This is a genomic window from Streptomyces sp. NPDC048584 (genome assembly GCF_043199595.1).
GTDB lineage: Bacteria > Actinomycetota > Actinomycetes > Streptomycetales > Streptomycetaceae > Streptomyces > Streptomyces edwardsiae.
Window position 1 is genome coordinate 1 of record NZ_JBICWF010000003.1, and the last position, 56,166, is coordinate 56,166.

General features: G+C 73.2%; 50 protein-coding genes and 1 pseudogene (1 of these 51 only partly in view). 30 read left to right on the top strand and 21 right to left on the bottom strand.

The features are described from left to right. Together ACGFR9_RS07935 and ACGFR9_RS07940 are read right to left on the bottom strand one after the other, a co-directional pair. Positions 1–1,215: maltotransferase domain-containing protein (locus ACGFR9_RS07935; protein WP_393204032.1), on the bottom strand; the 1,215-nt coding region annotated here is incomplete at its 3' end. A 73-nt stretch (positions 1,216–1,288) separates the two neighbouring features. Next, positions 1,289–1,591 (bottom strand): DUF5133 domain-containing protein, encoded by a 303-nt coding sequence (locus ACGFR9_RS07940; protein WP_393204034.1) that lies wholly within the window; start codon positions 1,589–1,591, stop codon positions 1,289–1,291. 352 nt (positions 1,592–1,943) lie between these two features. On the opposite strand from ACGFR9_RS07940, the gene ACGFR9_RS07945 reads away from it, so the two are divergent. Both ACGFR9_RS07945 and glgX read left to right on the top strand, forming a co-directional pair. After that, positions 1,944–2,456 carry a hypothetical protein gene (locus tag ACGFR9_RS07945; protein WP_030229083.1) on the top strand — a complete coding sequence of 171 codons (513 nt, stop codon included), beginning with the start codon at positions 1,944–1,946 and terminating at the stop codon, positions 2,454–2,456. Next, a complete protein-coding gene (gene glgX, locus ACGFR9_RS07950; RefSeq protein ID WP_393204036.1) occupies positions 2,453–4,594 on the top strand; it encodes a glycogen debranching protein GlgX in 2,142 nt (713 codons plus the stop codon). The genes ACGFR9_RS07945 and glgX overlap by 4 nt, the downstream gene beginning before the upstream one ends. A gap of 6 nt (positions 4,595–4,600) precedes the next feature. Here the strand turns inward: glgX and ACGFR9_RS07955 are convergent, their stop codons facing one another. Further along, on the bottom strand, positions 4,601–5,404 hold the full coding sequence (locus ACGFR9_RS07955; protein WP_393204038.1) for a VOC family protein: 804 nt from the start codon (positions 5,402–5,404) through the stop codon (positions 4,601–4,603). A 244-nt stretch (positions 5,405–5,648) separates the two neighbouring features. Here ACGFR9_RS07955 and ACGFR9_RS07960 point away from each other — a divergent pair, with 244 nt between their 5' ends. Beyond that, on the top strand, positions 5,649–5,975 hold the full coding sequence (locus ACGFR9_RS07960) for an ANTAR domain-containing protein (RefSeq protein WP_030229092.1): 327 nt from the start codon (positions 5,649–5,651) through the stop codon (positions 5,973–5,975). Here the strand turns inward: ACGFR9_RS07960 and ACGFR9_RS07965 are convergent. After that, entirely contained in the window at positions 5,972–6,763 is a 792-nt protein-coding gene (locus ACGFR9_RS07965; RefSeq protein ID WP_393204040.1) for an RNA polymerase sigma factor SigF, read from the bottom strand. The two genes, ACGFR9_RS07960 and ACGFR9_RS07965, sit on opposite strands and share 4 nt — an antisense overlap. A 499-nt stretch (positions 6,764–7,262) precedes the next feature. Here ACGFR9_RS07965 and ACGFR9_RS07970 point away from each other — a divergent pair, with 499 nt between their 5' ends. Then, on the top strand, positions 7,263–7,784 hold the full coding sequence (locus tag ACGFR9_RS07970; RefSeq protein ID WP_393204042.1) for a hypothetical protein: 522 nt from the start codon (positions 7,263–7,265) through the stop codon (positions 7,782–7,784). Positions 7,785–7,797: 13 nt separating this feature from the next. Here ACGFR9_RS07970 and hemC read toward each other — a convergent pair whose 3' ends face one another. From hemC to ligD, 3 genes are all read right to left on the bottom strand, one after another. After that, positions 7,798–8,733 carry a hydroxymethylbilane synthase gene (gene hemC, locus ACGFR9_RS07975; RefSeq protein WP_393204044.1) on the bottom strand — a complete coding sequence of 312 codons (936 nt, stop codon included), beginning with the start codon at positions 8,731–8,733 and terminating at the stop codon, positions 7,798–7,800. Positions 8,734–8,813: 80 nt separating this feature from the next. After that, a complete protein-coding gene (locus ACGFR9_RS07980; RefSeq protein WP_393204046.1) occupies positions 8,814–9,590 on the bottom strand; it encodes an NPP1 family protein in 777 nt (258 codons plus the stop codon). 146 nt (positions 9,591–9,736) lie between these two features. Continuing rightward, entirely contained in the window at positions 9,737–10,717 is a 981-nt protein-coding gene (ligD, locus tag ACGFR9_RS07985; RefSeq protein WP_393204048.1) for a non-homologous end-joining DNA ligase, read from the bottom strand. Positions 10,718–10,838: 121 nt separating this feature from the next. Here ligD and ACGFR9_RS07990 point away from each other — a divergent pair, with 121 nt between their 5' ends. The 4 genes from ACGFR9_RS07990 (at position 10,839) to ACGFR9_RS08005 (ending at position 14,808) form a co-directional block, all read left to right on the top strand. Then, positions 10,839–11,345, top strand: a complete 507-nt coding sequence (locus ACGFR9_RS07990; RefSeq protein WP_393204050.1) for a MarR family winged helix-turn-helix transcriptional regulator — start codon at positions 10,839–10,841, stop codon at positions 11,343–11,345. A 277-nt stretch (positions 11,346–11,622) separates the two neighbouring features. After that, positions 11,623–12,003, top strand: coding sequence for a DoxX family protein (locus ACGFR9_RS07995; RefSeq protein WP_393204052.1), 381 nt, complete (start codon positions 11,623–11,625; stop codon positions 12,001–12,003). Beyond that, positions 12,000–12,458 (top strand): peroxiredoxin, encoded by a 459-nt coding sequence (locus ACGFR9_RS08000; protein ID WP_393204054.1) that lies wholly within the window; start codon positions 12,000–12,002, stop codon positions 12,456–12,458. Before ACGFR9_RS07995 ends, ACGFR9_RS08000 begins: the two co-directional genes overlap by 4 nt. Positions 12,459–12,489: 31 nt before the next feature. Further along, on the top strand, positions 12,490–14,808 hold the full coding sequence (locus ACGFR9_RS08005; protein WP_393204056.1) for a SpoIIE family protein phosphatase: 2,319 nt from the start codon (positions 12,490–12,492) through the stop codon (positions 14,806–14,808). 107 nt (positions 14,809–14,915) lie between these two features. Here ACGFR9_RS08005 and ACGFR9_RS08010 read toward each other — a convergent pair. Both ACGFR9_RS08010 and ACGFR9_RS08015 read right to left on the bottom strand, forming a co-directional pair. Continuing rightward, positions 14,916–15,113: pseudogene (locus ACGFR9_RS08010) on the bottom strand (DNA polymerase ligase N-terminal domain-containing protein); the annotation flags it as partial. 31 nt (positions 15,114–15,144) lie between these two features. Beyond that, positions 15,145–15,975, bottom strand: a complete 831-nt coding sequence (locus tag ACGFR9_RS08015; RefSeq protein WP_393204058.1) for an aldo/keto reductase — start codon at positions 15,973–15,975, stop codon at positions 15,145–15,147. Between the two features lie 113 nt (positions 15,976–16,088). Between ACGFR9_RS08015 and ACGFR9_RS08020 the strand changes: the two genes are divergently transcribed. After that, positions 16,089–17,042 (top strand): TauD/TfdA dioxygenase family protein, encoded by a 954-nt coding sequence (locus ACGFR9_RS08020; protein WP_393204060.1) that lies wholly within the window; start codon positions 16,089–16,091, stop codon positions 17,040–17,042. A 1-nt stretch (position 17,043) separates the two neighbouring features. Here ACGFR9_RS08020 and ACGFR9_RS08025 read toward each other — a convergent pair whose 3' ends face one another. The 3 genes from ACGFR9_RS08025 to ACGFR9_RS08035 all read right to left on the bottom strand — a co-directional run bounded on the left by ACGFR9_RS08025 (position 17,044) and on the right by ACGFR9_RS08035 (position 20,075). Then, positions 17,044–18,549, bottom strand: a complete 1,506-nt coding sequence (locus tag ACGFR9_RS08025) for a metallophosphoesterase family protein (protein WP_393204062.1) — start codon at positions 18,547–18,549, stop codon at positions 17,044–17,046. Positions 18,550–18,637: 88 nt separating this feature from the next. Beyond that, the gene (locus ACGFR9_RS08030; protein WP_393204064.1) at positions 18,638–19,393 is read right to left on the bottom strand and encodes a dienelactone hydrolase family protein; all 756 of its coding nucleotides are present in this window, start codon (positions 19,391–19,393) and stop codon (positions 18,638–18,640) included. 61 nt (positions 19,394–19,454) lie between these two features. After that, positions 19,455–20,075: an L-threonylcarbamoyladenylate synthase gene (locus ACGFR9_RS08035; RefSeq protein ID WP_393204066.1), complete on the bottom strand. Its 621-nt coding sequence runs from the start codon at positions 20,073–20,075 to the stop codon at positions 19,455–19,457. 181 nt (positions 20,076–20,256) lie between these two features. Between ACGFR9_RS08035 and ACGFR9_RS08040 the strand changes: the two genes are divergently transcribed. Both ACGFR9_RS08040 and ACGFR9_RS08045 read left to right on the top strand, forming a co-directional pair. Then, the gene (locus ACGFR9_RS08040) at positions 20,257–21,747 is read left to right on the top strand and encodes a helix-turn-helix domain-containing protein (RefSeq protein ID WP_393204068.1); all 1,491 of its coding nucleotides are present in this window, start codon (positions 20,257–20,259) and stop codon (positions 21,745–21,747) included. Between the two features lie 283 nt (positions 21,748–22,030). Then, positions 22,031–23,689: a catalase gene (locus ACGFR9_RS08045; RefSeq protein WP_393204070.1), complete on the top strand. Its 1,659-nt coding sequence runs from the start codon at positions 22,031–22,033 to the stop codon at positions 23,687–23,689. Here the strand turns inward: ACGFR9_RS08045 and ACGFR9_RS08050 are convergent. Further along, on the bottom strand, positions 23,686–24,561 hold the full coding sequence (locus tag ACGFR9_RS08050; RefSeq protein WP_393204072.1) for a fructosamine kinase family protein: 876 nt from the start codon (positions 24,559–24,561) through the stop codon (positions 23,686–23,688). The two genes, ACGFR9_RS08045 and ACGFR9_RS08050, sit on opposite strands and share 4 nt — an antisense overlap. Positions 24,562–24,663: 102 nt before the next feature. Between ACGFR9_RS08050 and ACGFR9_RS08055 the strand changes: the two genes are divergently transcribed. Together ACGFR9_RS08055 and ACGFR9_RS08060 are read left to right on the top strand one after the other, a co-directional pair. Then, positions 24,664–24,987, top strand: coding sequence for a hypothetical protein (locus ACGFR9_RS08055; protein WP_030229127.1), 324 nt, complete (start codon positions 24,664–24,666; stop codon positions 24,985–24,987). A 73-nt stretch (positions 24,988–25,060) separates the two neighbouring features. Then, complete coding sequence (locus ACGFR9_RS08060) at positions 25,061–25,594, top strand: DoxX family protein (protein WP_311644505.1); 534 nt, start codon at positions 25,061–25,063, stop codon at positions 25,592–25,594. A 127-nt stretch (positions 25,595–25,721) separates the two neighbouring features. Here the strand turns inward: ACGFR9_RS08060 and ACGFR9_RS08065 are convergent, their stop codons facing one another. Further along, on the bottom strand, positions 25,722–26,678 hold the full coding sequence (locus tag ACGFR9_RS08065; RefSeq protein WP_393204074.1) for an NAD-dependent epimerase/dehydratase family protein: 957 nt from the start codon (positions 26,676–26,678) through the stop codon (positions 25,722–25,724). 201 nt (positions 26,679–26,879) lie between these two features. On the opposite strand from ACGFR9_RS08065, the gene ACGFR9_RS08070 reads away from it, so the two are divergent. From ACGFR9_RS08070 to ACGFR9_RS08090, 5 genes are read left to right on the top strand one after another with little or no spacing between them, the layout of a single operon-like run. Then, positions 26,880–27,068 (top strand): hypothetical protein, encoded by a 189-nt coding sequence (locus ACGFR9_RS08070; RefSeq protein WP_393204075.1) that lies wholly within the window; start codon positions 26,880–26,882, stop codon positions 27,066–27,068. A gap of 24 nt (positions 27,069–27,092) precedes the next feature. Next, positions 27,093–27,782: a hypothetical protein gene (locus ACGFR9_RS08075; protein ID WP_393204077.1), complete on the top strand. Its 690-nt coding sequence runs from the start codon at positions 27,093–27,095 to the stop codon at positions 27,780–27,782. Beyond that, the gene (locus ACGFR9_RS08080) at positions 27,779–28,753 is read left to right on the top strand and encodes a DUF6895 family protein (RefSeq protein ID WP_393204079.1); all 975 of its coding nucleotides are present in this window, start codon (positions 27,779–27,781) and stop codon (positions 28,751–28,753) included. The genes ACGFR9_RS08075 and ACGFR9_RS08080 overlap by 4 nt, the downstream gene beginning before the upstream one ends. Beyond that, positions 28,750–29,667 (top strand): DUF6895 family protein, encoded by a 918-nt coding sequence (locus ACGFR9_RS08085; RefSeq protein ID WP_393204081.1) that lies wholly within the window; start codon positions 28,750–28,752, stop codon positions 29,665–29,667. Before ACGFR9_RS08080 ends, ACGFR9_RS08085 begins: the two co-directional genes overlap by 4 nt. Further along, positions 29,664–30,743 carry a serine hydrolase domain-containing protein gene (locus ACGFR9_RS08090; protein WP_393204083.1) on the top strand — a complete coding sequence of 360 codons (1,080 nt, stop codon included), beginning with the start codon at positions 29,664–29,666 and terminating at the stop codon, positions 30,741–30,743. Before ACGFR9_RS08085 ends, ACGFR9_RS08090 begins: the two co-directional genes overlap by 4 nt. Positions 30,744–30,805: 62 nt before the next feature. Here ACGFR9_RS08090 and ACGFR9_RS08095 read toward each other — a convergent pair whose 3' ends face one another. Further along, positions 30,806–32,182, bottom strand: a complete 1,377-nt coding sequence (locus tag ACGFR9_RS08095; RefSeq protein ID WP_393204085.1) for a trypsin-like serine protease — start codon at positions 32,180–32,182, stop codon at positions 30,806–30,808. A gap of 159 nt (positions 32,183–32,341) precedes the next feature. Beyond that, a complete protein-coding gene (locus ACGFR9_RS08100; protein WP_393204087.1) occupies positions 32,342–34,006 on the bottom strand; it encodes an alkaline phosphatase D family protein in 1,665 nt (554 codons plus the stop codon). A 394-nt stretch (positions 34,007–34,400) separates the two neighbouring features. Here ACGFR9_RS08100 and ACGFR9_RS08105 point away from each other — a divergent pair, with 394 nt between their 5' ends. The 4 genes from ACGFR9_RS08105 to ACGFR9_RS08120 all read left to right on the top strand — a co-directional run bounded on the left by ACGFR9_RS08105 (position 34,401) and on the right by ACGFR9_RS08120 (position 41,356). After that, a complete protein-coding gene (locus ACGFR9_RS08105; RefSeq protein WP_393204089.1) occupies positions 34,401–34,955 on the top strand; it encodes a hypothetical protein in 555 nt (184 codons plus the stop codon). A gap of 24 nt (positions 34,956–34,979) precedes the next feature. Then, on the top strand, positions 34,980–39,305 hold the full coding sequence (locus ACGFR9_RS08110; RefSeq protein WP_393204090.1) for a cation-translocating P-type ATPase: 4,326 nt from the start codon (positions 34,980–34,982) through the stop codon (positions 39,303–39,305). Between the two features lie 274 nt (positions 39,306–39,579). Beyond that, positions 39,580–40,653 carry a zinc-dependent alcohol dehydrogenase family protein gene (locus ACGFR9_RS08115; RefSeq protein WP_393204092.1) on the top strand — a complete coding sequence of 358 codons (1,074 nt, stop codon included), beginning with the start codon at positions 39,580–39,582 and terminating at the stop codon, positions 40,651–40,653. Positions 40,654–40,759: 106 nt separating this feature from the next. Beyond that, complete coding sequence (locus ACGFR9_RS08120) at positions 40,760–41,356, top strand: hypothetical protein (protein WP_393204094.1); 597 nt, start codon at positions 40,760–40,762, stop codon at positions 41,354–41,356. Between the two features lie 12 nt (positions 41,357–41,368). Here the strand turns inward: ACGFR9_RS08120 and ACGFR9_RS08125 are convergent, their stop codons facing one another. Beyond that, the gene (locus ACGFR9_RS08125) at positions 41,369–42,055 is read right to left on the bottom strand and encodes a class I SAM-dependent methyltransferase (protein WP_393204096.1); all 687 of its coding nucleotides are present in this window, start codon (positions 42,053–42,055) and stop codon (positions 41,369–41,371) included. Between the two features lie 90 nt (positions 42,056–42,145). Between ACGFR9_RS08125 and ACGFR9_RS08130 the strand changes: the two genes are divergently transcribed. Next, on the top strand, positions 42,146–42,598 hold the full coding sequence (locus tag ACGFR9_RS08130; RefSeq protein WP_393204098.1) for a flavodoxin family protein: 453 nt from the start codon (positions 42,146–42,148) through the stop codon (positions 42,596–42,598). Between the two features lie 18 nt (positions 42,599–42,616). Here ACGFR9_RS08130 and ACGFR9_RS08135 read toward each other — a convergent pair whose 3' ends face one another. Next, positions 42,617–43,720 (bottom strand): YihY/virulence factor BrkB family protein, encoded by a 1,104-nt coding sequence (locus ACGFR9_RS08135; protein ID WP_393204100.1) that lies wholly within the window; start codon positions 43,718–43,720, stop codon positions 42,617–42,619. A gap of 102 nt (positions 43,721–43,822) precedes the next feature. On the opposite strand from ACGFR9_RS08135, the gene ACGFR9_RS08140 reads away from it, so the two are divergent. The 3 genes from ACGFR9_RS08140 (at position 43,823) to ACGFR9_RS08150 (ending at position 47,592) form a co-directional block, all read left to right on the top strand. Then, positions 43,823–44,455 (top strand): GNAT family N-acetyltransferase, encoded by a 633-nt coding sequence (locus ACGFR9_RS08140; protein ID WP_393204102.1) that lies wholly within the window; start codon positions 43,823–43,825, stop codon positions 44,453–44,455. 181 nt (positions 44,456–44,636) lie between these two features. Further along, positions 44,637–45,311 (top strand): lytic polysaccharide monooxygenase, encoded by a 675-nt coding sequence (locus ACGFR9_RS08145; RefSeq protein WP_393204104.1) that lies wholly within the window; start codon positions 44,637–44,639, stop codon positions 45,309–45,311. Positions 45,312–45,588: 277 nt separating this feature from the next. Continuing rightward, positions 45,589–47,592: a DUF1996 domain-containing protein gene (locus ACGFR9_RS08150; RefSeq protein WP_393205176.1), complete on the top strand. Its 2,004-nt coding sequence runs from the start codon at positions 45,589–45,591 to the stop codon at positions 47,590–47,592. 54 nt (positions 47,593–47,646) lie between these two features. Here the strand turns inward: ACGFR9_RS08150 and ACGFR9_RS08155 are convergent, their stop codons facing one another. Next, positions 47,647–49,854: an MMPL family transporter gene (locus ACGFR9_RS08155; protein WP_393204106.1), complete on the bottom strand. Its 2,208-nt coding sequence runs from the start codon at positions 49,852–49,854 to the stop codon at positions 47,647–47,649. A 187-nt stretch (positions 49,855–50,041) separates the two neighbouring features. Beyond that, on the bottom strand, positions 50,042–52,609 hold the full coding sequence (locus tag ACGFR9_RS08160) for a SpoIIE family protein phosphatase (RefSeq protein WP_393204108.1): 2,568 nt from the start codon (positions 52,607–52,609) through the stop codon (positions 50,042–50,044). Positions 52,610–52,762: 153 nt separating this feature from the next. On the opposite strand from ACGFR9_RS08160, the gene ACGFR9_RS08165 reads away from it, so the two are divergent. Continuing rightward, the gene (locus ACGFR9_RS08165) at positions 52,763–53,344 is read left to right on the top strand and encodes a hypothetical protein (RefSeq protein ID WP_393204110.1); all 582 of its coding nucleotides are present in this window, start codon (positions 52,763–52,765) and stop codon (positions 53,342–53,344) included. 18 nt (positions 53,345–53,362) lie between these two features. Here ACGFR9_RS08165 and ACGFR9_RS08170 read toward each other — a convergent pair whose 3' ends face one another. After that, on the bottom strand, positions 53,363–54,055 hold the full coding sequence (locus ACGFR9_RS08170) for a GAF and ANTAR domain-containing protein (protein WP_393204112.1): 693 nt from the start codon (positions 54,053–54,055) through the stop codon (positions 53,363–53,365). 110 nt (positions 54,056–54,165) lie between these two features. Between ACGFR9_RS08170 and ACGFR9_RS08175 the strand changes: the two genes are divergently transcribed. The 3 genes from ACGFR9_RS08175 to ACGFR9_RS08185 form a co-directional block, all read left to right on the top strand. After that, complete coding sequence (locus ACGFR9_RS08175; RefSeq protein ID WP_393204114.1) at positions 54,166–54,432, top strand: hypothetical protein; 267 nt, start codon at positions 54,166–54,168, stop codon at positions 54,430–54,432. Between the two features lie 354 nt (positions 54,433–54,786). Further along, the gene (locus tag ACGFR9_RS08180; RefSeq protein WP_393204116.1) at positions 54,787–55,299 is read left to right on the top strand and encodes an SRPBCC family protein; all 513 of its coding nucleotides are present in this window, start codon (positions 54,787–54,789) and stop codon (positions 55,297–55,299) included. Further along, positions 55,292–56,166, top strand: partial view of a phytoene desaturase family protein gene (locus ACGFR9_RS08185; protein WP_393204118.1) — the 5' portion only. Its footprint extends 772 nt past the window's final position; only the first 875 of its 1,647 coding nucleotides appear in the window; its start codon is at positions 55,292–55,294; its stop codon lies beyond the right edge, outside the window. The genes ACGFR9_RS08180 and ACGFR9_RS08185 overlap by 8 nt, the downstream gene beginning before the upstream one ends.

Sequence of the window (56,166 nt, forward strand, 5' to 3'; positions counted from 1 at the left end):
GGGGTCGGCGCGGTTGATCTCGCCGATGACGCGTTCCCAGAAGACGACGGGTTTGGTGTGGGGGTTGTCGACGCGGAAGATCCGTACCCCGAGTTGCATCCAGTGGCGCAGGACGCGGACGGTTTCGGCGACGAGGCCGTCGAGGTCGGCGTCGAAGGCGATGGGGTAGATGTCCTGGTATTTCTTCGGTGGGTTCTCCGCGTGGGCGATGGAGCCGTCGGGGCGGTGGTGGAACCATTCGGGGTGTTTGTGGACCCAGGGGTGGTCGGGTGAGCACTGCAGGGCGAAGTCCAGGGCGACCTCGAGGCCGAGCCGGGCGGCCCGGGTGACGAAGCGGGCGAAGTCCTCCAGGGTGCCCAGGCGGGGGTGGACGGCGTCGTGGCCGCCTTCGGGGGAGCCGATGGCCCAGGGGACGCCGACGTCGTCGGGGCCGGCGTCCAGGGTGTTGTTGGGGCCCTTGCGGAACGTGGTCCCGATCGGGTGGATGGGCGGGAGGTAGACGACGTCGAAGCCCATCGCGGCGATCGCGGGCAGGCGGCGGGCGGCGGTGTCGAAGGTGCCGTGCGGCTGTTGCGGTGTGCCTTCGGAGCGGGGGAAGAACTCGTACCAGGCGCCGTACAGGGCACGCTCGCGTTCCACCAGCAGGGGCAGCGGGTCGCTGCTGGTGACCAGTTCCCGCAGCGGATGCCGGGCCAGCACCGCGTCCACCTCCGGCGTCAACGCCGCCGCCAGACGGGTGGCACAGGGCAGGGAGTCGTCGCGCAGCGTCGCGGCCGCGGTGAGGACCACGGCCTGTCCGTCGTCGCGGGGAACGCCGGCGGCCGCGCGCCGGTACAGATCGGCGCCCTCCTCCAGCACCAGCCCCGTGTCGATGCCCGCCGGCACCTTGATCCGGGCGGTCCTGCGCCAGGTCGCCACCGGATCGCCCCACGCCTCGACGCGATACGTCCACGGGCCCGGGCCGTCCGCGACGACCTCCGCGCCCCACCGGTCACTGCCCGGCGCCAGCTCCCGCATCGGCGTGAACGGCCCCGGACGCCCCTCCGGATCCTTCAGCACCACATTGGCGGCCACCGCGTCGTGCCCCTCACGGAACAGTGTGGCCGTCACCTCGAACGTCTCGCCCACCACGGCCTTGGCCGGCCGCCTGCCGCAGTCGACGGACGGCCGGACGTCCCGTACCGGGATACGACCGATGGTCCGGGTCGTCTTCATGGGTCTGTGCACCTCCGCCGTGCTCGAAGCCCGGGCGGTCGCCCGGGCGTGGTACCGAAGAGCGGCGGGAAGGTCATTGCCTTCCCGCCGGGGAGCGCCGCTCGACGGCCGGCGGACCACGTCGCACCGCGGCCGTCGTACGCGGCGTGTCGTTCTGTTCCTGCAGATAGGTGACGGGGGTGGTGCGCAGATACCGTTCGGCGGCGTCCGCCGCCTCCCGCGCGCAGCGCTTGCCCATCAGCACACAGAGGGTGTAGCCGGCGTCCTCGAACGTGGCCCGCACCGTGTGATCGGTCGGAGCCGCCAGCATCACGCGTTCCCAGGCCCGGTAGCGACGCAACTGCCGGGCGACTTCGGCTTTGGCGGGTAGCAGCATGGCGCCGTGCACCTTTCCGGGGCTCGATTCGAGGCGCGTTGTCCCGGCGGTCGGGCGGCGGCCGTGCGCACAGCTGCACGGACCCGTAACGGCGATCGAGGTCTTCACACATGGTGCATGGACGGTGACGCAACGTCTTGTTGGATTTTCAACCGATGTGGTCGGCCTCCGCCGGCCCCCGAATGCCGGGATGCCGCCTCCTGTGCCACGGGAGTGCGCTCGTGTTGCACGAACGGACCAACCCCCTCACGCTGAGGGTGACTCAGAAGCGATACCCGCTCACGTTCCGTGTTCGGGGCTCGCCCCGAGGGGGCGAGGAGGGACGAGAGCTTCGCGTGAGGAGCCAACGACCATGAAGACCGCAGTGCCCTGCTACTACCACCTCGACGTGGAAGTCAGCCCCGAGCGGGTGGGACAGGTCGGCCGCATACTGGCCGCTCACCTCCGGTTCTGGGATCTGGAGAATCTGGTCGAGCCCGTCTGCGGCGGCGCCGAGATGCTGCTGCGCGCCATCGACGAGCACGCCACCGACAAGAACGCGTCGATCGAGATGTGGTGGAACGGCCAGCACCTCATCACCGCCATCGGGGAGAACGACCGCGCCCTGCGCCCCGACCGGCAGATGCGCGGCTGTCTCGAACACCTCGCGGCGAGCAGCGACGGCTGGGGCTGCTGCGCCACCGAGAACGGCAGCAAGGTCATCTGGTTCTCGCAGCGCGCCCGCGCCGGCGAACGCGTCCCGCTGGTGCCGGCCGCCCCCGACCCGCGCGAGAGCGAGGGCCTGGACCTTCCCCGCGAGCTGAGCGTCGCCACGCTCACCGGCCGGGTCCGAACACCGGGCGGCCTCCTGGAGGAGGCCCGGTGACCCGGCGCCAGAACCGGAAAGGGGCGCCCGCCTGGAGCGGGCGCCCCTACCCGCTGGGGGCGACCTACGACGGCGAGGGCACCAACTTCGCCCTGTTCAGCGAGGTCGCCGAACGCGTCGACCTGGTCCTGGCCGACGACGACGGACGGCACACCACCGTACGGCTCACCGAGGTCGACGGCTTCGTCTGGCACGGCTACCTCCCCGGCGTCCGCCCCGGACAGCGCTACGGCTACCGGGTGCACGGCCCCTGGGCCCCCACGGCCGGCGATCGCTGCAACCCGGCGAAACTGCTCCTCGACCCCTACGCCACCGCGGTCGACGGCCAGATCGACAACCACCCCTCGCTGTACGAGCGCAGCCCGCACGGCCCCGACCCCGCCGACAGCGCCGGACACACCATGCTCGGCGTGGTCACCGACCCGGCCTTCGACTGGGGCGACGACACCCCGCCCTGCCGCCCCTACTCCGACACCGTGATCTACGAGGCCCATGTCAAGGGCCTCACCCGCACCCACCCCGACGTCCCCGAGGAACTGAGGGGCACCTACGCCGGGCTGGCCCATCCCTCGGTGGTCGGGCACCTGACCTCGCTGGGCGTCACCGCCGTGGAACTGATGCCGGTCCACCAGTTCGTCCAGGACGGCGTGCTGCAGAGCCGCGGCCTCGCCAACTACTGGGGCTACAACACCATCGGCTTCTTCGCCCCGCACAACGCCTACGCCGCCCACGGCAGCCGCGGCCGGCAGGTCACCGAGTTCAAGGAGATGGTGAAGACCCTCCACGCGGCCGGGCTCGAGGTGATCCTCGACGTCGTCTACAACCACACCGCCGAGGGCAACGAGAAGGGCCCCACCCTCTCCTTCCGGGGCATCGACAACGCCTCGTACTACCGCCTGGTGGACGGCGACTGGTCGCATTACTACGACACCACCGGCACCGGCAACAGCCTGCTGATGCGCCACCCCTACGTACTCCAGCTGATCATGGACTCGCTGCGGTACTGGGTCACCGAGATGCATGTCGACGGCTTCCGCTTCGACCTGGCGGCCACCCTGGCCCGGCAGTTCCACGAGGTCGACCGGCTGTCGGCGTTCTTCGACCTCATCCAGCAGGACCCGGTGATCAGCAGGGTCAAACTGATCGCGGAACCCTGGGACGTGGGCGAGGGCGGCTACCAGGTGGGCAACTTCCCCCCGCTGTGGTCGGAGTGGAACGGCCTCTACCGGGACGCCGTAAGGGACTTCTGGCGCGGCGAGGAGCACACCCTCGGCGAGTTCGCCTCCCGTCTCACCGGCTCCTCCGACCTGTACGCGCACAGCAGGCGCCGCCCCCGCGCCAGCGTCAACTTCGTCACCGCGCACGACGGTTTCACCCTGCGTGACCTCGTCTCCTACAACGACAAGCGCAACGAGGCCAACGGCGAGGGCAACCGGGACGGCGAGAGCACCAACCGGTCCTGGAACTGCGGCGCGGAGGGCACCACCCGCGACCCCGCCGTACTGGAACTGCGCGCCCGCCAGCAGCGCAACTTCCTCGCCACGCTGCTGCTGTCCCAGGGCATCCCGATGCTCTCCCACGGCGACGAACTGGGCCGCACCCAGCGCGGCAACAACAACGCCTACTGCCAGGACAACGAGACCGGCTGGGTCGACTGGCGCCTCACCGCCGAACAGCGCGACCTGCTCGACTTCACCCGTCGGCTCATCTCGCTGCGCCTCGACCACCCCGTGCTGCGCCGCCGCCGCTTCTTCCACGGCGAGACCGTGCGCCGCGCCGGCCAGCCGCTGCCCGACCTGGTGTGGCTGCTGCCCGACGCCCGGGAGATGACCGACGACGACTGGCGGCGGTCCGACGCCCACGCGGTCGGCGTGTTCCTCAACGGCGACGCCATCGCCGAACCCGGCCCGCGCGGCCGGCGCCTGGTCGACGAGTCCTTCCTGCTGCTGTTCAACAGCCACTGGGAGCCCACCGCGTTCCGTCTGCCGCCCGTCTCCTACGGCGAGCGCTGGACCGCCCTGATCGACACCGCCGACCCCGAGGGCACCCCCGACGAGGCCGAGCACAAGGCCGGCACCACCCTCACCGTGGGCCCCCGGAGCCTGGTCCTGCTCTCCCGCCCGTCCCGCACGGAGTGACCGGCGTCAGCGTTCCCGGCGTGACGTCACGGTGAACTGGGCGCCCTCGTTGTCGCGGAGCACGGCCTCTTCGGCGCCCAGGGACAGCACACTGCCGCCGTGCCGCTCGGCCGCCCGGGCGCAGGCGGCGACGTCCGTCACCGCGAAGTGCACCTGCCAGTGCGGCCGTACGGTCGGGTCGGGAGCCGACTCCGCCGCCCCCGACTCGATCCGCGCCACCACCTCCCCGCCGCTGCGCAGCACCACTTCCTCGCCCTCGTAGTGCACCTCCACACAGCCCGGTTTGTCGGACGCCCAGTCGAAGACCCCGCCGTAGAAGATCGCGGCGTCGAAGGCGTCCCGGGTGTGCAGCCGGATGAACGCCAGCTGTGCGCGGCGCCAGGTGGGCCAGTCGGAGAACAGCTCGCCCTCCCAGACCCCGAACGTCGCCCCGTCCCGGTCGGCCAGCAGCGCGCCCCGCCCGGGAGGCAGCGAGATCGGGCCGACCGCCGAGGTGCCGCCGCGCTCCTGCACCCGCGCCGCCGCCTCGTCCGCGCTGCGTACCGCGAAGTACGGCGTCCACGCCACCGAGGTCTGCCACATGCCGGCGACCGCGGCGATCCCGGCCACCGGCCGGCCCTCCGCGAGGGCGACCCGGAACCGGTCGCCCAGGCGCACCGGACGCCACTCCCAGCCCAGCACCGCTCCGTAGAACTCCTCGGTCGTCTCCACATCGCGGCTCGTCAGGCTCACCCAGCAGGGCGCACCGAACACGGAGTGCGTCGAGAAGACCTCCGTCGCACCGGCGGGGGAGGGCATGTCGTGGTTCATGGCAGTCGCGTCCTGAATCTCGTCGGCGTGGCAGCCTCCCGGCTGACCCCAGTGTCCGCCGGGTACCCCTCCGGGCGCCTGCCGAGTACCCCGGTGGCGGTACCGGAACGGTCACCCGTCGGGGGCCGGGCCACCCCGGTGGCGCACAGGGGTCGCAGTGGCGACGATGGAGGGGTCGGACACTGGCTGAAGGCACTCAAGCACTGTGCGAAGGCACCGTGAGAGCGGCACACCGGACCCGGAGGTGACCATGCCCACGGACGGGGGCGCGGACCGCATCCTCCAGCTGGAGGAGGAGGTCCAGCAGCTGAAGGACGCGGTCGTCTCGCACGCGGTGGTGGACCAGGCGATCGGCATGGTCGTCGCGCTCGGCCGGGTCTCGCCGGACCAGGGCTGGACGGTGCTCAGGGAGGTCTCCCAGCGGACGAACATCAAACTCCGCAACGTGGCCGACCTGATCCTCGTCTGGGGCCGCACCGGCCTCCTGCCGGCGGACGTCCGCACGGTCCTGGAGGAGGTCCTCGACCGCCTCGGCCCGACCCAGATCCCGGGCACACCGCCCGACGACTAGCCGGTCTCCGCCAGCAGTTCCTCGCGCAGCTGCTCGAAACAGCTGCTGAGCAGCCGGGACACATGCATCTGCGAGATGCCGAGCTGCTCGGCGATGGCGCTCTGTGTCATCCCCTTGAAGAACCGCAGATAGAGGATGAGGCGCTCCCGCTCCGGCAGCGCCTCCAGACAGGGCCGGACCGCCACCCGGTCGACGACGGTGTCGTACGCCGGGTCCGGGCCGCCGATCGCGTCCCCGAGGGCGTAGCCGTCGGTGCCCGGCATCTCCGCCTCCAGCGACAGCGCGGAGAAGCACTCGAGCGCCTCCGTCCCGGTGCGCACCTCGTCCTCGGTCAGCCGGGCGTACGCGGCGATCTCGGCGATCGTCGGCGCCCGGCCGGGGGTGGTCTGCGCCAGCTCCTTCGCGGCGTGCCGCACCCGGTTGCGCAGGTCCTGGACCCGGCGCGGCACATGCAGCGTCCACATGTGGTCGCGGAAGTGGCGTTTGATCTCTCCGGTGACGGTCGGTACGGCGTACGCCTCGAAGGCGCTGCCGCGCGCCGGGTCGTAGTGGTCGACGGCCTTGACCAGGCCGAGAGCCGCCACCTGGTACAGATCCTCCAGGGCCTCGCCGCGGCCCCGGAACCGGACGGCGATGCGCTCGGCCATGGGCAGCCACGCCGTGACCAGTTCGTCGCGCAGCATCCTGCGTTCGGGCCCGTCGGGCAGCAGGGTCAGGCGTACGAAGTCCCCCGCCGTGTCGGGGGCGTCGTCATGGGTGTGCTGCTTCCTGGGACTGACGGTACGCATCACGCGCACCTCCCTGAGCGGGGTGCCGGATGGACGGACCCCGTGGGAAACGGTGACCCGGACCACGAGAGGCCCGCGGCCGGCGAACCGGTCCCCACGGACGTGCCTCCTGTCCGAAGCACTGAGAATTCCATTCCCCGTGTTCCGCCCGCCCGAAACGTTTCCCACAATTCCGCGGCGGAAATTCCCGCTATGCCCACGGTGTGAAATCGAGGGAATTCATTGCGTGAAATCCCCGCACTTCGAGTGATGGCACCGCGCCGCCCCGCACCCGCCGCCGCGGACGATCACCCGCGGCCCGCCGGTGATCACGGCGCCGGACGTGATGTGCGGCACGCCGTCACCGGCCGCCGGAGGGCCGGCCGGGGAATTCCTCCAGCGCAGCGCTTGATCACTGATCAGAGGGCGCGAACCGCATGACCACAGCGCATTCTGCTCATTTGACAGTGCGCCGAGGCCACAGATAGGAAGCAGCGGACAGAAGTCGAGAGGGTGCGCTGTGTACGAGCCGAACGTGGTCGGGGACTGGCAGGAGTACGAGGAGCATGCCGGTCTGCGGGTCCGCGTCCACCGTCTGGAGGCCGGCGACCCGCCGCGCGGACGGGACGACGCCGCCGAGGGGCTGACGTACTTCCGTGTCCGCGTCACCGTCGAGAACCGCGGCGACCGGCCCTTCTGCATTCATCTCGAGGACGGCCAGATCGACGTACGCACCGGCCCCGACGGCGAAAGCGCCTTCGTCGACTGGCGCAACTCGCAGTTCGTCGAGGGCTTCGACGTCTATCCGCTGCGTCGCGTCACCGCCGTCCTCTACGCGGCCGCCCCCGAGGCGGCGCTGACCCACGTCGACGTCCAGGTACAGCTGCGCGCCGACGAGGAATGGGCCGGCCGCCGGCTCTGGACGGGCGGCATCGGCGTCCACGAAGCACCCGCGGGCGCCCCTGCCGGTGCCTGCCGCGACACCCTCGCCCACCAGGTGACCGCGTTCCTGCGGGAGCAGGCGGAGGAAGGCACCGCCTGACGCACCGCGGAGGTCAGTGGGGGATGCCGTCGATGAGGTCGCGGGCGCCCTGGCGGAGCAGGGACACGGCGACCGAGGTGCCGAGCGTGGCCGGGTCCAGGCGGCCCGCCCACTCGTGGGCGTTCAGACGGGTCTTGCCGTCGGACGTGAAGACGCACGCCCGCAGGGACAGTTCACCGCTGTGGTCCACCCGCGCGCAGCCGGCGATCGGGCTGTTGCAGTGCCCCTGCAGCACATGCAGGAACATGCGCTCGGCGGTGGCCTCGCGGTGGGTGTCCGGGTGCCCGAGGGCGCTCACCGCGTCGATGAGGCCGTCGTCGCCCTCGCGGCACTGCAGCGCGAGGATGCCCGCGCCGATGGGCGGCATCATCGCGTCCACGGACAGCACCTCGCTGATCACGTCGGCGCGGCCGATCCGCTCCAGTCCGGCCACCGCCAGCATCAGGGCGTCCGCCTCCCCGGCCGCGAGCTTCTCCAGCCGCCGGTTGGCGTTGCCGCGGAACGGCACGCACCTCAAGTGCGGGTGCGTGGCGGCCAGCTGGGCGATCCTGCGGACCGACGAGGTGCCGATCCGGGTGCCGGGCGGGAGCTCGTCCAGGGTGAGCCCCTCCGGGTGCACCAGGGCGTCGCGGACGTCGTCCCGCTTCAGGAACGCGGCGAACACCGTCCCCGCCGGGAGCGGCCGGTCGGCGGGCACGTCCTTGACGCAGTGCACGGCGACATCCGCCGCACCGGCGAGCAGCGCGGCGTCCACCTCCTTGGTGAACGCGCCCTTGCCCTCCACCTGTGACAGCTCGCCGAGCCACTTGTCCCCGGTGGTCTTCACCGGTACGACCTCGGTGCGCACACCGGGACGGGCGGCGGCCAGTTCGGCCCGGACGCGCTCCACCTGGGCGAGCGCCATGGGCGAGTCGCGGGAGACGATACGGATCAGTTCGGGGACCGACATGGCCGATACGATAGACCCTCCAAGGGGCCGGCCGACGCCGGGGCACCGAACGGCGCCCCGGCGTCACCGACCGTGTACGGTCAGGCGTTCGGGTCGAACGGGATGCCGGCGGGCTTGGCCGAGGCGAGGTGGGAGGCGAAGCTCCCGTCCTTCAGACCGAAGTGGGCGCTGCCGAAGTCGTACCCGCTGAGCTTCTCGCGCAGTCCCGCCGGATAGCCGTTCCAGCCGACCAGCGGCGGATACTGCCAGGTGCCCCGGTGGTTCTCCGGCGGCTCGTCGCCCGGGCCCCCGAGACGGAAGCAGTGCGTGCTGATGCCGTCCTTGTGGTAGACGACCTTCGCGTGCGTGCCGTCGAAGCGGACCGCCGAGCGGGCGTGCACCGTGAACGAGCCGTGGTTGGACGTCGAGACGTACTGGACGGAGTCGTTCTGCACCCACACCACGACGTGCTCCCAGTCGTGGCGGTGGCCGCCGAGGCTGATGCCCGGCAGGGCCTGGTCCTTCTCGAAGTAGAGGCCGTACAGGACGGCGCACCAGCCGTTGTTGCACTTCGAACGGGAGTAGGCGTTCGTGGTGTCCAGGTCCGAGGCGTCACGGCAGTTGCCGTTGAGGGCCCCGGTCGGGTTGAGGCCGGGGTTGACGGTGCCGTCCGGGCCGATCGCGGCCGTCGAGTAGCAGCCGTCGGTGTCGTAGTCGAAGGCCGGCTGGAACGTCCGGTCCAGAGCGTCCGCGTTGACCGGCAGGGCCGGCGGGGGTGCGGCGAAGGCGGTGGCGGGGAAGGCGATGACGAACGCGGCCGCGGCGGCCGGGCCGGTCAGCCATCTCCTGCGGTGGGTTCGGAACGTGCTCGACGACACTGCGTCCTCCTCTTGATCCGGGCGCAGCCCAACAGATGTGGGGGGCTGGGGAGTTCAGCATCCCGGCCGGACGTATACATGCCAAGAGGGTGCAGGCGTATCACCGGTGAAGCGCGCCCCGGCACTCGCGGTGCCGGGCGGGCGGATCACACCAGGTCGTCGGGAACGTCGGCCGCCGACTGCTCGGGCGCCAGGTCCGGCCGCAGCCGCAGCCAGGACGGCTGGCGCAGCAGACCCTCCCGGGTGCGGGTGCTGTAGCGGACCTCGCCGACCAGCCGGGGCACCACCCAGTGCGCGCCCGGCGCGGCCGGCGCCGGGTCGAAGGGACAGACGTCGGTGGCCGCCGCCCTCAACAGCGCGGCCAGCTCCGTGCGTTCGGCCTCGCTCCAGCCGGTGCCGACGCCGCCGACGTACCGCAGCCGGCCCGCCGCCCGCTGTCCGACCAGGACGGCGCCCGGCAGCCCCGTCAACCGCCCCCTGCCGGGCAGCCAGCCGCCGACCAGTACGTCCTCGCTGCGCATATTGCGGATCTTGATCCAGGAGCGGGAGCGCGCACCCGGCTCGTACACCGAGTCCAGCCGCTTGCAGACCAGCCCCTCCAGCCCGTGCTCCCGTGTGGCCCGCAGCGCCTCGGGGCCGTGGCCGACGAGCGCGGCCGGGGTGGACCAGGCGGGGCCGTCGAGGGCGAGGCCCAGCAGTGCCTCGCGGCGGGCGGTGTAGGGGAGGCGCAGGAGGCACCGGCCGTCGAGATGCATCACGTCGAACAGCACCAGGTGAACGGGGACGGCGGCCGCGCGGCGGGCCGCCCTGGCCGGCGCGTGCGCCAGGCCCATGCGGGACTGGAGCAACTGGAAGCTCGCCCGGCCCCGTTCGTCGAGGGCGAGGATCTCGCCGTCCAGGATCGCGGGGCGGGTGCCGAGGACGGTGGCCAGTGGTGTGAGTTCCGGGTACGCGCCGGTGATCTCCTGTCCCGAGCGGGCCCGGAGTACGGCGGTGCCGTCGCCGGGGAGGTAGACGACCGCCCGCTGGCCGTCCTGTTTGGTCTCGTAGGCCCAGCGGGCGTCCGCCGCCGGGGGTGGCAGGGAGCCGGGCGTGGCGAGCATGGGCGGGATCAGGGGGAGGGTCACGGGGGAGGTGTGGACGGGCCCGGGGGTCGCCACGCGGGCGCGTGCGCGGATTCGCCTGAACGGGCCTGAGGAGGGGTGGGCGATTGATTGAGTTACGCAATGAGATGGTAAAGTGCCCTGCATGTCCGCATCCCCGCTCCCCGACGTCCCCCCCTCCGTGGAAGTGGCCGAGATCGAACGCGCGCTCCACCGCATCACGTATCTGAGCAGGAGCGCCCGGCAGCACGAGCGGCTGATGGCCCTGGCGGGTGTGCCCCTTGACCGGGCCGCCGTCGCGCTGCTGCGGCAGATGGCCGACACCGAGCCGATGCGGCCGGGGGAGCTGGCGGCTCGGCTGGGGGTCGAGGCGTCGCATGTCACGCGTACGGTGCAGCAGTTGCAGAAGTCGGGGCATGTGAGCCGGGTTCCGGACCCGGATGACCGGCGGGCTCAGCGGATCGAGCTGACGGATGCGGGGCGGGAGGCGATCCGGCGGATCCGGGAGACGGGGATCCGGGGGATGCAGGTGGCGTTGGCGGACTGGTCGGCGCAGGATCTGCGGCAGCTGGCGGCGCTGTTTCATCGCATGGTCGATGACTTTCTCGCACACGCGGCCGACGACGAGGCGGAGCCTGCGCGAAGCGTGTGAGCCGTCTCGCCCTCCGCGCCCGCCCGTGCCGCTGGGGCGGCACGTCGTGTCCCGCGGTGGGTGGGTGCCGGGCCGGTGACAAGGCTGGGCGGGGGAGGGTCGCGCAGCCCGGCGCCGGCGGGGTGCCGTCGCGCCCACCCGTGCCGCCCTGCGCCACGACTGCCCGCGGGGACGTGGGAGTGCGGGAACGCGGGGACGCGGGAACGCGGGAGTGCGCGGGCGGGGGTGGGGCTACTGTGCGGTAATGTCGCGCGGCAGGCTATTCGGAGGAGGAACCGTGTCACGGTCCGAACGTTCGCCCCTGGTGCTTGCCGGGTTGTTGGCCGTCGCGGGGAGCGCGCATTTCGCCGTTCCCCGGCAGTTCGATCACATCGTGCCGCGCTCCCTGCCCGGGTCGCCCCGCGCCTGGACCTATGCGAGCGGTGCCGTCGAGCTCGCGCTGGCCGCCGGGCTCGCGCTGCCCCGGACCCGCAAGGCCGCCGCGCTCGCCTCGGCGGCCTTCTTCGTCGGCGTGTTCCCCGCCAATGTGAAGATGGCCGCCGACTGGCGCCACCGCCCCGCCCCGCAGAAGGCCGCCGCCCTCGGCCGGCTGCCGCTGCAGATACCGCTGGTGCTGTGGGCGCGCGGCATCGCCAAGGGCGCGGAGGGCCGGTCGTGAGCGGACGCGTGGAGAAGGGTGACACGGTCGAGGACTTCGCCCTCCCGGACGAGACCGGCACCGTGCGCCGGCTGTCGGAACTGCTCACCGAGGGCACCGTGGTGCTGTTCTTCTACCCGGCCGCCCTGACCGCCGGCTGCACCGCGCAGGCCTGCCACTTCCGCGATCTCGCCGCCGAGTTCGCCGCCGTCGGCGCCCGGCCGGTCGGCATCAGCGGTGACGCCGTCGAACGGCAGGCGGAGTTCGCCGGCCGGCACACCCTCGGCATGCCCCTGCTGTCCGACCCCGACGGCACGGTCCGCGAGCGGTTCGGCGTGAAGCGGGGAATCACCCTGGCGCCGACGAAGCGGGCCACTTTCGTCATCGGCCGGGACCGCACCGTCCTGGAGGTCGTCCGCAGCGAACTGCGGATGAACGCCCACGCCGACCGGGCACTCGCCGCACTGCGCGGTTGATACCGGCCCGTAAAGGGATGATCCTGGACGAATGGACGACGCCTCCGCCGCGGTCATCGTCGATGCCCGCGGCATCGTCACAGGTTGGAGCGAGGGCGCCCGGCGGCTGACGGGGCACCCGGCAAAGGAGGCGGTGGGCCGGGCCGTACGGAGGCTGCTCGCCGAGGACGCGCCGCCCGGTGCCCCCCTGCGGTCCGGGCCGTCCGTGCTGCGCCACCGCGACGGCCACCCCGTACCGGTCCTGCTGACGGTCCGGCCCCTCCAGGGCGCCGGGGGCGCGCCGGCCGGCTGTCTGATCACCGCCGAGCCGCCCGGCACGGAGACCTCGCCGGCCGGGCGGGCCTTCCAGCAGGCGTCCCTGGCGCTGTCCGTCCTCGACACCGAGCAGCGTTTCGTGCGGCTCAACGACGCCGCCTGCGCCGCGATGGGCCGGTCCGAGGAGGAACTGACCGGGTGCACCCTGAAGGAGGCCGCCTGGTGCAGCGAGCACACCCGGGGCATCGAGCGGCAACTGCGCCGTGTCGTCGAGACCGGCGAACCCCTGCACCACGAGAGCTACGGCCGGGCGCCCTCCGCCTCCCGGGTGCATGCCTGGAACCTCGAGATGTGGCCGGTCCGCGACTCCGCCGGCACGGTCGTCGGCACCGCGATGACGGGCTCCGACAGCACCGAGCAGTACCATGCCCGCCGTCGGCTGGGCCTGCTGAACGAGGCCGCGACCGCCATCGGCACCACCCTGGACGTCGTACGTACCGCCGAGGAACTGGTGGAGCTCCTGGTCCCCGAGGTCGCCGACTTCGCCGCCGTCGACCTCCTCGACTGGGTCCACGGCGCCGACGAGCCCCCGGACCGGCCCGGTACCACAGTGGTGCTGCGCCGCACGGCGCACCGCTCCGCAGCCGAGGGCGCGCCCGAGGCCGTCGTGCACCTCGGTCAGACGGACGTCTGTCCACCCTTCTCCCCGCCCGCCCGGGCACTGAAGGAGGGCAGAGCGGTACTCGCCCGCGCCGGTGAACCGGATGTCGCACGGTGGATGGCCGAGCGGGGCGTGCCCACCCCGGACGGCGGCCCCGGCATCCACTCCCTGCTGGCGGTGCCGCTGCGCGCCCGCGGCACCACGCTCGGCGTCGCGCTCGCCGTCCGCAACCTCCGTCCCGAGGGATACGCCGACGACGACGCCGCGCTCGCCGAGGAACTCGCCAGCCGCGCCGCCGTCTGTGTCGACAACGCCCGCCGCTTCGCCCGCGAACGTGCCACCGCGCTGGCCCTCCAGCACAGCCTGCTCCCCACGGGACTGCCCGGACAGGCCGCCGTCGAGGTCGCGCACCGCTATCTGCCCTCCGCGTCGGAGGCCGGCATCGGCGGCGACTGGTTCGACGTCATCCCGCTGGCCGGCAGCCGGGTCGCCCTGGTCGTCGGGGACGTCGTGGGCCACGGCATCCCCTCCACGGCCACCATGGGCCGGCTCTGCACGGCCGTACGCACCCTCGCCGACGTGGACATCCCGCCCGACGAACTCCTCACCCACCTCGACGACCTGGTCACCCATCTGGCCGCCGACGACCGCGTGGACGTCGCCGAACTCGGCTCCACCTGCCTGTACGCCGTCTACGACCCGGTCTCCCGCATGCTGACCGTGGCCTCCGCCGGCCATCCCGCGCCCGCCCTCGTGCTGCCCGACGGGACATGCCGGCTGATCCGTGTGAACGCGGGGCCTCCGCTCGGCGTCGGCGGGCTGCCGTTCGAGGCGACGGAGATCCGGCTGCCCGAGGGCTCCGTCGTCGCCCTCTACACCGACGGCCTGATCGGGGACCGCGACCGCGACATCGACGAGGCCACCGACGAGCTGTGCCGCGCCCTGTCGGTGCGCGCCGACTCCCTGGAGTCGCTGTGCGACGGCGTGCTGAAGGACGTACTTCCCGAGGAGCCCGGCGACGACGTGGCGCTGCTGCTGGCCCGCACGCGGGCCCTGGGCGCGGACCGGGTCGTCACGACGGACGTGCCGCCCGACCCCGAGGAGGTGGCGGCCGCCCGGGTGTGGGCCGGGGAGCGGCTGGCCGCGTGGGGGCTGGACGAGATCGCGTTCGTCACCGAACTCGTCGTGAGCGAACTCGTCACCAACGCGATCCGCTACGGGGTACCCCCCATCGAGCTGCGCCTGATCCGCGACCGCACCCTGATCTGCGAGGTCTCCGACGCCAGCTCCACCTCCCCGCACCTGCGCCGCGCCCACGCCTTCGACGAGGGCGGCCGCGGCCTGCTGCTGGTGGCCCAGCTCACCCAGCGCTGGGGCAGCCGCCAGACCGACCGGGGCAAGACGATCTGGGCGGAGCAGTCCCTACCGGGCTGACGCCCGTCTTCTGCTCAGTGCGCCCTCCGCGCCGGCCGCGGCGCGGGCCGAGCCCGCCGGGGACCGTTCATGGTCGTGGTGCCGGGGCGGACCGGACGGCGTACTCACTCGCCCCGCGGCCTCGAGCCGCGCGGCCGGAACGCGGCATGCCCGCGCTCCAGCGCCCTCGCGAAGCCGTCGGAGAGCGGCTCGTCCGTGCCGTGGTCCCACACGATCACCGTGCCGCCGCCGGACTCGCCGCGCGGGATCACGCCCTCGAACTCCTGGTATTCCAGCGGATGGTCCTCCGCCGGCACGGCGAGCCGCGCGCGGGGCACGGGTGCCCGGCGAGGGCGGTCAGAACTCCTCGTGGACCTCCGGGTCCCCGCCGATGCGCCGGTGTGCCCGGTCGGCGATGGTGCGCATCTGCGCGGCGTCCAGTTCGAAGCCGAAGACGTCGAGGTTCGACCGCTGCCGGCCCGGGTCGGACGACTTCGGCACCGGGAGCGCGCCCAGCTGGATGTGCCAGCGCAGCACCGCCTGGGCCGGGGTCACCCCGTGCGCCTCCGCGACGGCGGCCACCGCCAGGTCGTCCAGCAGCGTCGAGCCGCGGCCGAGCGGGCTCCAGCTCTCGATGAGCACCCCCTTGTCCTCGTGGTGGGCGCGCAGCTCCTCCTGCGGGAAGAACGGGTGCAGCTCGACCTGGTTGACCGAGGGCAGCACCCCGGTCTCCTTCTCCAGCCGCTCGATGTGCGCGGGCGTGAAGTTGGAGACGCCGATGGACCGTACGAGACCGTCCTCCCGCAGTTTGATCATGGCCTTCCAGGAGTCGGCGTACTTGCCGACGCGGGGCAGCGGCCAGTGGATCAGATACAGATCGACGTAGTCGAGGCCGAGCCGGGCGCGGGACTCCTCGAAGGAGGCCAGGGTCTCCTCGTAGCCGTGGTGCCGGCCCGGGAGCTTCGTCGTCACGACGATCTCCTCGCGCGGGACACCGGTCCTGGCCACGGCACGGCCGACACCGGTCTCGTTGCGGTAGTTGGTCGCCGTGTCGACGAGCCGGTAGCCCATCTCCAGGGCCTCGGCCACCGACCGCTCCGCCTCGGCGTCGTCCATCGGCCAGGTGCCCAGGCCCAGGGCGGGGATCGTGGTGCCGTCGTTGAGGGTGTGGCTCGGGATGCCGCTCACCGGAATGCCTTCCCGTCGGGGGGTGTCGTCCTCCCAGAGTCGGTGACGAGGGGGTCAATGATCAACCGGGCGGGTACGGAAGCGAGAGGACCGGCCGACCGAATGGGGAGCGCATGCCGACGGACACGAACAGCACGGCACCGGACGTACGCCCGGTCGCCGGGCACATCGGTGCCGAGATCCACGGGGTCGACCTCGCCGGTGACCTCGACGAGACGGTGATCGCCCGGATCCGGGCGGCGGTACTGCGCTGGAAGGTGGTGTTCTTCCGCGGCCAGCGCCTCGACCACGCCGGCCATGTCGCGCTGGCCCGCCGGTTCGGCGAACCCGTCGTACTGCCCCGGCGCGGAAAGGCCTCCCCGCCGGACTTCCCCGAGATCGAGACCACCGCCGACCGGCTGGAACTCGGCGGACGGTTCGGCATGGAGCACGACGAGTGGCTGCGGCGCCGCCGCCACACCCTGCTGCGCGGCTGGCACTGCGACCACGGCGCCCGCGTCGACCCGCCCGCCGCGACGATCCTGCGCGCCGAGACCGTCCCGCCGTACGGCGGCGACACCACCTGGGCCAATCTGGCCGCCGCGTACGCCGGACTGTCCGCCCCGGTGCGGGCGTTCGCCGACGGGCTGCGCGCCGAGCACCGGCTCGGCGTCGGCTACCAGCCGCGCTCCGGCGACGACGCCTATGCGCGCCATCTGCTGGACCACCAGACCGCCTCCGAGCACCCCCTGGTCCGCGTCCACCCGGAGACGGGGGAGCGGGTGCTGTTCGTCAACGGCTACTACGTCGAGCAGATCAGCGGCCTGTCCCGCCCCGAGAGCGCGGCCGTCCTGGAGATGCTCCTCGAGCAGGCCACCCGGCCCGAGTACACCGTGCGGTTCCGCTGGGAGCCGGGGAGTGTCGCCTTCTGGGACAACCGGGCCACCATCCACCTGGCTCCCGGCGACACCGCGCACCTCGACCACCCGCGCACCATGCACCGGGTGATGCTCGCCGGAGACGTCCCGGCCGGGGTGGACGGCCGGCCCTCGCTGCCGCTCACCGGTACCGCGCCCGGCCGCTGGTAGCTCACCTCAGGGGGATGGTCACCTCGTCCTCGACCGGCGGGTCGATCTCCTGCGCACGCAGGCCGGTGGCCGCGTGACAGCGCAGCCGGACCGCGTCCGGGCTCACGTCCAGCCGCAGGAAGCACTTGAAGAACGGCGGGCTGTAGGTGGCCGAACCCGGCGAGAACAGCGACGCGTACGCCTTGCGCACCGGCAGCCGCAGCCGCTTGCCCCGGTCGGGCCGGCGGCCGGTGCCGAGCAGCCCGGCGACCAGCCGCATCCGGCGGGTCACCCGGGGCGGCGCGCCCGGCGCGCGGGTGGGTCCGATGCCGAGGCGTTCGGCGATCACGGCCATCGCCTCGGCCTCGGTGAGGGAGAAGAAGCGGCGCAGCCGCAGCCGGCGCCCGTAGAGCGCGCTGTAGAAGGCCAGGGAGTCGCCGCGCAGCGGATAGCAGCGGAAGTCCCGCTCCGTGACACCGGCGACGTCCACCCGGGGGATGGTGTGCGTGGCGTGCGTGAACGCCCCGCCGCCGCCCGCCACCACGTACTGCAGGACGCGCCCGTCGTCGAGGCGCACCGGGTAGCGCTGGTAGTTGTGGATGTCGCCGCCGATCGCGGCCACATAGTGGTGCGCGGGGTCGCGGACGATGTCGTCGACGGTGCCGCCGCCCTCGATCGGGCACGGGTGGTGCGCGCCGTCGACGTACAGGGGTGAGCCCGTGACGAGGATCTTCGGGCGCGGCCCTCGGGAGACCTCCCGCAGCCACGCGCCCTGTTCGGCGTCGAGCGTGCCCAGCAGCCCCGTGTCGATGCCGACGATCCGTACCGGCCCGGCGTCGATGGCCCAGTACGGCCCCGGCTGCACGGCCCGCTGCCCGGGCGCGGACCGCAGCTTGCGTGCCTCGTCCAGGCGCCCGCCGTCCCCGGCCCGCGGCCGGTGCCACAGCAGGGAGCGCAGCCAGGCGCGGGTGAGGGGGCGCGGGCCGGGCGCGGGCGGCAGCGGCGGGGCGTCGTCGCAGAAGACCCGCATGAAGGCGCCGAGGTCCTCGTACCAGTCGTGGTTGCCCGGTATCGCGTAGATCGGCGCCGGGTAGTCCCGGTACGGGCGGAAGAACTTGGTGCCGTAGTCGTCGGCGCTGCCCACCGGGTAGATCACATCGCTGGCCAGCACGGCGAAGGCGGTGTCCCGGCCCTCCTCCAGCAGCCCCGGCACCACCGCGTACTGCGGCTCGTCGCCCTCGCCCGTGTCACCGATCACCAGGAACGAGAACCGGTCGGGGTCGTCGCGCCGGATCACCCGGTCCGCGGGCGCCCCGGCCGCCGCCCGCTGGGCCACCCAGCGCCCCCGGGTCTCTCCCGTGGGATCGCCGAACCAGGAGGCCAGTACCCCGTTGCGGGCGGCCCACAGCATGCGCGGGTCGAGCCAGGAGATCTTCTCGACGTCGTTCGGCATCAGCCGCCGGTACGCACCGCGTTCAGCGGTACCCCAGCCGGCGCCTTCGGCGGTGTCACGTGAGGATTCGGGCACCGGTGCACCGTAACAACGCGGCGGCGCACGGCCGCAGAGCGGGGTGCCGGTGAACCCCCGCCATACGATACCGAGTTGGCGGCGCCGGTCAGAAGGTGCGGGCCAACAGGTCCAGCAGCGCCGCCCAGTGCCGCTCGTCCGCCTCCTTGTCGTACGCGGCCGTGTCGGACTGGGTGTAACCGTGCCCCGCCCCCGGATACACCTCGCAGCGGTGCCGGACACCGGCCTCCGTCAGTGCCCGCTCCAGCCGCTCGATCTGTTCCTCCGGCAGCGAGTGGTCCCGGTCGGCGTGCCCGAAGTACACCTCGGCGGTGATCCGTCCGGCCACCAGATGAGGACTGTCCGGGGTGTCCGTCGCCAGCCGCCCGCCGTGGAACCCGGCCGCCGCCGCCACCCGGTCCGGATAGGTCCCGGCGGTGCGCAGCGACAGGGCCGCGCCCATGCAGTAACCGGTCACCGCCACCGGGCCGTCCGCCACCGCCGGGCACGCCGCCAGCCGGCGCAGATACGCGTCGGCGTCCCGCATCGCCCGCTCGGGCGTCAGCTGCCGCATGATCGGCCGCAGCCGCTCGAAGATCTCCGGCCGCGCCCCCGGGTCGATGAACCCGGGCAGCTCGACCACCGGGGCGCGTCCGTGCCGGTGGAACAGGTTCGGCACCAGGACCGTGTAACCGGCCGCCGCCAGCCGGTCCGCCATCTCCCGCAGCCGCGGCCGCACACCGAAGGCGTCCATGTAGAGCAGCACCCCCGGCCGGGGAGCCCCGTCGACGGGATGCGTCAGCCAGGCGTCGGCGGTACCGTCCCCGGTCGGGATGTCGACGGTCGTTCCCTGTACGGCGGTCATGGCGGCGCTGCCTCTCGACGGGGTGGGGAGCATCCCCATCCTCACACGGCCACCGGTGCCCTCATTCGAACCGGGTGACGTCCCCGGCGCCCCTGCGCACGATCTCCGCCTCGCCGTCCGAGAAGTCGATCACCGTGGTCGGTTCGGTGCCGCAGTCGCCGGAGTCGAGCACCGCGTCGACCTGGTGGTCGAGCAGATCCTTGATCTCCCAGCCCTGCGTCATCGGCTCCTCCTCGCCGGGCAGCAGCAGCGTGCTGGACAGCAGCGGCTCACCCAGCTCCGCCAGCAGCGCCTGGGTGACCACATGGTCCGGGATGCGCACGCCGACCGTCTTCTTCTTGGGGTGCAGCAGCATGCGCGGCACCTCCTTCGTCGCGGGCAGGATGAACGTATAGCTGCCCGGGGTCGACGCCTTCACCGCCCGGAACACGTCGTTGTCGATCCGTACGAACTGGCCGAGCTGCGCGAAGTCCCGGCACATCAGGGTGAAGTGATGCCGGTCGCCCAGCTTGCGGATCGTACGGATCCGGTCGATGCCGGACCGGCTGCCCAGCCGGCAGCCGAGCGCGTAGCAGGAGTCCGTCGGATACGCGATCAGGGCGTCGGAGCGGATGCTCTCGGCGACCTGCGTGATGGTGCGCGGCTGGGGGTTGTCGGGGTGCACATCGAAGTACTTCGCCATCCACCGAGCTTATGCCGCCCGCGCGCGGGCACCGCGCACGCCGGTCCGGCGGCCGGGTGCGCGGACGTGCCGGGATGAGCCGCGCGCACGGGTGAGGTAACGTCCCCGGCCTGGGCCGGGACGACGGACGGACGACGGACGGACGACGGACGGACGACGAGCGGACGAGGGGAAGGCCGAGGTGGCAGGCCGTAGCGACGGAATCCGGCGGACACCGGAGGCGGCCGGGGAGCATCCGGCCTGGGCGCGGGAACTGCTGGAGCATCTGCGTCCGGCGGGCCGTGACGTCCGCCGGGTCGTCGACTGGCTCGCCGCCACCGTACGCGCGGAGGTCTCCCTCCAGGACGCCGCCGGCACCCTGCTCGCCGGGACCCGGCTGCCGCTGCAGGAGACCCTGGCCGCCGGCCTCCGCTCCGGCCGGATCGCCTCCGCCGCCTGGGAGGGGGAGGGACGCCATCTGCGCCTGGTGAAGATCGGGCACCTGGCGCCGGCCCGCGTCCTGGCCGTCTCCCGTGAGGACCCCTTCGACCGGCACACCTCCGACATCGTCACGCACACCGCCCAGGTGATCGAACTCCTGCTGACCGCCGACGAGACCGTGGCCGCCGGACACCGGCTCCGCCGCGCCACCGCCGACCTGCGCCTGGCGATCCTCCAGCTGCTGATGGTGGAGGACACCGTCGCCGCCCGCCGGGTCGCCGCCGGGCTCTGGCCCGGACTGCTCGACGCCGACACGGCCTGCGTCTACGTCATCGAGTCCGCGCCCGCCCTGCGCGAACGGCTCGTGGCCGAGTGCCTGGGCACCACACGCGAGGAGGCGCTCGTCGTGCGCTGTCCGGCGATGGACGGGCACGTGATCGTCGTCAGCCCCCGGGAGGCCACCGCGGGCGAACTGCGGTCCCTGGTCGAACGGCACCCGGACACGTTCCTCGGCGGCAGCGTGTGGCAGAGCCTCGCCCGCACCGCCACCGCGTACGGGCAGGCCGTCAGCGCCCTGGCGGTGGCGCGCTTCCGCGCCGACAAGACGGCCGTGTACGCCGAACGCACCCACCCCGAACGGCTGATGGACCCCGTCGCGCTGCGCGGCTGGGCGGGCCGGGTGCTGCGCCCGCTGGACGCGCTGCCGCACCACACCCGGGCCGAACTCCTCGCCACCACCCGGCTCGGCCTGGAGTTCACCGCCGTCAACACCGCCAAGATCCTCGGCGTCAGCCGCAACACCGTGCGCGCCCGCATGGAACGCGTCGAGACCCTGCTCGGCGTCGACTTCGACGACGTCACCGCCCGCGCCGTCGTCCACCTGGCACTGCACACCCAGATCAACCTCCTCGACGGGCAGACGGCCGGCGACGCCGGCGCCCCCTCCCCGGGCCTCACCGGACTGCTGGCCGGCCCCGCCGTCGGCGGCTGGGCGCGGGAACTGCTGGGCCGCCTCGACCGGGACACCCGCGACGTACGCCGCACCCTGCGCACCTGGATCGCCGCGGGCGGCAACGCCGAACGGGCCGCGCAGACCCTGGGCGTGCACGCCCAGACCGTGCGCGAGCACGTACGCAGCGCCGAACCGGTCCTGGAACGCCAGCTGCTGGCCACCGGGACCGACCTGTACGAGGTCGCGCTCGCCCATCTCGCGGCCGGTGACCTGGAACAGCCGGTGATCACAGGCGGGTGAACCGGGGTGTTTCGGACTCGGTTGTGCACGGATGAGTCCTCCGGCGGCCGCAGCGGGCATCGGTGCGGTACACAGGCCGCCGCCGCTGCGAATAGTTTCGGACCACGCGGGGGCACGACCGGAACGGGGGACCGGTCGGGGCCCCCGCGCCTTCGCGCCGTGCCGTACCGCTTTCGCCCCCCGTCCGGCTGTCCCGGGTCGCCGCCCGCGCCGACGCGCGGCAGCATGACGATCGTACGGACGCCACCGGCGGGACGCCGAGCAGCGCAAGGAGCCCACGATCATGACGGACGTTTCGAGCCGGGGCCCCGCTCCGGGCGACGACCGCGAGGTCCTCACCAACCGGCAGGGCCATCCGGTCTACGACAACCAGAACCAGCGCACCGTCGGCTCCCGCGGCCCGGCCACGCTGGAGAACTACCAGTTCCTGGAGAAGATCAGCCACTTCGACCGGGAACGCATCCCCGAGCGCGTGGTGCACGCCCGCGGCGTCACCGCCTACGGCTACTTCGAGGCATACGGGAAGTGGGGCGACGAGCCGGTCTCCCGCTACACCCGCGCCGAGCTCTTCCAGGAGCAGGGCAGGCGAACCGACCTGGCCGTCCGCTTCTCCACCGTGATCGGCGGCCGGGACTCCGCCGAGACCGCCCGCGACCCCCGCGGCTTCGCGGTGAAGTTCTACACCGAGGACGGCAACTGGGACCTCGTCGGCAACAACCTGGGCGTCTTCTTCATCCGGGACGCCATCAAGTTCCCCGACGTCATCCACGCCCTCAAGCCCGACCCGGTCACCTTCGAGCAGCAGCCGCGCCGCATCTTCGACTTCATGTCGCAGACGCCGGAGTGCATGCACATGCTGGTCAACCTGTTCAGCCCGCGCGGGATCCCGGCGGACTACCGCCATATGCAGGGCTTCGGCGTGAACACCTACAAGTGGGTCGACGCGGAGGGCGGGACCAAGCTGGTCAAGTACCACTGGATGCCCAAGCAGGGCGTGCGCAGCATGACCGCCGAGGACGCGGCGAACGTCCAGGCCGACGGCCTCGGCCACGCCACCAAGGACCTGTACGAGGCGGTGGAGCGCGGCGAGTACCCCGAGTGGGAACTGCTGGTCCAGATGATGGACGACCACGACCACCCGGAGCTGGACTTCGACCCGCTGGACGACACCAAGGTCTGGCCCGAGCAGGACTTCCCGCCCAAGCCGGTGGGCCGCATGGTGCTCGACCGGATGCCGGAGAACTTCTTCGCCGAGAACGAGCAGATCTCCTTCGGTACCGGCGTCCTCGTCGACGGCCTGGACTTCTCCGACGACAAGATGCTCGTCGGCCGGACCTTCTCCTACAGCGACACCCAGCGTCACCGGGTCGGTCCGAACTACCTCCAGCTGCCGGTCAACCGGGCCAAGCACGCGGACGTGCGCACCAACCAGCGCGACGGGCAGATGACGTACCACCAGGACGGCGCCGGTGAGAACCCGAGCGTGAACTACGAGCCGTCGATCACCGGCGGTCTGCGCGAGGGCCAGTACCCGACGCACGACGAGCAGGGCCCGGAGGTCCGCGGCCGGCTCACCCGCGCGCGCATCGAGCGCACCAACGACTACCTGCAGGCGGGCCAGCGCTATCTGCTCATGGAGGAGTGGGAGCGCGACGACCTGGTGAAGAACTTCACCGACCTGATCTCCCAGTGCGACCGGCCGGTCCAGGAGCGCATGGTGTGGCACTTCCTGCTGGTCGAGACCGACCTCGGCCGCAGGGTCGGCGAGGGCCTCGGCATCATGCCGGAGGACGTCGCCCACCTGGAGCCCCTGGCGAGCCAGAACCTCACCGACGAGGACCGCAAGCGACTGGCGAGCCTCGGCGACAACCCGCCGCGTGACGTGGAGGGACTCACCATGACCCACTGCGTCCCCGACGAACGGCACGTGGTGACCCGTTAAGCGCGGTCCGCGGACCGCGCCACCGCGAGCGCCTGCTCGGCGTAACCGCGGCCGAACAGCACGGCGTGCACCAGCAGCGGGAACAGCTGGTGCACGCCGACGCGTGTCCGCCACCCGCCGGCGAGCGGCGCCGCCTCCTGATAGCCGTCCAGGACCGCGTCACGTTCCGGGCAGCCGAACAGGGCGAGCATCGCGAGGTCGGTCTCCCGGTGCCCGCCGTGGGCCGCCGGGTCGATCAACCGCACGTGCCCGTCGGCGCCCCACAGCACATTGCCGTTCCACAGATCGCCGTGCAGCCGCGCGGGCGGCTCGGCCGGCCCGGCGAGCTCCGGCAGCCGCTCGCAGACCCGCTCGACCACACCCGCCTCACCGGCGGTGACGGTGCCGCCGTCGACCGCCGTACGCAGATACGGCAGTACCCGGTGCTCGGCGTACCAGCCGGGCCAGTCGTCGCCGGTGACGTTGCGCATCGGGGCGAGCCCGATGTACGCCTCCACCGGTCCGCCGGGCGGCGGAGCCCCGAACGCCGGCGCGCCGGCCGCGTGCAGGGCGGCCAGCTCCCGGCCGAACCGCAGCGCCGCCCCCCGCCCGGGGCGGCCCTCCATGACGCGGTCGACGACCAATCGGTGCGCGTCATGGCCGTGTACCACCGGGATCCGTACCGCGTCCGCCGAGGCCAGCCAGCGCAGTCCGGCCGCCTCCGCGCGTACGGCGTCCGGGCCGTCGGCACGTTTGACGACGACCACCCGGCCGTCGTCGAGCCGGACCTCGGTGAGCGCGCCGGACAGCGTCCGCACACCGGTGACCGTCCGTCCGGTGAGGCGGGCGGCCACGTCACCGTCCCGGGTGGCCGGACCGGGGGAGAGGCTCATGGGAGGACTCCTCATGTGCGGGGGCGCGGCCGGTCGCGCGGGACGGGTGAAATACCGGGGCCCGCCGATGCGAGGGAGCCGCGCCGGGGGACCAGTGGAAGCATGACGAGTTCATCGTTCCAGCGCACCCTCACCCTGCCCGCCACCCTGTGCGAACAGGCCGCCCAGCACCTGGAACAGGCCGCCCGGCGGACCGTGGACGGCGCCGGGATCCCGCTGAAGGCGTTCCGCGCGGCCGCCGACAGCGACTACACCCTGCCGGTGTCCGTGGTGGAACAGGCGGCCGGCTGCCTTCTGGTCCTCGCCACCGAGACCGCCCAGACCGTACGGCCCTCGGCCCTGCGCACCGTCATCGGCGTCGCCCTGTGCCTGCGGGACGCCGTCCAGGCCGTGCGCCGGCCCGCGCTCACCACCCGTTTCTGGTGAGGATCCGCCGAATGGCCCCCGCGTCGAGGGGAACCCGGCGCAGCGCCACCACCCACACCCCCAGGAGAAGCCCATGAGTCTGTTGCGTGTCCTCGGCCGCCCGATGCTGGCGTCGATGTTCGTCGCGGGCGGGCTGGATTCCGTCCGCCACCCGGAGAACGTGTCCCCGCTCGCCGAGCCCGTCGTACGGCCCATCACGGACCGTGTGCCGGTACTGCCGGACCGCACCGAGGACTGCGTACGGCTCAGCGGCGCCGTCCAGGTCGTGGGCGGGCTGCTGCTGGCGACCGGTCGTATGTCGCGGCCGGCCGCGCTCGCGATCGCCGTCACGCTGGTGCCGACCACGCTGGCCGCGCATCGGTTCTGGGAGCTGGAGGATCCCGGTGAGCGGGCTCAGCAGCGCATCCACTTTCTGAAGAACCTGTCCATGCTGGGCGGGTTGCTGATCGCCGCGGACGACACGGGCGCGGCGCCGTCCGTGGTGTGGCGGAGCCGGCATGCCGCGCATGATCTGCGGCGGGACGCCCATCTTGTGCGGCGGTCCGTGCGGGCCGGGGCGGGGCCCGCGGCGGTGGCCGGGCGGGTGCGGGCGAAGTTGTCCTGCTGACGGGGGGTTTCGTCCCCGCCGCCCCGGTCCTTTCCCGTCGCCGCCCCGGTCCTTTCCCGTCCCCCGGGGGGCTCTGCCCCCGGACCCCCGTTCGCGCGGTTCCTCGCGCCCCTGGGGACCCGGCCCCTCAGACGTTGGCCCGGAACCAGTCGATCGTGCGGCGCAGGCCTTCCTCGGTGGGGACATGGGGTTCCCAGCCGAGTTTGTCCCGGGCCAGTGTGATGTCGGGGCGGCGTCCGGCGGGGTCGTCCACCGGGCGGTCGATGTAGCGGATCTCCGAGCGTGAACCGGCCAGCGCGATGACGAGGCGGGCCAGGCCCAGCATGGTGATCTCGCTCGCGCCGCCGATGTTGACGGGGCCGCGCATACCGTGCGCGGCCGCCGCGAGGACGCCGGAGACCGTGTCGTCGATGTAGCACAGCGAGCGGGTCTGCAGGCCGTCACCGGTCACGGTGAGGGGTTCGCCGGCCAGGGCCTGCCGGACGAACGTCGGGACGGCGCGGCCGTCGTCGCCGCGCATCCGGGGGCCGTAGGTGTTGAACAGCCGTACGACGCAGGTGTCCGTGCCGAGGGTCTCCGCGTGGGCCGTGGTCAGTGCCTCGGCGAAGCGCTTGGCCTCGTCGTGGGCACTGCGCGGGCCGACCGGGTCGACATCGCCCCGGTACCGCTCGTCCTGCGGGTTCTGCCGCGGGGCGCCGTAGACGCCCGAGGCCGACGCGAGCACGAAGCGGGCGCCGGCGCGGTGGGCCAGCCGCAGGGCGTTGCGCGTGCCGAGACTGCCCGTGTCCAGGGTGTGCAGCGGCAGCCGCAGACAGTCCGCGGGGGACGCGGGGGAGGCGAAGTGCAGCACCAGGTCGGCGGGCCGGTCGACGGGCAACTCCTCGGCCACATCGGCCCGTACGCACGTGAACCCGGGACGCTCACGCAGCGCCGCGACATTCTCCGCCCGTCCGGTGCTGAGATCGTCGACACAGGTCACGTCGGCACCGGCGTCAAGCAGCACGGCACACAACCGGGACCCGACGAAGCCACCCCCGCCGGTGACGACGACATGCCCCCACTTCCGAGATATGACCCTGCTCATACCCTCACCCTGCCCCGCCCCCCACCTCCCGGCACGACCGTGTACTGCATCCTGGTGAACCATCCCGCGCCTTCCGCGCTCCGCGCCCACCCGCAGGTTGAAGAAGTGACCAAATCAAGTACGGGAAAAGTGGCGTGATTTGTCCGGTATGGGTGAGTCTGAAGGGGACGGAAAACCACCACGGCTCTGGGAGATGGTGTCATGCGTCCCGACGAGAACGTCATCGAGGAACTCACCGCACTCCGCGGCACCGACCTCGACGCCGCACTCGACCCGGCGGAAACCGAAGGCGTCTACCGTGACAGCCGCGAATGCGCGGCCCTCGCGGCCGTCGCCGGCGGCGGAGCCGCCCTGCTGTCGCCCCCCACCCCGCGTCCGAAGAAGGGCTGACCCGGAGCGACAGGAGCAAGTGACATGGAGCAGTCAGGCACTTCGACCCGATTGCAGGCCGCGGTGCAGGACCTCGCTTCCGGTGTGGTCTCCGTCCTCCGGGACGGGGACCACACCCGTGCGGTCCTCCCGGCGGGGACCGCGGAAGCGGGAGACCTCGCACTCGCCGCCGTACGGGTGCTCGGCGCGGACGCGATGCTGCCGGGCCTGCTGTCCGGCGCCACACCCGACCCGGCCGAAGTGGCCGTCTTCCGCAAGGCGGTCGAGGCGTACCCGCCCCGCGCGGACGCGGCGCCCACCGTCCGCTGGAGCCACTGGGGCATGGCCTACGCCCTGCGACGGCTCGACCCCAACTCCTCCGGCCCGCCGGACGAGCCGGAAACCCGCTGGCTCGACGACGCGAGCTGGCAGACCCTCACCCATCAACTCGCCGTCCTCGCCGCGCTCGCGCTGCCCGGCGAGAGCTGCGCGGTGTCCCGCCTGGCCGCGCGCCGCCCGGTCGACGTGGCCCGCGGTTTCGTCCGGGCCGTGCGACGGAGGGACTGGCGGCAGGCGGCCGGCGCCGGCCGCTGGCTGACCCTGCTGCCCGGTGTCCCGGACACCCTCGGCCTGGAATCCGGCCTGGACTTCGTGGAGTTGATGGGCGGACAGGACCCCCTGGTCACGCTCCAGGTACGGGCGGCCCGGCTCACCCGGACCGGGACACTCGTGTGAGCGCCCCCGGCACCGGGGACGTCCGGCGGATCGCCGAGGACGCCCTCGCCTGGGTGAGCGCCCACCGCGGCGGCTTCGCCCTCGGCGAGGACGCGCTGGCGGTCGACGGCCGGGTCGACGGCACCTGGAAACCACTCGGCGAACTGGCCCGCGTCTGCGCGACCGTGCGACACCGCACCGACGCCGCCGACCCCCTGCACGACCGCGCGGGCGCGCTGCTGGACTTCGCCTGGCAACAGACGGGTGACGGCGAGCTGTTCGCGCGGCTGCAACGGCTGGAGCCGTTCGCCACCTACCCGTTGGAGATCTACGCGGCCCTCGCCTCGGCCGGCTACCGCCACACCGGCTACGAGCGGGCCGCCGCCGTGGTCGCCCGCACCCGCGGCTGGCGGCTCACCGAGCAGCACCCGACCCGGCGGCTCGGCGTCCTGATGGCCGAGGAGAGCACCGGTGTCCACCGCCCCGGCCAGGCGCGGCCCGTGCTGCCGCGCACCTGGCTCGGCGGACTGCCCGAACCCTGGACCTTCGAACGCCCCGCCGGATACGCCCTCACGCACGTCGTCTTCCACCTCACCGACTGGGGACGCGCCGACGGCGCCCTCCCGGCGGACCTCGCCGGCTATCTCGCCGACTGGCTGCCGCCCTGGCTGGACACCTGCCTGGACGCCGGCATGTGGGACCTGAGCGCCGAGTTGCTGGCCGTCGCCGCCACCCTGCCCCACCCCCTCGACGGCATCGTCCCGCCCGACGCCTGGCAACGGCTGAGAACGGAACAGGCGCCCTCCGGCGCGATCCGGGAAGAAGGCCGCGACGACGAAGGCGCTGAAGTCGCCGACCCCGAGCGGCACTTCGCCCACCACTACCACTCCACCCTGCTGGCCGCCTTCGCGGCCGTCCTCACCCTCGCCCGTCCGGCGGGCGCGCCCGCCGGCACCGGCCCGCGGTACGGCCGACAAGGAGCGCCGGCATGACCGACACCCGCCTGATCCACCACGTCGGAGCCGGCGCCCTGGAATGGCTCTGGGCCCACCGCGACGGCTTCCGGCTGGAACCCGACGCGGACCCGGAGACCGGCTTCCTGGAACGCTTCAAACCCGTCGGTGAACTCGCCCTGATCTGCTCCGTGCTGTTCCGCGAGGGCGTCGCCGGGTCCCGCCAGGCCGAACTGGCCCGCCGGCTGATCGACCACGCCTGGCGTGACGCCCTGGACGGCGGGCGCATGCTGGTGCGCGGCCAGCGGACGGAGCCGCTCTCACCCGTACCGTTCGAGGTGTATCTGCCGTTCCGTGAACTCGGTTACAGCCAGCCCGAGATGGAGCGCGCAGTCGTCCTCAACCACCGCCTCGACAGCTGGCGGGCGTTCGAGACGTCCCCCACCCGCCGGCTCGCCATCTCCGCGTTCCAGCGCCGCTTCGGACTCACCCCCCGGCCCTCCGAGGCCGAGGCACTGCGCCCGACCTGGCTGGCCCGCACCCCCGAACCCTGGACCGTCGAGGGCCGTATCGCCTACGACATCACCCACTGCGTGTTCCATCTGACCGACTGGGGCGAGAACCCCGGCGGACTGCCCCCCGGCCTGGCCGACTACGTCGCCACCTGGCTGCCGGCCTGGATCGACGACTGGCTCGACCTCGAACGCTGGGACCTGCTCGGCGAACTCCTCGTCGTCGACGCCTGCCTGCCCCGCCCCATCCTGGACGAGCCGGCCTGGCGGGCCTTCGCCGCCGTACAACGGCCGGACGGTGCCATGCCCGCGATCCGGACCATGCCGGAGGGCGACGAGCAGGAGGTGTTCGACATCGTCTACCACTCGACCCTGGTCGCCGCCTTCGCCTCCGTCCTGGCCACCTCCCGCGCCCTCACCGAACTGGCCCGCGCCTCATGACGACGACGTACCGCACCCCCTGGCCCGGCCTCCCGCCCGACGGGCGGCCCGCCCACCGCCCGGAGCCGCACGCCGACGAGCGCCTCCACGAGCGGCTCGGTGCCGCCGTCGCCGCGGTGGACGCGCCCGACACCGTCTTCGCGTTGTCCCGGCACGGCCGCCGCACCGTACGCAACGGCGGCACCGCCCCGCCCCCGCCGTACCCCCGCGACACCCTGCGCTACGAGATCGGCTCGGCCGGCAAGACGTTCACCGGACTGCTGCTCGCCCGGCTGATGGACGAGGGCCTGCTCACCGGTGGCGAGCCGGCCCGCACTCTCCTGGACGGCGGCCGGCCCGCCGGACCGGAGCCGGTGACGCTCGTCCATCTGATCACCCACACCTCCGGACTGCCCCGCCTCCCGTCCGATTTCTGGGCCCGCGCCCTGCCCGCCCGGCGCACCAACCCCTACGCCCGCTACCCCGGGGCGCGCGTCGTCGACGCGTTCCTGCGCCACCGCCCCGGGCACCGGCCCGGCACCCGCTGGCGCTACTCCAACTTCGGTGTCGCCGTGCTCGGGCACGCCCTGGCCGCCGCGACCGGCACCCCCTGGCCCGACCTGATCTCGGGCCGGCTGCTCGGCCCCCTCGGACTGGGCGACACCGCCCTGCGGGCCGAGCGGGGGCGCGACGCCACCGGACACACCAAGGACGGCCGCACGGCCGTCCCCGCCTTCGACGCGGGCGGATTCCCCGCGGCCGGCGCCCTGCGCGCCACCCCGCACGACCTGCTCACCTTCCTCGAGGCCCATCTCGACCCCGGGCGGTGCCCGCCGCTGGCCGGGGCACTGCACGCCGTACGCACCCCCGTGCTCCGCCGCGGACTCGGACACCGGCACGTCCACACCACCGCCTGGTTCCGGCATCCCATGGACGGCGGCCCCCTGTACTTCCACAGCGGGGCCACCCCCGGGCAGCAGGCCTTCCTCGGCTTCCGGCCCGACACCGGCACCGCCCTGGCCGCCGTGTGCGGCCGCCGCTTCCGCGCCCACGACCCGTTCGTGACCACGGCGTACAACCTCCTCGCCGAGGAGTGAGGGCGTCCGCGCGCGAGAACGGCGCCGGCCCTCTCGGGACCGGCGCCGTCACCGTCGGAGCGTCACATCCGCTGCCACAGCGCCGGGGTGCTCGCGGGCGCCCACGCACCCTGGGCCTGGTGCGTCTGCAGGCACTGGTACCGCACCCCGTCCCGGGTCACCGTGGTACCCGCCTCGTAGACCCGGCCGGCGGTCCACGCCTGCGCGCCGTCCTCCTGCTGCTCGTCCGGCGTGGTCTGCGCGGCGGCGGCGGTCGTCAGGGTCAGCCCGAATTCACCGAGCATCGCGTTGACCGGCTGGTAGAACGTCGTACCACCGCTCGTGCAGTTGCCGGACCCGCCCGAGGTGACGCCCTGCGCCTGCGCGCCCGCCACGTACGGACCGCCGGAGTCGCCCGGCTCCGCGCACACCGTCGTCCGGGTCAGCCCGTCGACCCTGCCCTCGGGGTAGCTGACACTGGCGTCGTGCTGCTCGATGGTCCCGCAGTGCCAGCCGGTGGTCGAGCCGGACCGGCACACCGACGCCCCGACCAGCGCCTCCGCCGAGCCGGTCACCTGCACCTCCTGGCCGTCCTGCGCCTTGACGTCCGGCGTCGGACTCCACTGCTCGTTGGTGCCCACCCACGCCATGTCCACACCGGGGAACGTGGACGCCTGGAAGGTGCCCTGCGCGGTGCGGTCGTACCCGGTCGTGGTCGCCCCGGCCCTGCCGCAGTGACCGGCGGTCACGAAACCGCCCCGCGCGCCCTGGGTGACGGAGAACCCGACGGAGCAGCGCGCCGCGTCGTCGATGTAGAAGGCGTCGCCGCCGGTGATGTCCTGCAGGAGCCGCGGCCGTACCGTCGTGATCCGGATGCCGACGTCCTCGCCCTCCAGGCCCGCGGCCTTCACGAACGCGGCCCCGGCCTCCTGGCTGGTCGCCTGCACCATGATCCGGTTCTTCGGCACGTCGACGTACCAGACGGGCGTTTCGGAGGTGCTGCCCTGCGCGGCCGCCGCGTCCAGCCTGGCCTTGGCCGCCTCGAGACCGGCCAGCGTCCGCGGGACCACCCTGGCCGTGGCGCCCTGCGCCTCGATGGCGGCCGTGTCGCCGGCGTCGGTGGTCGCGACCGTCAGCTCCCCGGAGGTCCTTCCCCGCACCCAGGCGCCGGCGAACCGGTCGCCGAGCGCGTTGCGCAGCCGGCCCGCCCTGCTGCCCGCCTCCGCCTCGTTCACCAGCCGTTCCGAGGCCTGGCCCTCGTCCAGTTCCAGATCGCGCTCCATGGCGGCGAGCAGCTGGGGTGACGGCCGGTCGGCGCCGAGCGTCTGGGCGGCGCTCGGCGCCGGCCCCGCCGCGGGCGTGGGATCGGCCACCGCGGCGTGGGGAAGCCCGGCGAGGACGAGGGCGCCGAGCACGGTGAGGGCCGACCGGCGCGCGGTCCGGGCGTGTCTGAAGACCATGCGGTACGTCTCCTTGGTTCGTGGTGCGAAGCTGCGGAGGAGACTTAGGCCTTGCCCGGGACACCCGGCCCGATGTCGGGACACGCCGGAATCACCGCTTTGATGACGCGAAGCGACCCGAGTGCAGTAGGCGCCGCCCCGCCGGACCACCCGTACGGGTCACACCGGGGTCAGCCCCGGCGCGCCCACCTCGGTGACGAAGGACGCGGCCGTGGAGACGGAGGCGCCGGGCGTCGTCACGAACGGGACGATCCGGTAGTCGGCCCGGGCGTTCTGCCGGCCCAGCTCCAGTCGCAGATAGCCGCGCCGGCCGTCGTAGAACCTCAGGTGCGGGTTGGCGCGCGTGTACGTGTCCCAGTTGGCGGGCCGCCGCGCGCCGTCGCGCCCGCTGGCCACCGAGGTGCAGGTCAGCTCCGTGCCCAGGGTCGCCGAGCCGGGGTCGTCGAAGTCGTCCTTGATGTCGAAGGCGTACGCGACGTGGACGTCACCGGTCAGCACCATCCAGTTGTCGACACCGGCGGCCTTCGCGCCCGCGACCAGCCGGCCGCGACTCGCGCGGTAGCCGTCCCAGGCGTCCATGGAGAGCTTCGCCTCGGCGTTCAGGTCCAACCGGCGCTGCGAGAAGCACACCTGCTGCGGCAGCACGTTCCACAGCGCCGTCGAGGCGCCCCACCCGTCGAGCAGCCAGCGCTCCTGCGCGTCCCCGGTGAGGGTGCGGGCCGGGTCGTCCGACTCGGGTCCCGGCACATGCGGGACGTCGTCGTAGGCCTGGTCCGAGCGGTACTGGCGGGTGTCGAGGATGTCGAACTGGGCGAGAGTGCCCCAGTGCAGCCGGCGGAACAGCCGGGCGTCGGGGCCGTCGGGGAGCTGGCCGGCGCGCAGCGGCTGGTTCTCCCAGTAGGCGCGGTAGGCGGCGGCGCGGCGGGGCAGGAAACGCGCGGGGTCGCTGCCGTTCTCGTCGGCCGCGCCCGCGTAGTTGTTCTCGGTCTCGTGGTCGTCCCAGGTGACGACGAACGGGTGGGCGGCGTGGGCGGCCCGCAGATCGGGGTCGCTCTTGTAGAGCGCGTAGCGCATCCGGTAGTCCGCCAGGGTCGTCGTCTCGCGGTTGAACACGTCCGGCAGGACGACGTCGGTGTAGGCGCGGGCGCCGCCCGCCGGGTCGACGGCGTACTCGTACAGATAGTCGCCGAGGTGGAACACCACGTCGACGTCCTCCCGGGCGAGGTGCCGATGGGCCGTGTAGTAGCCGTCGTGGTACGCCTGGCAGGCGACCGCCGCCAGCCGCAGGCGCGCGACGTCGGAGCCGGCCGCCGGAGCGGTGCGGGTACGGCCGGCGGGGCTGATCCAGGTGCCCGTGCGGAAGCGGTAGTGGTAGTGGCTGCCGGGATCCAGGCCCCGTACGTCGACCCGCACGCTGTGCCCGTACTCGGGGTGGGCGACCACGGTGCCCCGCTGTACGACCACGACGAACGCCTCGTCGAGCGCGACCTCCCAGTCCACCTCCACCTGCTGCTGTCCGAGTCCCCCGTCGGGCTCGAAGGGGGACGGGGCGAGCCGGGTCCAGATCAGTACCGAGTCGGGCAGCGGGTCCCCGGAGGCGACCCCGAGCGTGAACGGGTCCTCGGCGATCCGGGCCGCCTCCAGCCGGGGCGCGGCGAAGGCGCCGCGCGCGGGCAGGCCGGTGGTGAAGGCGAGGGTGGCGGCCGCCGCGGTGAGGGTCAGGAACCGGCGGCGGGCCGGATGCCGCGCGGCGGCGCGCAGTTCGGCGTCCTGCGGGGTGAAGGCGAGCCCGGACAGCGGTCCGGTACGGCCCGACGGCGCCATCGGGTGTCCTCTCGTGCGGGTCGGTCTGCGGAGTGGAGTGGATCATGAGTCACGACGTCAGCATGCTAAGCGGACAAAATGCTCAAAACGTGCGTGCCTTGCGGGGAGTTCACACGGGAGGCCGTACGCGGGCCGGGCCGCCCGGCCGCCTTCGTGGCGGCCCGATCGCGGCCGAGGCGCGGTTTCGAGGCGGCCGCTCCCTTCGCCGGCCCGGCGCGTTCGTGCGAGCACGCGGCCCGCACTCCGGCGGGGCGGCCCCGCGCGGGTGCGGGCCGGGGTTCTCGCCGTCACGGGCGTACAAGAAGGGCGCTTCATGCCTTCACGGTCGAATATGGGGCGAAAGGCCGAGAGGCCTGTGAACGCCCCCTGCGGGGCCGTGCGCGTGGAGGTCGACATGGAGCAGGACACGACTCGTCCGCCGGATCGTCCGGGGCCCCTGCGGGCCGTGGCCTCGGGCCTGCGGCAGCTGCCGGGCGCCGAGCGGGTGGGCAGGGCGGCCGAAGGCGCCCTGGACGCCATCGGCGCGGTGTCCCCGCGCGGACGCCGGATGGCCGTCTACGCCGGAGCCGGGGTCCTCGGTGTGGCCGGCGTCGTCGAGTGGCCGGTGGCGCTGACCGGCGCGGCCGTCGCCTGGCTCACCCGGCCGCGCCCCGCGCGGGGACGTACCGCCGAACCGCTCCCGGCGGCACCGGCCCGCGCGGACGCACCCCACGAGACGGCCGATCAGGCACCCCCCGTCGAGCCCACCGGCCCCGGCGACCGGCTCGCCCTCTCCCGCCGCCGCGAGGGCCGCACGGAACGGCCCGTGCGCGAACAGCCCGCCAAGGTCGGCGACACCGCCACCGCCTCGGCCCTCAAGCAGGTGGCCGAGGCCGCCAGGAACCACGGCCCGCACACGGAACGGGACACCACGGCCGGACAGCCCCGTGACGCCCGGCACTCCGGCTGAGTCACGAGCACAGGACCCCCACAGATGCTCACACGCTTCGACGTCGCCCCCCTCGCGGGGGCCGTGGCGGGAGCCGCGGCGGGCGCCGCCCGCGGCACCGCACAGGGCATGACGTCCGTCCACGACACGACCCGCCGCCTCGGCCACGTAGCCCGCAACGCCCTCGGCGGCGGCCGGCACTGGCGGGCCGGACACCGCGTCCACCTGGCCCTGCGGCACCCGGACGGCCCCGCCGCCCCGCTCGCCCGCAAGGTCGCCGCCGAACTCCTCGACCACCCCGACGTCCTGACCGCGTACTGGGACGAGGGGCTGGCCCGGCTCGTCGTGACCGCCGTGACGGACACCGCCGGCGACCGGGTGACCGAGCACGCCGTCGAACTCGCCGGCCGGCTCGGACTCACCGAGGACGCCGGCCCCGAGGAGGACGAGGACGACACGGCCCACCCCGGCGACCCCCGCGAGGTACGGATCGCCGCCGCCGCGCTGCTGCTGGACGCCGCCGGCGTGACCGGCGCCCTCGTCGGCCGGTCGCTGCGCCTGCCCGCCGGACCCAAGGCGCTCACCGCCGCCGTCACCCTGCTGCGCGAGAACCCGCGCTTCCGCGCCCTGCTGCGGCGGCGCTTCGGCCGCGGTGGCATGGAACTCCTTCTCGCCGCCGCCAACGCCGCCGCGCACGGCGCCGGACAGTCGCCCGTCTCCCTCGTGCTCGACGGGCTGCTGCGCACCGGCCAGCTGACCGAGGCGACCGCCCGTGCCGCCGCCTTCGAGGCCCTGCACGACGACGTCTGCGACGAAGCGCGCACCAGCCTCCCCTGCCCCGCCGGCACCCGCCCGCCGCTGCGCGTGACCCCCGCCCAGGCGTACGCCGCCCACGCCGGCACCGGCAGCGTCGCGGGCGCCGCCGCCACCCTCCTCGTCACCCGCGACACCACGGAGGCAGCCGAGGCGGTACTCGCCGGATCCCCCAAGGCAGCCCGCTACGGCCCCGCCGCCTTCGAGACCGTCCTCGGCACCCACCTCGCCCTGACCGGCGTCCTCGTCCGCAGCGGCGAACGGCTGCGCCAGCTGGAGATCGCCGACTCCCTGGTCCTGCACGCCGACGCCCTGCGCGGGCACGCCCCGCCCGCCGGCACGGAGCCCGCCCCGTTCGAGGACCCCGTCCACCCCTGCGCCGAGGCCGTCCTCGACGCGGCCCGCCGCGCGGGACTGCACGTCGTGGTCTGCGGCGGCGCCGACCTGAAGGACATCACCCGCCTCGCCGACGAGGTCGCCCCCGCCGACCTGCCGTTCGGCGACGTCGTACGGGCCCTGCAGAACGACGGGCACATCGTCGTGAGCGTCGCCCGCGTGTCCGCGCACGGCGACGACGATGTGGCCGAGGGCCTGCCCGCGGGCGATGTGGCGATCGCCCTCACCGACACCCGCACGGCGATCGCCTGGGGCGCCGACGCCCTCGCCCCCGGCGGACCGGCCGACGTATGGCGCCTGCTGACCGCCATCCCCGCCGCCCGCCGGGTCGGCCGCCGCTCGCAGACCCTGGCCCGCGCCGGCGCCGCCCTGTCCGGCCTCATGGTGGCCCGCGGCGGCGCCCCCGGCGGCCGGCTCTGGCAGCGGCTCACCCGGCACGGCCCCGTGAACATCGCCGCGGTGGGCGCCCTGCTCACCGGCTGGACCGAGGCCGTACGCGTCGCCCGCGCCGCGCCCCCCGAACCCCGGCTCCACGTGCCCTGGCACGCCCTCGAACCGCACGAGGCCCGCCATCTGCTGCGCGACGTCCGCACCGACGCCGAACCCGAGGGGCTCGCCCTGCTCGCCGGCCGCGCCCGGCGGCGGGCCGCACGCCTCGCCCGTACGCCCCTGACGGCCCCCGCCCGCTGGACCTGGCAGGCGGCCGGCGCCGTACGCCGCGAACTCGACGACCCGCTCACCCCCGTCCTGGCCACCGGGGCGGTCGCCTCGGCGCTGCTCGGCTCCGTCGTCGACGCGCTGCTCGTCGTCGGCGCCATGGACATCAACGCGGTCGCCGGCGGACTCCAGCGGCTGCGCGCCGAACGGGCCCTCGCCCGCCTCGCCGCCCGGCAGCAGCCCCAGGCACGCCGCCGGGTCACCCGGCACCGCACGGTCACCGTCGACGCCGCCCGGCTGCGGCCGGGGGACCGGATCGGCCTCGGCGCCGGCGACGTCGTACCGGCGGACGCCCGGCTGCTGAGGGTGGACGGACTGGAGGTCGACGAATCCGCGCTCACCGGCGAGTCCCTGCCCGTGACCAAATCCGTGGACCCCACACCGGGCGCGCCCGTCGCCAGGCGGACCTGCATGGTCTTCGAAGGCACCACCGTCGTGGCCGGGCGGGCCGAGGCGCTCGTCGTGGACACCGGCGACCGCACCGAGGCCGGACGCGCCGTCGCCCTGGCCGCCCGCACCCCGCCGCCCGCCGGCGTCCAGGCCCGCCTCCAGGAACTGACCCGCAAGGCCCTCCCGGTCACCCTCACCGGTGGCGCGCTGGTCACCGGACTGTCCCTGCTGCGCGGCAGCCCGGTACGGCGTGCCGTCAGCGGCGGGGTCGCCGTGGCCGTCGCCGCCGTACCCGAAGGGCTGCCGCTCGTCGCGACCGTCGCCCAGATGGCCGCCGCCCGCCGGCTCTCCCGGCGCGGTGTCCTGGTCCGCACCCCGCGCACCCTGGAGGCGCTCGGCCGGGTCGACACCGTCTGCTTCGACAAGACCGGCACCCTCACCGAGAACCGGCTCCGCCTGGTCCGGGTGGCCACCGCCGACGGCACCGTCCTCGTCCCGGACGCCGCCGACGCCGTACCGGTCGTACGACTCGCCGCGCGGGCCTGCCCGCGGGAGGAGACCAGCGAGGGCCGCCGGGTCGTCCACGCCACCGACGAGGCCGTCCTCGACGTCGCCCCGCCCGACACCGGCTGGAGCGCCGACGGCGAACTCGCCTTCGAGGCCAGCCGCGGCTACGCCGCCGCCGTCGGCCGGGACGGCGACACCGGACTCCTCGTCGTCAAGGGCGCCCCCGAGACGGTCCTCCCCGCCTGCCGGGACCTTCCCGAGGAGGCGGCGGGCACCGCCCACACGCTCGCCGGGCAGGGACTGCGCGTCCTCGCCGTCGCCCACCGCCCGCTGAAGGGTCCCGACGCGGACGCCGAACTCGACACCGGCCTCGCCGGCCTTGAGTTCGCCGGACTCGTCGCCCTCGCGGACGTACCGCGCGACACCTCGCGGGAACTCCTCACCGAACTGCGCCGGGCCGGCATCCTGCCCGTCATGCTCACCGGCGACCACCCGGAGACCGCCCGCGCCATCGCCCTGCAACTGGGCTGGCCCGAGGGGACCGAGGTGGTCACCGGGGACGAACTGGTCGCCATGGGCCGCTCCGACAGGGTGCGCGCGCTGCACGGCGCCGGCGTCGTCGCCCGGGTCGACCCGGAACAGAAACTGCACGTCGTGGAGGCACTGCAGCAGGCCGGGCGGGTGGTCGCCATGGCGGGCGACGGTGCCAACGACGCCGCCGCCATCCGCGCCGCCGACGTGGGAGTCGGCATCGAGGCCCGCGGCTCCGCCGCCGCCCGCAACGCCGCCGACCTGGTGCTCACCACCGGCGACCTGTCCGTCCTGGTGGACGCCGTCGCCGAGGGCCGCGCGCTGTGGCGCAGCGTCGCCGACGCGGTCAGCATCCTCATCGGCGGGAACGCGGGCGAGGTCGGTTTCAGCGTCCTCGGCACCCTGCTCGCCGGGTCCTCACCGCTGTCGACGCGGCAACTGCTGCTGGTCAACCTGCTCACCGACATGTTCCCCGCCATGGCGGTCGCGGTCACCCCGAGCGACGACCCCTCGACGGCGGCACACGCCGCGACGGGACCGATGGGCCTCGACGTCCTCGGCACACCGTTGCTCCGCTCCATCCGCCGCCGCGGCATCATCACCTGCCTCGGCGCGGTCACCGCCTATCTGATCGGCCGCCTCACCCCCGGCACGGAACGCCGCTCCACCACGATGGCCCTGTGCGGAGTGGTCGGCGCCCAACTGGTCCAGACCCTCTCCGGCCGCCGACGCAGCCCCCTGGTCTGGACAACGGCCCTGGGCTCCGCCCTGGTCCTCGCCGCCCTGGTCCAGACCCCGGGCGTCAGCCACTTCTTCGGCTGCACCCCGCTGGGCCCGGTCGCCTGGACAGGCGTCGCCCTGGCCATCACCCTGTCCGCCCTGACTCCCCGCCTGGAACACCTCGCGGTCCTCCAGCCCCTCTACACCCTGATCTCCCGTCTGACCCACCGCCTGGCCACCTCCACCACCCGGACCCGCCACCTCCTGACCACGGGCATCGCCCGCCCGGTCGCCTGAAAGAGGCCTCAGGGGCGCGGGGCGGTGCCGATGTGCGGCTCCCGCCGCGCGGGCGCGACGGGGGTCTGGGGGGCGCAGCCCCCAGCGACGGGACGGGGCGGCGGGGGCGAGAAAGAGGGGCTGAACCCCACCCCCACCCACCCCCCTCGAAGCCGCACCACCCATCCGCCCGAGCGAATCCACCCCCCTGCGCCCAGACTGGAACTATCAGGGCACCCCGAGGCCCACCCAACGGCCCCGGCCCCCCAACACCCGCCGCACGAAGGGTGAGGACATGAAGGGCTACGTCTTCCACGCCCCCGGCCAGTCCACCTGGCAGGAGCTCCCCGACCCCGCCATCGAAGACCCCACCGACGCCATAGTCCGCGTCGACGCGGTCACCATCTGCGGAACAGACCTCCACATCCTCAAGGGCGACGTCCCCGAGGTCCGCCCCGGCACGGTCCTCGGCCACGAAGCGGTGGGCGAGATCGTGGAAACCGGCACCGACGTCCGCACCGTCCGCCCCGGCGACCGCGTCCTGGTCTCCTGCATCTCCGCCTGCGGCCGCTGCGGCTACTGCCGCGAGGGCATGTACGGCCAGTGCCGCGGCGGCGGAGGCTGGATCCTCGGCCACCTGATCGACGGCACGCAGGCCGAGTACGTACGCGTCCCCCACGCCGACCTGTCCGTCCACCCGCTGCCCGGCACGGTGGCGAACGAGGACGCCGTCCTGCTGGCCGACATCTTCCCCACCGCCTACGAGGTGGGCGTGCTCAACGGACGGGTACGTCCCGGCGACACCGTCGTCGTGGTCGGCGCGGGCCCCGTCGGCCTCGCCGCGATCGCCACCGCCCGGCTGTTCGGGCCCGAGCGCGTCGTCGCCGTGGACCGGGCCGCCTCCCGGCTGCAGGCGGCCAAGGAGTTCGGGGCCGAGGCCGTGGCCGACGCGGGCGAGGACCCCGAACAGCTGATCGCGGACCTCACGGGAGGACTCGGCGCCGACGTGGTCATCGAGGCGGTGGGTCTCCCCGAGACCTTCGAACTGTGCACCCGTGTCGTACGGCCCGGCGGACACCTGGCCAACGTGGGCGTCCACGGAGCCCCGGCCACGCTCCACCTCGAGGACCTGTGGATCAGGAACGTCACCATCACCACCGGACTGGTCGACACCCACTCCACCCCCACCCTGCTGCGGATGGCGGCCGCCGGCCGGCTGCCCACCCGGCAGCTCGTCACCCACACGTTCCCGCTCGACCACATGCAGGAGGCCTACGACGTCTTCGGCAACGCCGCCGAGACCGGGGCGCTCAAGGTCGTCCTCGGCGTTCCGCAGCACGAGGTGGTCCCCGTGCATCCCACGGTCTGACGGGCACACGGAAGGATCGGGCCGTTCGGCCCATGCGGGACCGGGGCGGCCGGGTCCACCCTGGAGAAGGACGCCGTTCGGTACCCGCGCGAGGAGGTGACCTCCCATGGCCATGACGCATGGTGCGAGGGTCCGCAGGGTGCGGCTGTGGCGATGGCGGCGCAACCCGCTGCGCCGCCGCAGCGATCTGGTCGAGGCGTGGCTGCTGGCCGCGACGGCCGTCCTCGCCGTACTGCTCGGGGCGCTCTGTGGCCTGGCGGCGGCGGCGGTCGTGGACGGGTCCCTCGCCGAGCGCCGGGAGCGCACCACACCCGTCCCGGCCGTACTGGAAGAGGACGCCGGGTCCCTGTCCGCCCCGGTGACGGAGAACGGCGACGGCGGCGTATGGGCCAAGGTGCGGTGGACGGCCGCCGACGGCAGCACCCACACCGGCAGGGCGGAGGTCGACCCGGGCAGCCCGGAGGGCAGCGAGGTCACCGTGTGGACGGACACCACGGGCCGCCTGGTCTCCGCTCCGCCCGACGGCGCCGAGGCCCGCTTCCAGACCGTGATGTCCGGGGGCACGGTCGCCGTCGCCGCCGGAGGCCTGGTCGTCCTCGCCGGCTGGATCACCCGCTCCCGCATGCAACTGCGCCGTATGACCGAATGGGAAGCGGAATGGCGCCAGGTGGAACCGACCTGGCGCAAACGCATGACAGGCTGACCAGCCACCCCGTCAGGCAGCCTCCGCGTCCTCCCGCCCGCAGTGCAGGAACAGCTGGGGTTCCGGGCGGGCGTCGGGGTGGGTCGGGGTGAACATCACCTTCTGCCGCCACTTCACCGTCAGGCCCGCCTCCCGTACCAGGTTCACGACGTCCTCGGGCGCGAAACTGGTGACCCGTACGTCCTGGCCCATGAAGACACCGTCGAACTCCTCGACGTCCAGCGGCACCGTGGCCAGGACCAGCAGGCCGCCCGGCCGCAGCGCCCTCGCCAGCCGGCGCACCAGCTCCGTCTGTTCCGCGCGGGTCATCTGCAACAGCGCGAAGTACACGCACACCGCGTCGTACGAACCGTCCTCGAGCGGCATCCGCCGGACGTCCGCGCACCGGAATCCGGCGTCCGGCACCTGCCGGGAAGCGATCTCCACCATCACCGGGGACACGTCGACGCCCAGCACCCGATGGCCCGCCCCCGCGAGCACGGCGGCAGTCGGGCGGCCCGTCCCGCTGCCCACGTCCAGCACGCTGCTGCCGGGCGCCAGCTCCCCGAGCAGCCGGTCCAGCGAGCGGCGGTGGGCGGGGGAGGAGGCGAACGCCTTCTCGTACTCGCCGCCCAGCGCGTCGAACACCGCAGCCGCCGGTGACCCGTGATCCTCGTCGAACAAGACACACCCCGTCCGTCGCGTACCGATGCGGGGCATCGTGCCATCCCCGTCCCGCCGTCACAACGGGCCACGGACACCGCCCGTGGCGGCTTGCGGGCGCCCGGACCGGCACGGCAGGGTCGGGGTGTGCCGACACTGCTGATCGTCCACCACACGCCCTCGCCCAACTGCCAGGCGATGTTCGAGGCCGTCCTCTCCGGGGCCACCGACCCGGAGATCGAGAATGTACGGGTGGTACGGCGCGCGGCGCTGGCCGCCACCCCCGCCGACGTCCTGGAGGCCGACGGCTATCTCCTCGGCACCCCGGCCAACCTCGGCTACATGTCCGGGGCGCTCAAGCACTTCTTCGACCAGGTCTACTACCCGTGCCTGGACACCACCCGCGGCCGGCCCTTCGGCTACTACGTGCACGGCGGGAACGACGTCACGGGCGCCGTCCGGGGCATTGAGACGGTCACGACCGGCCTCGGCTGGCGCCGCGCCGCCGACGCCGTGACCGTCACCGGCGAACCCGACAGGGCCGCCGTCGAGCGGTGCTGGGAACTGGGGGCCACGCTCGCCGCCGGCCTGATGGACTGAGCCCCGCCCCAGGTTCCGTCAGGTCTTGTCCAGACGCCGCCGGTCCTGCTCGTCCCAGGCCCGGGTGTCACGCGGCTGCGTGTACGGCTCCGCCTCGGGCGGATGGCCCCCGGCGATGGCCCGCTGCCGGGCGATCTCCGCGTCGAACTCCAGCCCCAGCAGAATGGCCAGATTGGTGATCCACAGCCAGATCAGGAACACGATGACGCCCGCCATCGTGCCGTAGGTCTTGTTGTACGAGCCGAAGTTGGCGACATAGAGGGCGAACCCGGCGGAGGCGAGCAGCCAGATCAGCAGTGCCAGGAAACTGCCCGGAGTGATCCACCGGAACCCCTTGACCTTGGCGTTCGGGGCCGCCCAGTACAACAGCGCGATCATGACCACGACCAGCAGTACCAGCACCGGCCACTTGGCGATCGACCACACGGTCAGCGCGGTGTCGCCCAGCCCGAGCAGATCGCCCGCCTGACGGGCCAGCCCGCCCGTGAAGACCACGATCAGCGCACTGATCACGGCCATGATCATGAGCGCGACCGTCACCCCGAGCCTGACCGGCAGCACCTTCCACACCGGGCGCCCCTCCGGCATGTCGTACACCGCGTTCGCCGCGCGCATGAACGCCGCCACATAGCCCGACGCCGACCAGATGGCCAGCACCAGACCGATGACCGCCACGAGCGACCCGACGCCCGCGTTGCCCTGCAACTGTTCCACCGCCCGGGTGATGATGTCGCGGGCCGCGCCGGGGGCGGTGAGCTCACGGAGGTTCTCCAGCACCTTGTCCGTCGTGGACCTGCCGGTCAGTCCCAGGATCGACACCAGGGCCAGCAGCGCGGGGAACAGTGCCAGCACGCCGTAGTACGTCAGGGCGGCGGCCCGGTCGGTGAGCTCGTCGTCCTTGAACTCGCGCAGACTGCCCTTCAACGCCGCGCCCCACGCCCTCTTCGGCAGCTTGGCCGGTGAGTCGGGCGCCGCCCGCTCCACCTCGTCGCCGGGCCCGGGTTCGCCCTCCGCGTCCGTGTCGGTCCCCCGTCCCGGAGAGGGCTCCCGCGTCGCGTCGGGCGGACGGGGCTCGTCCGTCGCGCTCTGCCGGTTGTTCCGCCCGGGGATATGCAGCTTCATGCGCGCCGGGTAACCAGACAGCGACGGACCAATCCCGGGGTCCACGTCCCGAATCGGCCGGACAGGGTTGTGGGAGCGCTCCCAAGGATGCAGGATCGGGGCATGACCGAGCCCCCCAGGATCCGCCCGTACCGCCGCGAGGACCGGCCGGCCCTCGACGACATCTGCGTCCGCACCGCGCACAACGGTCAGGACAGCCGCCCCCATTACGCCGACCCCACCGTCTTCCCCGACACGTTCGCGGCCCCCTACGTCCATCTGGAGCCGGAGCTGGCCTTCGTGCTGGACGACGGTACGGGCCGGGCGGTCGGGTACATCGTGGGCGCCGCCGACACCGTCCGCTTCGCCAAGGCGTTCCGCGCCGCGTGGCTGCCCCTCGTCGCCGACCGGCACCCCGCGCCGTCCGGCCCGCCGGCCACCCCCGACGAGACCATCGCCCGGCTGCTGCACCACCCCGAGCGGATGATCGTCCCGGAGCTGGCCGAGTGGCCCGCCCATCTGCACATCGACCTGCTGCCCGACTGGCAGGGACGCGGTCACGGCCGCCGGCTGATGCGGACCCTCCTCGAAGCCCTCAGGGACAGGGGGGTGCCGGCCGTCCACCTGGTCATGGCGACGGCCAACAAACCCGCCCGGGGCTTCTACGACCGTATGGGATTCACGGAGATCGAGGTGCCGATGGACGACTCGGTGGTCTGCCTCGGCCGCACGACCCACGGTCTCGACGGACTCTGAGGAGCCGGCGCCCGCCGCTGTCGAAACGCGTCGAACACGCCACGAGTCGTACGGAAGTGGCGCGAATCCGTGTTGCCGCTGCGCCGCGAGGGGCGCAGCCTGTGGACTGGGAGCGCTCCCATGAACGTCGTGGGAGCGTGCGCCCGTATCCCCACAACCCCCACAGCGGAAAGAAGGCACCATGACTTGGCATGGTCATGACTCATTGCCGTTGCGGTCCCGGCTGTCGCTCGCGCTGACCGCCGTCGCCGCCCTGCTGCTCTGTCTGATCCCGTGGAGCGGCACCGCCGTCGCCCACGGCTCGGTGATCGACCCCGCGTCCCGCAACTACGGCTGCTGGCAGCGCTGGGGGAGCGACTTCCAGAACCCGGCGATGGCGCAGGAAGACCCGATGTGCTGGCAGGCGTGGCAGGACAACCCCAACGCCATGTGGAACTGGAACGGCCTCTACCGCAACGGCTCCGCCGGCAACTTCCAGGCCGTCATCCCCAACGGCCAGCTGTGCAGCGGCGGGCACACCGAGGGCGGACGCTACAACTCCCTGGACACGGTGGGTGCCTGGAAGACCACGAACCTGGACGACAATTTCACGGTCCAGCTGTACGACCAGGCCAGCCACGGCGCGGACTACTTCCTCGTCTACGTCACCCGGCAGGGCTTCGACCCCACCACCGAGCAGCTGGGCTGGGACGACCTCCAGCAGGTGGCGCGCACCGGCTCGTACGCGCCCAGCCAGAACTACTCGATCCCGGTGAGCACCTCCGGCCTCAGCGGCCGCCACATCGTCTACACGATCTGGCAGGCCTCGCACATGGACCAGACGTACTTCCTCTGCAGTGACGTGAACTTCGGCTAGATTCACGGCACTTCATCGCACCCGCCCCCAAGTCCCCGCCGGATCGCCCGAGTCCGGCGGGGACCGCGTGTGTGGGGCCCGGGATTCCTGAGATTCGGAAAAGAATCCGTGAGGTGTTTGAACACGCGGCGGCCCCCCTGCGTATGGGGCGTGGGAATCCCCTGCCCACCCCCCGCAACAGAAGCGTAGGAGTACTGCCTTGGCACGCAACACACGCAGACGCCCGAAACAGCGCGCGACTCTCGCCGCATTCGCCCTGATCCTGGGCGGCGGCGGGATGATGGCGGCCAACGTCTACGCTTCCGCCACGGAGGAGAGCGGTCAGGGCGACGGCCAGGCGCAGGTCTTCTCGGGCGCCACGATCGACTGTCCGGACGTCGCCACCGAGCTGACGGCGGTCCCCGATGAGGCGCGGGCGGAGGTGGACAAGGAACTCGCCGGTCTGGACGCGCAGATCGCGGAGGCCTACAAGAAGCTCGGCGAGTCGGCCGACGCCCTCCGCCAGGACCCGGCCTTCGCGGAGAACGCGATCGCCAAGCCGCTCGAGGAGAAGCGTTCCGCGACCCTCGCCCGGATCGGGACCGCCATCGACCGGGTCGGCGACCGGCCCGAGGGCCTGGAGGAACTCGCCGACTGCGCGGTGCGCGAGTCCGGCAACGCCCCCGCACCGCAGGAGGGCGAGGGTGAGGGCGAACAGGCCGGCGAGGGCGAGCAGGCCGGCGACGGTCAGGACCAGCCGGGTCAGGATCAGGGCCAGCAGGAGCAGGACCAGGACCAGGGCGGGAACGGCGGGGCGGCCGGCAATGGGCCCGTCGCCGGTGACTACGTCGACATCGAGAGCGTCCAGCCCAACGTCGCCAAGCCCGAGCTGTCGGGCAAGGCCTCGCGCGGCACGTTCGTCAGCGAGTGCGGTGTCAACGCGAACGGCATCTTCAACTCCGACAACGTGATCGCCGCTCCGGGTGTCGGCAACGGCGCCCACCACTTCCACGACTACATCGGCAACCAGGTCACCAACGCCTTCTCCAGCGACGACGACCTGGCGGCGGCCGACACCAGCTGCGAGGACCAGGGCGACAAGTCGTCGTACTACTGGCCCGTGCTGCGACTGCAGAACGGCACCGAGGAGAAGGACGCCCAGTCCCCGGGCGGCGGCATCGAGGGCAACGTCGGTGAGATCGTCACGCCCAAGGACGTCACGCTGACCTTCGTGGGCAACCCGCAGGGCGAGGTCACGGCCATGCCGCGGCTGCTGCGCATCATCACCGGCGACGCCAAGTCGTTCGTCAACGGCCCGGCCAACGCCAACGCCTCCTGGAGCTGCACCGGGTTCGAGGACCGGCAGCTGACGGACAAGTACCCGCTGTGCCCGCAGGGCAGTGACGTGGTCCGCAGCTTCGACTTCCAGAGCTGCTGGGACGGCCGCAACATCGACAGCGCCAACCACCGTACGCACATGGCGTTCGCCGACGCGGCCGGCAACTGCCCGTCCGGCTTCAAGCCGGTGCCGCAGCTGGTGCAGCGCATCGTCTACGACGTCGACGCGCCGAGCCTGAACGACGGCGGCAAGACCACCGCACTGTTCGCGGTGGACGCCTTCCCGGAGCAGCTGCACAAGCCGATCACGGACCACGGCGACTTCATCAACGTCTTCGACGAGGACCTGATGAACGAGATGGTCGACTGCATCAACGAGGGCCGCGAGTGCGGCGCCGGCACCGGCAACGGCGGTGGCGACAACGGCGGTGACAACGGCAACGGCGGTGGCGACAACGGCAACGGCAACGGTGGTGACAACGGCGGCGACCAGGGCGAGGAGCCGCAGCAGCCGGGCCAGGGCGGCGACGACAACCAGGACGACGGTAACCAGAACAACGGCGGCGGCGACCAGGGCAACGGCGGCGACGACCAGGCCGGCGGCGACCAGGGCAACGGCGGCGACGACCAGGCCGGCGGCGGCAACCAGGGCGGCGACGGCGCGCAGGAAGAGCCGTCGCAGGACCCCGCCGCCGAGCAGCCGGACGTCAAGGCCTCGACCCCGGCCGGGAACGGCGGCGACGACGGCGACAAGGGCGGCAAGGACAACGGCGGTCAGGCGGCCGGAGCCGCCGAGGTGCCCGGCAGCCTTCCCGAGCTCGAGGCCGAGAACCAGGCCGAGGCCCAGGGCGGAGGCGGCAGCCTCGCCGAGACCGGTGCCCAGCTCTGGCCGGCCGCGATCGGCGGGCTGCTGGTGATCTTCGGCTTCTTCGTCCTGCGCAGCGTGCGGCGCGGCGCGGCCTGATCCTCCGCGGCGGGGGCAGGGTCCCCCGCGACTCGTGAACGGCGGCAGGTTCCCTCACGGGGCCTGCCGCCTGGCGTTTTTCTCCCCCTCCGCGTCGATGTGCGGCAGTACCCGGTCCAGCCACCGCGGCGTCCACCAGGCGTGCCGCCCCAGCAGGGTCATCACGGCGGGCACCAGCAGCAGCCGTACGACGGTGGCGTCGATGAGGACGCTGACCGCCAGCCCCAGGCCCAGCATCTTGACCACGACGTTGTCGCTGACGACGAACGCCGCGAACACGCTCACCATGATCAGCGCGGCACAGGTGATGACCCGCGCCGTGATCTCCAGCGCGTGGGCCACCGAAGCCCGCGCGTCCCCCGTGCGCAGCCATGCCTCGTGGACGCGGGAGAGCAGGAAGATCTCGTAGTCCATGCTCAGGCCGAAGATGATGGCGAACATCATCATCGGCACATAGCTCTCGATCGGCACCGTGCCGGAGACCCCGAGCGCCGGCCCGCCCCAGCCCCACTGGAAGACGGCGACGACGACGCCGTACGAGGCCGTGATGGACAGGACGTTGAGGACGGCCGCCTTGACGGCGACGAGCAGGCCGCGGAACACGGCGAGGATGATCAGGAAGGCCAGGGCGACCACCACGGCGATGATCAGCGGCAGCCGTTCGGCGACGATGTCCCGGAAGTCGACCTGCGCGGCCGTCGTCCCGGTGACGTAGGTGGAGGCGTCCGTGCCCCGTACGGCGTCCGGAAGGGTGTCGTCGGTGAGGCGGTTGGCCAGGTCGGTGGTCGTCGCGCTCTGTGGAGACTCCTTCGAATACACCGTGCCGACCAGGACGTCCCCGTCCTGCGTGGCCGTCAGCGGGGTGACGGCGGCCGCCCCCTGGACGCCGTCCAGCGTCTTCTGCGCCTGCGAGGCCAGGTCGGAGCGCTGGTCGTCCGGTACGGAGGACTGGTCGACGACGACGGTGAGCGGGCCGTTGGAGCCGGGACCGAACGCGTCGGTCATCAGATCGTAGGCCCGGCGGTCGGTGAACGAGGTGGGGTCCGCGCCGTCGCCGATATGGCCGAGCTGGATGGAGAACACCGGGACGGCGAGGACGGCGATGGTGGCGACGCCCGCCGCCAGGAACGACCATGGCCGGCGCTCCACCCGCTGGGCGTACCGGTGCCAGGTGCCCCGCGGTTCGGCGCCGGGCTCCGCGTCGGTCTCGGCCACCGGCCGGCGCACCCGGTAGCGGTCGATGCGTCTGCCGATCAGACCCAGCAGCGCAGGTACGAGGGTGAGCGCGCCGGCGACCGCGGAGACGACGGTGACGGCGGCGGCCAGCCCCAGCTTGGAGATGAACGAGACGCCCGACACGGACAGACCGGCCAGTGCGATGATCACCGTGCAGCCGGAGACGAGCACGGACCGCCCGCTCGTCGCGGTGGCGTGCCCGGCGGCCCCCACCGGATCCCTGCCGTCCATCACGTCCTGCCGGTAACGGGTGATCAGGAACAGCGCGTAGTCGATGCCGACACCGAGGCCGATCATCGTGGCCAGCGTCGGCGAGACCGTCGCGAAGGTGAACGCCGCGGCCAGCAGCCCCAGTACGGCGAGTCCGCCGACCACGCCGATCAGCGCCGTCAGCAGCGGGATCCCGGCGGCGAGGACACTGCCGAAGCCGATCAGCAGGACCACGATCGCGACCGCGAAGCCGATCAGCTCGCTCACCCGGTCGTCCGGGGCGGGCCGGGCCAGTTCGCCGAGCGGACCGCCGTACTCGACCTCGGCGCCGGCGTTCCGCAGCGGCTGTACGGCGCCGTCCACGCCGTGGAGGTAGCCGTCGCCGAGGGTGGAGGGCTGGACGTCGAAGCGGACGGTGATGTAGGCGGTCTTCTTGTCGGAGGAGAGCGGGCCGACGTTCGGCTGGGACGGGGGCTGGTCCCCGGAGAGCGGGTTCTGTGCGGACAGGACGTGCGGGAGCTTTTCCAGGTCGGTGACGGTGGTCGACATCTGGTCGTCGAACGCGGTGAGCTGCTGCTGGTCGTCGTGCAGGACGATCTGGCTGCTGTAGCCGCCGGCCTGGGGGTCGTGCCGCTGGAGGACCTCGATGCCCTTCTGGGACTGTGAGTCCGAGAGGGTGAAGTTGTCGGAGTACGTGCCGCCGGTGGTGCGGCTGAGGATCTGCAGGGCGAGGAGGGCGACCAGCCAGGTGATGACCACGATCACGAAGTGGCGGGCGCACCATTCGCCCAGGCGGCGCAGGGCACCAGGTGGCATGGGCGCGTCTCCTCTGCCCGGCCGGGCGGATCCCGGCACCCCTTCATTACAGATGCGCACCGTTGACCCGGCACCTCGGCCTCGTACGGTGGGATGTCTCCTTCGCCCCCGCCGCCCCTTCCCGTTCCCGTCCCCCGGGGGGCGCTGCCCCCGGACCCCCGCTCCTGAGGCGGCGGGGGCGAGGACACTAGTGGTACGCCGTCAGCAGCAACGCCACGTCGTCCGGGCGGTCCTCCGTCCGGCGGGCCGTTTTGATCAGCAGGTCCGCGAGGGACTCGACCGAATCCGACGGCCCACGCGCCAGACACCGCCGGATCACCTCGATCCCCGTCCCGATCTCACCACCGGGCGTCTCCACCAGCCCGTCCGTGTACAACGCGATGACACTCCCCGGCGCCAGCGTCAGGGCCGTGACCGGATACTCCGCCCCCGCCTGTACCCCCAACAGCACCCCGCCCTCCAGCTCCAGAGTCTCCGTGTGCCCGTCCGGATGCCGCAGCAAGGGCGGCGGATGCCCCGCCCGCACCGCCAGCGCGCGCCCACTCGACGGATCGAGCTCGATGTAGCAGCAGGTGGCGAAGAGATCCGTCTCCAGCTCCGCCAGCAGCCGGTTGGTGTGGGTGATGACCTCCTCCGGCGGCCGCCCGCTCGCGGCGAAGGCCTGCACCGCGCTGCGCAGTTGCCCCATGACGGCCGCCGCACCCACGCTGTGCCCCTCGACGTCACCGATGACCAGCGCCACCCCGCGCCCGGTCCTGATCACGTCGTACCAGTCGCCTCCGATGGCCATGCCCTGGGTGCCGGGCAGATAGCGGCCGGTGGTCAGGATGCGGTCGATGACGGGCAGCCGGCGCGGCAGCAGTCCCTCCTGCAGCCCGCGCGCCACGGCCGACTCGGCGTCGTAGAGCCGCGCGCGCTCCATCGCCTGCGCGGTCAGCCCGCCCAGCGCGGTCAGCGCGGTGCGCTCCTCCGGAGTGAACCGGTGGGGCGCGTTCCAGCCGAGGATGCAGGAGCCGATCGGATGGCCGGAGGCGATCAGCGGCAGGAACGCCCAGGCGCTCATCGGGTCCAGGAGAAGCTGCGGATAGGCGTTGACGAGCGCTTCCGGGGACTCGAAGAAGAGCGGGAGCCGGGTGGTCAGGGCGTGCACGCCGGGCAGGTTCGCGTTGAGCGGCACCCCTTCGAAACTGTCGAGGAAGTGCTCCTGGTAGCCGGACTCCCACAGCAGGTACATCCGGTCGTCACGGATCGTGTAGAGGGCGATCTCCTGCGCGCCGAACGCGGGCAGCAACTGCTCCGCGACGGCCGTGCACACATCCCTGACCGTGACGGCCTCGGTCAGCACGCTGGCCATCTGCACGACGTGGTACAGGGCTCCCGCGCGGGCCGTCGCGACCACATCCGAGGGCGGCGCCGCGTTCTCCCCGCCGGGCGGCGCCAGGGGCCGGCCCCGCTCGGCCCCGACGGGGGCGCTGGTACGGAACACCCTGCCGGTCAGCCCGTGCACCCCGGGATAGAGCACGAACCCCAGCCAGACGTCCTCCGGGTCCTGCACCAGGTACGACACCGGCTCCTGCGACAGCATCGCCGCCCGGTAGCGGTCCTCGTACGCCGGATCGCGCAGCCAGGTGAGCACCTCCCACGGATAGTGGCCCAGCATGCGTTCCAGTTCGCAGCCCAGCAGCTGCTGGCAGCGGCGGTTGGCGTAGACGACCCGGCCGTCCTGGTCGAGGGAGAACACACCGTCCGGCAGCCGCTCGGCGGCCTCCGCCGCGACGATCCCGCCGGCCGCGTCGACGAGGGCGCCCACCAGCAGCCGGGTGGCCCCCTCCGCGCGTACGACATGTCCCCACAGTTCGACCGGACGGTAGCGGACCCGTCCGTCGTCCTGGGGCTCCTCCAGCACCCTGAAGTGCCGGGATCTGACCTGTCCGGTGTCCGCCGCCTCCCGCCGGGTCGCCCGCAGTTCGTACAGGTCGTCGGGGCAGACCCGGTCCTCGACCTCCGCCATCGTGCCGCCGAACTCCTCCCGGGCCACGCCCAGGAGGGACAGGGCGTCGTCGTCCCCGGACCAGCGGTCGCTGTCCAGGTCCCACTCGACCATGCCGACCGCCACGGCCCGTGCGGGCGGTGTGGGCAGCCGTACGCTGACCGGCTGGTCGTCGTAGTCGATGCCGTACGCCACCGCGTCCGCGCCCTCCCTGCCGGGCATCCGGCGGGCGAATCCGGTGAGCCGCGCCTCCAGGTCCCGCCCCGCGTCGTGCAGCGCCGCCCGCACCACCTGCTCGTCCACCGGCTCCCGGGCGGCCGAACGCAGCACGCACAGGACACCCACGGGCTCCCCGTCGACACGCACCGGGTGGAAGGCGGAGCCGAACGGGTACGGCAGCGCCGCCGTGAACTGCGGGAAGCGCAGCATCATGGCCCGCTGGTCCGGCAGCCACAGACTCTCGCTCCTGCGGTACGCCTCCGACATGGGCAGCGCGCCGCCCACCGGCACGCGCCACCACGGCATCAGCAGCGACCGGGGGACCCCGGCCACCACGCACAGCACCAGCGAGCGCCGGTCCGGGGAACGCAGATACACCAGCCCGCCGTAACCGCCGACGTCCCGGACCGCGGCCACCACCGGCTCCGCGATGACGTCCTCGATACGGGCGGCCGGGTGCACGGTCCTCAGCTCGTCCGGATCCGTGCCGGTGCCGAGCACGCCCGCCGGCCACTCCCCGCGCGGTTCGGCGGCTGCATCATCCATGTCGCGCCCTCCCGGTGCGGACACACGGGACGTTCGTTCGCTCACCACCAGGATGTGCCATGCCGGGCGGTCCGGCGACGTGGGGCCGCAACCTTACGGGCATCCCGGTCGTCTCACCCCATAGCAGAAGGATGCGAGCCCAGGGGGCTGAAAATGCTACAAAAGCGAATGATCTGCGCGACTCTCGTACTCGTGGGCGCCACGCTGACCACGGCGGCCGTCCCGGCGGTCGCCGCCCCGGTGGCGGCGGCCGGGGCCACGGCCTGCCCCACCGGCTGGGGCAGCCTGCCCAGGACGGACTCCGACAGTACGACCACGCCGGTACGGGACATCAGGACCGGGCGGCACGACTGCTACGACCGCATGGTCGTCGACCTGCCCGGCGCCGAGCGCGGTGCGATCGGCTACTCCGTCCAGTACGTCGACCGGCTCCACCAGGACGGATCGGGCCGGCACATCCCCGTCGCGGGCGGCGTCGTCCTCGAGGTCCGGGTGGCCGCGCCCGCCTACGCCCCCGAGACCGGCGAGTCCACCTACCCGGCGCGCGCCGGAGGCACCCTGCCCGGCGTGGACCTCACCGGGTACCGCACGTTCCGGGACGCGCGGTTCGCGGGCAGCTTCGAGGGCGAGACCCAGATCGGGCTCGGGGTGCGCGCGCGGCTGCCGTTCCGGGTGCTGCAGCTCGACGGCCATCTCGTGATCGACGTCGCCCACGACTGGACCGGCGGCCGCTGACCGTCCGCCGCCGCGCGGTCACTCCTTCAGGGTGCCCGTGTCGCGGACCCGGCGCGCCACCTCGCGCAGCTTGGTGTTGGAGCGCTGGGAGTGGGTGCGCAGCAGGTCGAAGGCCTGGTCCTCCGTCACATGGTGGCGGCCCATCAGGATGCCCATCGCCTCGCCGATGAGATGCCGCGTGGCGATGGCCTCCTGGAGCTGTTCGTCGGTGCGGGCGCTGGAGAAGGCGACCGCCGCGTGGGAGGCCAGCAGCCAGCCGGCCGTCTCGCTGTCCTCGGTGAACATCCCGGGCTTGCGGGAGTACACGTTGAGGGCACCCAGCTCCTCCTCCCGCGTGTACAGCAGGAAGCCCATCATGCTGCCCACGCCGAGTTCCCGGCAGTGGGGCACGAAGGAGGGCCAGCGTTCGGCGGGCTCGGTGAAGTCGGGAATGCGGAACACGCGTTCGGCGCGGTCGGGCCGGGCCGCGTCGAAGCAGGGGCCTTCGCGCAGGCGCTCCTGGAGACGGTCGCTGTCGTTCACCAGTTGCTCGGTGGGCGCCAGCGAAGTCACCCGGTCCCCCCGCAGTACCAGGATTCCGGCGGCGTCACAGCCGTCGACGAGCTCCACCGTCGAACCCGTGATCTGTTCCAGGGTGGAGTCGAGGGTGTGCTCGGCCAGCAGGTCACGGGCCATGGAGGCCATCTGCTGCGCGAAGTACCGCCAGTCCACGCTCCGCCTCCCGGTCCACGCCGCCGGCCGCCACCGCCCATCGTGGCATGCCTGCCCCCGCGGCACCTGTCCATGCCGCCGTTGTCAGTGGGGGATGTCACCCTGCCGGTATGGACGAACTGGAGTTCATGCGCGGCAGGGTCTACGGCGCGGACCACGACGACCCGTCCCCGCGCGACGACCGCACCTATGCGGAACTGTCCGGCGGCCCCCTGGACGGCCTCCTCCTGGACATCACGGACCTTCCCGAACAGGACCTCCGCCACGGCGTGACGCTCCCCACGGAAATAGGCCACTACGGCCCGGGCGCCCACACCCACTACACCCCCCGCACCCCAACCTCCCGCACCTACGACTGGCACGGCGACCTCCCCTAACCCCCACCGCGGGGCCCCAGCCCCACCCTCCCGCGGGCAGTCGTGCCGCTGGGGCGGCGAACCGACCCCCGCACCGTCCGTTCCCGCGGGCAGTCGTGCCGCTGGGGCGGCACGGGTGGGCGCGACGGCACCCCGCAAGCGCCGGGCCGCGCGAGCACCCCCCGGTCCACCCCCACGCGGAGCACCCCGCAAGCGCCGGGCCGCGCGAACACCCCGGCCGGCCGCCACGCCGGGCAACGCCCGCCCTCACACACGGCACCCCAAAGCGGGGCACCAGGGGGCACCCCGGGTTGACCCCCGTCAGATGGGGCACTCAGTGCTCACCGACACCCCCCACCGCCCCGGGAGGCCGACGTGGCGGTCCGCCATCGTCTGATCCGCACACCCCCGCACACCGTCTGGTCCGTCCTCGAGGACGGCACCCGCTACGCGGAATGGGTCGTAGGCACAGCGACCTCGAAACCCGTCCACGGACACTGGCCCAGCCTCGGCTCGGCGATCGGCTTCGAGGTCCGCCTAGGCCCCCTGAGCCTCACCAACGAGACCGTCGTCCGCCGCTGCGTCCAGGGCGAGATCCTCGAACTGGAGGCCAAGGCCGGCCCCCTCGGCACCGCCCGCATAGCCATCGAGCTGCGCCCCTGGGGCGACCACTGCCTGGTGATCGTCGACGAACACCCCCTGCGCGGCGCCGGCGGCCTGGTGCACAACGTCGCCGTGGAGGCCCTGATCCAGCTCCGCCACCGAGCCATGCTCGCCAGGCTGGCCACCCTCTGCGAAACCCAGGAAGCCGAGGCCGAACACCACCGCACACTGGGCCAGGTCGTCTCCACCGACCCCGCCCCCGACGGCGGAGGCCCCCGTGCCTGACGCCGTGGTCATAGGCGCCGGCCCCAACGGACTCGTCGCGGCCAATCTCCTCGCCGACGCCGGCTGGAGCGTCGAGGTGCTGGAGGAACAGCCCGTCCCCGGCGGCGCCGTACGGCACGACCGGGGCGTCGAGCCCGGCTTCGTCAGCGACCTCTGCAGCTCCTTCTACCCCCTCGCCGCCGCCTCCCCGGTCCTCGCCGGTCTGCGCCTGGAGGAACACGGGCTGCGCTGGAGCCACGCCCCGCAGGTCCTCGCCCACCCGCTGACCGACGGCAGGTGCGCGGTCCTCGACCGCCGTATCGACGCCACCGCCGACTCCCTGGAGGCCTTCGCACCGGGCGACGGTGCCGCCTGGCGCCGGCTGCACGAGGTGTGGGAGACCCTGCGGCCGGCCCTCGTCGACGCCCTGTTCACCCCCTTCCCGCCGGTGCGGCCCGCGGCCCGGCTGGCCGTCCGGCTGCGCGGCACCGGCGGGCTGCGGATGGCGCGCACCCTCGTCCTGCCGGTACGCCGGCTGGGGGAGGAGGAGTTCCGCGGCGAGGGCGGAGGACTGCTCCTGGCCGGCAACGCGCTCCACGCCGACCTCGCCCCGGAGGCCGCCGGCAGCGGAGGCTTCGGCTGGCTGATGTCGATGCTCGCACAGACGTACGGCTTCCCCGTCCCGGCCGGCGGCGCCGGAGCCCTCACCGAGGCCCTGACGCGCCGCCTGCGCGCACGCGGCGGCGTGCTGCGCTGCGACACACGCGTCGACCGGATCCTGGTACGCGACGGAAGGGCGGCCGGAGTGCGCACGGCGGGCGGCGACACGGTCCGGGCCCGCCGTGCCGTCCTCGCGGACGTGGCGGTGCCCGCCCTGTACCGCGAACT

What these genes read in the sequence shown, in the direction of transcription:
- ACGFR9_RS07990 (WP_393204050.1), top strand. Translation starts at nt 10,839, where the DNA reads ATGTCCGCATCCCCGCTCCCCGACGTCCCCCCCTCCGTGGAAGTGGCC.
- ACGFR9_RS08045 (WP_393204070.1), top strand. Translation starts at nt 22,031, where the DNA reads ATGACGGACGTTTCGAGCCGGGGCCCCGCTCCGGGCGACGACCGCGAG.
- ACGFR9_RS08065 (WP_393204074.1), bottom strand. Translation starts at nt 26,678, where the DNA reads ATGAGCAGGGTCATATCTCGGAAGTGGGGGCATGTCGTCGTCACCGGC.
- ACGFR9_RS07940 (WP_393204034.1), bottom strand. Translation starts at nt 1,591, where the DNA reads ATGCTGCTACCCGCCAAAGCCGAAGTCGCCCGGCAGTTGCGTCGCTAC.
- ACGFR9_RS08145 (WP_393204104.1), top strand. Translation starts at nt 44,637, where the DNA reads ATGACTTGGCATGGTCATGACTCATTGCCGTTGCGGTCCCGGCTGTCG.
- ACGFR9_RS08070 (WP_393204075.1), top strand. Translation starts at nt 26,880, where the DNA reads ATGCGTCCCGACGAGAACGTCATCGAGGAACTCACCGCACTCCGCGGC.
- ACGFR9_RS08050 (WP_393204072.1), bottom strand. Translation starts at nt 24,561, where the DNA reads ATGAGCCTCTCCCCCGGTCCGGCCACCCGGGACGGTGACGTGGCCGCC.
- ACGFR9_RS08090 (WP_393204083.1), top strand. Translation starts at nt 29,664, where the DNA reads ATGACGACGACGTACCGCACCCCCTGGCCCGGCCTCCCGCCCGACGGG.
- hemC (WP_393204044.1), bottom strand. Translation starts at nt 8,733, where the DNA reads ATGTCGGTCCCCGAACTGATCCGTATCGTCTCCCGCGACTCGCCCATG.
- ACGFR9_RS08120 (WP_393204094.1), top strand. Translation starts at nt 40,760, where the DNA reads ATGGCCATGACGCATGGTGCGAGGGTCCGCAGGGTGCGGCTGTGGCGA.
- ACGFR9_RS08115 (WP_393204092.1), top strand. Translation starts at nt 39,580, where the DNA reads ATGAAGGGCTACGTCTTCCACGCCCCCGGCCAGTCCACCTGGCAGGAG.
- ACGFR9_RS08055 (WP_030229127.1), top strand. Translation starts at nt 24,664, where the DNA reads ATGACGAGTTCATCGTTCCAGCGCACCCTCACCCTGCCCGCCACCCTG.
- ACGFR9_RS08135 (WP_393204100.1), bottom strand. Translation starts at nt 43,720, where the DNA reads ATGAAGCTGCATATCCCCGGGCGGAACAACCGGCAGAGCGCGACGGAC.
- ACGFR9_RS08075 (WP_393204077.1), top strand. Translation starts at nt 27,093, where the DNA reads ATGGAGCAGTCAGGCACTTCGACCCGATTGCAGGCCGCGGTGCAGGAC.
- ACGFR9_RS08060 (WP_311644505.1), top strand. Translation starts at nt 25,061, where the DNA reads ATGAGTCTGTTGCGTGTCCTCGGCCGCCCGATGCTGGCGTCGATGTTC.
- ACGFR9_RS08005 (WP_393204056.1), top strand. Translation starts at nt 12,490, where the DNA reads ATGGACGACGCCTCCGCCGCGGTCATCGTCGATGCCCGCGGCATCGTC.
- ACGFR9_RS07965 (WP_393204040.1), bottom strand. Translation starts at nt 6,763, where the DNA reads ATGCGTACCGTCAGTCCCAGGAAGCAGCACACCCATGACGACGCCCCC.
- ACGFR9_RS07945 (WP_030229083.1), top strand. Translation starts at nt 1,944, where the DNA reads ATGAAGACCGCAGTGCCCTGCTACTACCACCTCGACGTGGAAGTCAGC.
- ACGFR9_RS08175 (WP_393204114.1), top strand. Translation starts at nt 54,166, where the DNA reads ATGGACGAACTGGAGTTCATGCGCGGCAGGGTCTACGGCGCGGACCAC.
- ACGFR9_RS08150 (WP_393205176.1), top strand. Translation starts at nt 45,589, where the DNA reads ATGATGGCGGCCAACGTCTACGCTTCCGCCACGGAGGAGAGCGGTCAG.
- ACGFR9_RS08140 (WP_393204102.1), top strand. Translation starts at nt 43,823, where the DNA reads ATGACCGAGCCCCCCAGGATCCGCCCGTACCGCCGCGAGGACCGGCCG.
- ACGFR9_RS08035 (WP_393204066.1), bottom strand. Translation starts at nt 20,075, where the DNA reads ATGGCGAAGTACTTCGATGTGCACCCCGACAACCCCCAGCCGCGCACC.
- ACGFR9_RS08030 (WP_393204064.1), bottom strand. Translation starts at nt 19,393, where the DNA reads ATGACCGCCGTACAGGGAACGACCGTCGACATCCCGACCGGGGACGGT.
- ACGFR9_RS08105 (WP_393204089.1), top strand. Translation starts at nt 34,401, where the DNA reads ATGGAGCAGGACACGACTCGTCCGCCGGATCGTCCGGGGCCCCTGCGG.
- ACGFR9_RS08020 (WP_393204060.1), top strand. Translation starts at nt 16,089, where the DNA reads ATGCCGACGGACACGAACAGCACGGCACCGGACGTACGCCCGGTCGCC.
- ACGFR9_RS08160 (WP_393204108.1), bottom strand. Translation starts at nt 52,609, where the DNA reads ATGGATGATGCAGCCGCCGAACCGCGCGGGGAGTGGCCGGCGGGCGTG.
- ACGFR9_RS07955 (WP_393204038.1), bottom strand. Translation starts at nt 5,404, where the DNA reads ATGAACCACGACATGCCCTCCCCCGCCGGTGCGACGGAGGTCTTCTCG.
- ACGFR9_RS08110 (WP_393204090.1), top strand. Translation starts at nt 34,980, where the DNA reads ATGCTCACACGCTTCGACGTCGCCCCCCTCGCGGGGGCCGTGGCGGGA.
- ACGFR9_RS08085 (WP_393204081.1), top strand. Translation starts at nt 28,750, where the DNA reads ATGACCGACACCCGCCTGATCCACCACGTCGGAGCCGGCGCCCTGGAA.
- ACGFR9_RS08125 (WP_393204096.1), bottom strand. Translation starts at nt 42,055, where the DNA reads ATGCCCCGCATCGGTACGCGACGGACGGGGTGTGTCTTGTTCGACGAG.
- ACGFR9_RS08095 (WP_393204085.1), bottom strand. Translation starts at nt 32,182, where the DNA reads ATGGTCTTCAGACACGCCCGGACCGCGCGCCGGTCGGCCCTCACCGTG.
- ACGFR9_RS08165 (WP_393204110.1), top strand. Translation starts at nt 52,763, where the DNA reads ATGCTACAAAAGCGAATGATCTGCGCGACTCTCGTACTCGTGGGCGCC.
- ACGFR9_RS08100 (WP_393204087.1), bottom strand. Translation starts at nt 34,006, where the DNA reads ATGGCGCCGTCGGGCCGTACCGGACCGCTGTCCGGGCTCGCCTTCACC.
- ACGFR9_RS08155 (WP_393204106.1), bottom strand. Translation starts at nt 49,854, where the DNA reads ATGCCACCTGGTGCCCTGCGCCGCCTGGGCGAATGGTGCGCCCGCCAC.